The organism is Micromonospora sp. NPDC051141 (assembly GCF_044455765.1).
GTDB lineage: Bacteria > Actinomycetota > Actinomycetes > Mycobacteriales > Micromonosporaceae > Micromonospora.
Window position 1 is genome coordinate 1 of record NZ_JBITFD010000026.1, and the last position, 52,522, is coordinate 52,522.

Annotated in this window: 58 protein-coding genes; 40 read left to right on the plus strand and 18 right to left on the minus strand. The window is 71.6% G+C overall.

Annotation, left to right across the window (positions count from 1 at the left end):
• The 3 genes from ACIA6B_RS31170 to ACIA6B_RS31180 form a co-directional block, all read right to left on the minus strand.
• The coding region (locus ACIA6B_RS31170; protein WP_396778865.1) for a helix-turn-helix domain-containing protein at nt 1-403 on the minus strand (403 nt) is incomplete at its 3' end.
• A 135-nt stretch (nt 404-538) separates the two neighbouring features.
• Entirely contained in the window at nt 539-1,153 is a 615-nt protein-coding gene (locus ACIA6B_RS31175; RefSeq protein ID WP_396778867.1) for a hypothetical protein, read from the minus strand.
• Between the two features lie 249 nt (nt 1,154-1,402).
• Nucleotides 1,403-1,660 carry a hypothetical protein gene (locus ACIA6B_RS31180; protein WP_396778869.1) on the minus strand — a complete coding sequence of 86 codons (258 nt, stop codon included), beginning with the start codon at nt 1,658-1,660 and terminating at the stop codon, nt 1,403-1,405.
• On the opposite strand from ACIA6B_RS31180, the gene ACIA6B_RS31185 reads away from it, so the two are divergent.
• Nucleotides 1,647-2,267: a hypothetical protein gene (locus tag ACIA6B_RS31185; RefSeq protein ID WP_396778871.1), complete on the plus strand. Its 621-nt coding sequence runs from the start codon at nt 1,647-1,649 to the stop codon at nt 2,265-2,267. The two genes, ACIA6B_RS31180 and ACIA6B_RS31185, sit on opposite strands and share 14 nt — an antisense overlap.
• Here ACIA6B_RS31185 and ACIA6B_RS31190 read toward each other — a convergent pair.
• Both ACIA6B_RS31190 and ACIA6B_RS31195 read right to left on the minus strand, forming a co-directional pair.
• A complete protein-coding gene (locus ACIA6B_RS31190) occupies nt 2,264-2,833 on the minus strand; it encodes a hypothetical protein (RefSeq protein WP_396778872.1) in 570 nt (189 codons plus the stop codon). The two genes, ACIA6B_RS31185 and ACIA6B_RS31190, sit on opposite strands and share 4 nt — an antisense overlap.
• A gap of 223 nt (nt 2,834-3,056) precedes the next feature.
• The gene (locus ACIA6B_RS31195) at nt 3,057-3,428 is read right to left on the minus strand and encodes a hypothetical protein (protein WP_396778874.1); all 372 of its coding nucleotides are present in this window, start codon (nt 3,426-3,428) and stop codon (nt 3,057-3,059) included.
• Nucleotides 3,429-3,608: 180 nt separating this feature from the next.
• Between ACIA6B_RS31195 and ACIA6B_RS31200 the strand changes: the two genes are divergently transcribed.
• Nucleotides 3,609-3,860 (plus strand): hypothetical protein, encoded by a 252-nt coding sequence (locus ACIA6B_RS31200; protein WP_396778876.1) that lies wholly within the window; start codon nt 3,609-3,611, stop codon nt 3,858-3,860.
• Nucleotides 3,857-4,276 carry a hypothetical protein gene (locus tag ACIA6B_RS31205; protein WP_396778878.1) on the plus strand — a complete coding sequence of 140 codons (420 nt, stop codon included), beginning with the start codon at nt 3,857-3,859 and terminating at the stop codon, nt 4,274-4,276. Before ACIA6B_RS31200 ends, ACIA6B_RS31205 begins: the two co-directional genes overlap by 4 nt.
• Nucleotides 4,277-4,387: 111 nt before the next feature.
• Here the strand turns inward: ACIA6B_RS31205 and ACIA6B_RS31210 are convergent, their stop codons facing one another.
• Together ACIA6B_RS31210 and ACIA6B_RS31215 are read right to left on the minus strand one after the other, a co-directional pair.
• On the minus strand, nt 4,388-4,942 hold the full coding sequence (locus tag ACIA6B_RS31210; protein ID WP_396778879.1) for a GNAT family N-acetyltransferase: 555 nt from the start codon (nt 4,940-4,942) through the stop codon (nt 4,388-4,390).
• 7 nt (nt 4,943-4,949) lie between these two features.
• On the minus strand, nt 4,950-5,726 hold the full coding sequence (locus ACIA6B_RS31215; RefSeq protein WP_396778881.1) for a GntR family transcriptional regulator: 777 nt from the start codon (nt 5,724-5,726) through the stop codon (nt 4,950-4,952).
• Nucleotides 5,727-5,950: 224 nt separating this feature from the next.
• Here ACIA6B_RS31215 and ACIA6B_RS31220 point away from each other — a divergent pair, with 224 nt between their 5' ends.
• From ACIA6B_RS31220 to ACIA6B_RS31300, 17 genes are all read left to right on the plus strand, one after another.
• A complete protein-coding gene (locus ACIA6B_RS31220) occupies nt 5,951-6,565 on the plus strand; it encodes a sigma-70 family RNA polymerase sigma factor (RefSeq protein WP_396778882.1) in 615 nt (204 codons plus the stop codon).
• The gene (locus tag ACIA6B_RS31225) at nt 6,562-7,083 is read left to right on the plus strand and encodes a histone-like nucleoid-structuring protein Lsr2 (protein ID WP_396778884.1); all 522 of its coding nucleotides are present in this window, start codon (nt 6,562-6,564) and stop codon (nt 7,081-7,083) included. The genes ACIA6B_RS31220 and ACIA6B_RS31225 overlap by 4 nt, the downstream gene beginning before the upstream one ends.
• Entirely contained in the window at nt 7,080-7,760 is a 681-nt protein-coding gene (locus ACIA6B_RS31230; RefSeq protein ID WP_396778886.1) for a GGDEF domain-containing protein, read from the plus strand. Before ACIA6B_RS31225 ends, ACIA6B_RS31230 begins: the two co-directional genes overlap by 4 nt.
• Entirely contained in the window at nt 7,757-8,263 is a 507-nt protein-coding gene (locus tag ACIA6B_RS31235; RefSeq protein WP_396778888.1) for a hypothetical protein, read from the plus strand. The genes ACIA6B_RS31230 and ACIA6B_RS31235 overlap by 4 nt, the downstream gene beginning before the upstream one ends.
• Nucleotides 8,263-8,535 (plus strand): hypothetical protein, encoded by a 273-nt coding sequence (locus tag ACIA6B_RS31240; RefSeq protein WP_396778890.1) that lies wholly within the window; start codon nt 8,263-8,265, stop codon nt 8,533-8,535. Before ACIA6B_RS31235 ends, ACIA6B_RS31240 begins: the two co-directional genes overlap by 1 nt.
• Complete coding sequence (locus ACIA6B_RS31245; protein ID WP_396778892.1) at nt 8,532-10,013, plus strand: hypothetical protein; 1,482 nt, start codon at nt 8,532-8,534, stop codon at nt 10,011-10,013. The genes ACIA6B_RS31240 and ACIA6B_RS31245 overlap by 4 nt, the downstream gene beginning before the upstream one ends.
• An 84-nt stretch (nt 10,014-10,097) precedes the next feature.
• Nucleotides 10,098-10,442 carry a hypothetical protein gene (locus ACIA6B_RS31250; protein ID WP_396778894.1) on the plus strand — a complete coding sequence of 115 codons (345 nt, stop codon included), beginning with the start codon at nt 10,098-10,100 and terminating at the stop codon, nt 10,440-10,442.
• A gap of 257 nt (nt 10,443-10,699) precedes the next feature.
• Complete coding sequence (locus tag ACIA6B_RS31255) at nt 10,700-10,957, plus strand: hypothetical protein (protein WP_047891154.1); 258 nt, start codon at nt 10,700-10,702, stop codon at nt 10,955-10,957.
• A 63-nt stretch (nt 10,958-11,020) separates the two neighbouring features.
• On the plus strand, nt 11,021-11,518 hold the full coding sequence (locus ACIA6B_RS31260; protein ID WP_396778896.1) for a hypothetical protein: 498 nt from the start codon (nt 11,021-11,023) through the stop codon (nt 11,516-11,518).
• Nucleotides 11,512-12,357 carry a hypothetical protein gene (locus tag ACIA6B_RS31265; RefSeq protein ID WP_396778898.1) on the plus strand — a complete coding sequence of 282 codons (846 nt, stop codon included), beginning with the start codon at nt 11,512-11,514 and terminating at the stop codon, nt 12,355-12,357. The genes ACIA6B_RS31260 and ACIA6B_RS31265 overlap by 7 nt, the downstream gene beginning before the upstream one ends.
• Nucleotides 12,358-12,450: 93 nt before the next feature.
• Nucleotides 12,451-14,808, plus strand: a complete 2,358-nt coding sequence (locus ACIA6B_RS31270; RefSeq protein WP_396778900.1) for a hypothetical protein — start codon at nt 12,451-12,453, stop codon at nt 14,806-14,808.
• A 36-nt stretch (nt 14,809-14,844) separates the two neighbouring features.
• Nucleotides 14,845-15,477, plus strand: a complete 633-nt coding sequence (locus ACIA6B_RS31275; protein WP_396778902.1) for a hypothetical protein — start codon at nt 14,845-14,847, stop codon at nt 15,475-15,477.
• The gene (locus ACIA6B_RS31280; RefSeq protein WP_396778904.1) at nt 15,474-17,906 is read left to right on the plus strand and encodes a DNA translocase FtsK; all 2,433 of its coding nucleotides are present in this window, start codon (nt 15,474-15,476) and stop codon (nt 17,904-17,906) included. Before ACIA6B_RS31275 ends, ACIA6B_RS31280 begins: the two co-directional genes overlap by 4 nt.
• An 86-nt stretch (nt 17,907-17,992) precedes the next feature.
• A complete protein-coding gene (locus ACIA6B_RS31285; protein WP_396778905.1) occupies nt 17,993-18,727 on the plus strand; it encodes a Pycsar system effector family protein in 735 nt (244 codons plus the stop codon).
• A 5-nt stretch (nt 18,728-18,732) separates the two neighbouring features.
• The gene (locus tag ACIA6B_RS31290; protein ID WP_396778907.1) at nt 18,733-19,149 is read left to right on the plus strand and encodes a hypothetical protein; all 417 of its coding nucleotides are present in this window, start codon (nt 18,733-18,735) and stop codon (nt 19,147-19,149) included.
• The gene (locus ACIA6B_RS31295) at nt 19,146-19,400 is read left to right on the plus strand and encodes a hypothetical protein (protein ID WP_396778908.1); all 255 of its coding nucleotides are present in this window, start codon (nt 19,146-19,148) and stop codon (nt 19,398-19,400) included. Before ACIA6B_RS31290 ends, ACIA6B_RS31295 begins: the two co-directional genes overlap by 4 nt.
• Before the next feature lie 472 nt (nt 19,401-19,872).
• Nucleotides 19,873-21,897 carry a hypothetical protein gene (locus ACIA6B_RS31300; RefSeq protein WP_396778909.1) on the plus strand — a complete coding sequence of 675 codons (2,025 nt, stop codon included), beginning with the start codon at nt 19,873-19,875 and terminating at the stop codon, nt 21,895-21,897.
• A 59-nt stretch (nt 21,898-21,956) separates the two neighbouring features.
• Here ACIA6B_RS31300 and ACIA6B_RS31305 read toward each other — a convergent pair whose 3' ends face one another.
• The 3 genes from ACIA6B_RS31305 to ACIA6B_RS31315 all read right to left on the minus strand — a co-directional run bounded on the left by ACIA6B_RS31305 (nt 21,957) and on the right by ACIA6B_RS31315 (nt 24,372).
• A complete protein-coding gene (locus ACIA6B_RS31305) occupies nt 21,957-22,349 on the minus strand; it encodes a hypothetical protein (RefSeq protein ID WP_396778911.1) in 393 nt (130 codons plus the stop codon).
• A gap of 179 nt (nt 22,350-22,528) precedes the next feature.
• Entirely contained in the window at nt 22,529-22,996 is a 468-nt protein-coding gene (locus ACIA6B_RS31310; RefSeq protein ID WP_396778912.1) for a hypothetical protein, read from the minus strand.
• 338 nt (nt 22,997-23,334) lie between these two features.
• Nucleotides 23,335-24,372, minus strand: coding sequence for a ParA family protein (locus ACIA6B_RS31315; protein ID WP_396778914.1), 1,038 nt, complete (start codon nt 24,370-24,372; stop codon nt 23,335-23,337).
• Between the two features lie 112 nt (nt 24,373-24,484).
• Between ACIA6B_RS31315 and ACIA6B_RS31320 the strand changes: the two genes are divergently transcribed.
• From ACIA6B_RS31320 to ACIA6B_RS31335, 4 genes are all read left to right on the plus strand, one after another.
• Nucleotides 24,485-25,048, plus strand: coding sequence for a hypothetical protein (locus ACIA6B_RS31320; protein WP_396778916.1), 564 nt, complete (start codon nt 24,485-24,487; stop codon nt 25,046-25,048).
• A 97-nt stretch (nt 25,049-25,145) separates the two neighbouring features.
• A complete protein-coding gene (locus tag ACIA6B_RS31325) occupies nt 25,146-27,050 on the plus strand; it encodes a ParB/RepB/Spo0J family partition protein (protein ID WP_396778917.1) in 1,905 nt (634 codons plus the stop codon).
• Nucleotides 27,051-27,156: 106 nt separating this feature from the next.
• Entirely contained in the window at nt 27,157-28,572 is a 1,416-nt protein-coding gene (locus ACIA6B_RS31330; protein WP_396778919.1) for a hypothetical protein, read from the plus strand.
• Nucleotides 28,573-28,694: 122 nt separating this feature from the next.
• Nucleotides 28,695-29,726, plus strand: a complete 1,032-nt coding sequence (locus ACIA6B_RS31335) for an NUDIX domain-containing protein (protein ID WP_396778920.1) — start codon at nt 28,695-28,697, stop codon at nt 29,724-29,726.
• Nucleotides 29,727-29,968: 242 nt separating this feature from the next.
• Here ACIA6B_RS31335 and ACIA6B_RS31340 read toward each other — a convergent pair whose 3' ends face one another.
• Nucleotides 29,969-30,169, minus strand: coding sequence for a hypothetical protein (locus ACIA6B_RS31340; RefSeq protein WP_396778921.1), 201 nt, complete (start codon nt 30,167-30,169; stop codon nt 29,969-29,971).
• Nucleotides 30,170-30,365: 196 nt separating this feature from the next.
• Nucleotides 30,366-30,584, minus strand: a complete 219-nt coding sequence (locus ACIA6B_RS31345) for a hypothetical protein (RefSeq protein WP_396778922.1) — start codon at nt 30,582-30,584, stop codon at nt 30,366-30,368.
• A 61-nt stretch (nt 30,585-30,645) separates the two neighbouring features.
• Here ACIA6B_RS31345 and ACIA6B_RS31350 point away from each other — a divergent pair, with 61 nt between their 5' ends.
• The 12 genes from ACIA6B_RS31350 to ACIA6B_RS31405 all read left to right on the plus strand — a co-directional run bounded on the left by ACIA6B_RS31350 (nt 30,646) and on the right by ACIA6B_RS31405 (nt 40,436).
• Nucleotides 30,646-31,344 (plus strand): helix-turn-helix domain-containing protein, encoded by a 699-nt coding sequence (locus tag ACIA6B_RS31350; protein WP_396778923.1) that lies wholly within the window; start codon nt 30,646-30,648, stop codon nt 31,342-31,344.
• Between the two features lie 153 nt (nt 31,345-31,497).
• Nucleotides 31,498-31,761: a hypothetical protein gene (locus ACIA6B_RS31355; RefSeq protein ID WP_396778924.1), complete on the plus strand. Its 264-nt coding sequence runs from the start codon at nt 31,498-31,500 to the stop codon at nt 31,759-31,761.
• A gap of 23 nt (nt 31,762-31,784) precedes the next feature.
• Entirely contained in the window at nt 31,785-32,564 is a 780-nt protein-coding gene (locus ACIA6B_RS31360; protein WP_396778926.1) for a hypothetical protein, read from the plus strand.
• Entirely contained in the window at nt 32,561-33,253 is a 693-nt protein-coding gene (locus ACIA6B_RS31365) for a hypothetical protein (protein WP_396778928.1), read from the plus strand. Before ACIA6B_RS31360 ends, ACIA6B_RS31365 begins: the two co-directional genes overlap by 4 nt.
• A gap of 80 nt (nt 33,254-33,333) precedes the next feature.
• A complete protein-coding gene (locus ACIA6B_RS31370) occupies nt 33,334-33,987 on the plus strand; it encodes a hypothetical protein (protein WP_396778930.1) in 654 nt (217 codons plus the stop codon).
• Nucleotides 33,984-34,370 (plus strand): hypothetical protein, encoded by a 387-nt coding sequence (locus tag ACIA6B_RS31375; RefSeq protein ID WP_396778932.1) that lies wholly within the window; start codon nt 33,984-33,986, stop codon nt 34,368-34,370. Before ACIA6B_RS31370 ends, ACIA6B_RS31375 begins: the two co-directional genes overlap by 4 nt.
• On the plus strand, nt 34,367-34,738 hold the full coding sequence (locus tag ACIA6B_RS31380) for a hypothetical protein (RefSeq protein ID WP_396778933.1): 372 nt from the start codon (nt 34,367-34,369) through the stop codon (nt 34,736-34,738). The genes ACIA6B_RS31375 and ACIA6B_RS31380 overlap by 4 nt, the downstream gene beginning before the upstream one ends.
• Nucleotides 34,735-36,384, plus strand: coding sequence for an exonuclease domain-containing protein (locus ACIA6B_RS31385; RefSeq protein ID WP_396778934.1), 1,650 nt, complete (start codon nt 34,735-34,737; stop codon nt 36,382-36,384). The genes ACIA6B_RS31380 and ACIA6B_RS31385 overlap by 4 nt, the downstream gene beginning before the upstream one ends.
• A complete protein-coding gene (locus ACIA6B_RS31390) occupies nt 36,381-37,895 on the plus strand; it encodes a hypothetical protein (RefSeq protein ID WP_396778936.1) in 1,515 nt (504 codons plus the stop codon). The genes ACIA6B_RS31385 and ACIA6B_RS31390 overlap by 4 nt, the downstream gene beginning before the upstream one ends.
• Nucleotides 37,892-38,962 carry a tyrosine-type recombinase/integrase gene (locus tag ACIA6B_RS31395; RefSeq protein ID WP_396778938.1) on the plus strand — a complete coding sequence of 357 codons (1,071 nt, stop codon included), beginning with the start codon at nt 37,892-37,894 and terminating at the stop codon, nt 38,960-38,962. Before ACIA6B_RS31390 ends, ACIA6B_RS31395 begins: the two co-directional genes overlap by 4 nt.
• Nucleotides 38,963-39,120: 158 nt before the next feature.
• Entirely contained in the window at nt 39,121-40,140 is a 1,020-nt protein-coding gene (locus ACIA6B_RS31400; protein WP_396778940.1) for a hypothetical protein, read from the plus strand.
• An 89-nt stretch (nt 40,141-40,229) separates the two neighbouring features.
• Nucleotides 40,230-40,436 (plus strand): hypothetical protein, encoded by a 207-nt coding sequence (locus tag ACIA6B_RS31405; RefSeq protein WP_396778942.1) that lies wholly within the window; start codon nt 40,230-40,232, stop codon nt 40,434-40,436.
• Nucleotides 40,437-41,292: 856 nt separating this feature from the next.
• On the opposite strand, the gene ACIA6B_RS31410 is transcribed toward ACIA6B_RS31405, so the two are convergent.
• The 3 genes from ACIA6B_RS31410 to ACIA6B_RS31420 all read right to left on the minus strand — a co-directional run bounded on the left by ACIA6B_RS31410 (nt 41,293) and on the right by ACIA6B_RS31420 (nt 43,498).
• Complete coding sequence (locus ACIA6B_RS31410; protein ID WP_396778944.1) at nt 41,293-41,586, minus strand: hypothetical protein; 294 nt, start codon at nt 41,584-41,586, stop codon at nt 41,293-41,295.
• A 347-nt stretch (nt 41,587-41,933) separates the two neighbouring features.
• A complete protein-coding gene (locus ACIA6B_RS31415; protein WP_396778945.1) occupies nt 41,934-42,734 on the minus strand; it encodes a hypothetical protein in 801 nt (266 codons plus the stop codon).
• Nucleotides 42,735-43,030: 296 nt separating this feature from the next.
• A complete protein-coding gene (locus ACIA6B_RS31420; protein ID WP_396778947.1) occupies nt 43,031-43,498 on the minus strand; it encodes a hypothetical protein in 468 nt (155 codons plus the stop codon).
• Nucleotides 43,499-44,094: 596 nt separating this feature from the next.
• Here ACIA6B_RS31420 and ACIA6B_RS31425 point away from each other — a divergent pair.
• Nucleotides 44,095-44,358, plus strand: a complete 264-nt coding sequence (locus ACIA6B_RS31425; RefSeq protein ID WP_396778949.1) for a hypothetical protein — start codon at nt 44,095-44,097, stop codon at nt 44,356-44,358.
• 325 nt (nt 44,359-44,683) lie between these two features.
• Here ACIA6B_RS31425 and ACIA6B_RS31430 read toward each other — a convergent pair whose 3' ends face one another.
• Together ACIA6B_RS31430 and ACIA6B_RS31435 are read right to left on the minus strand one after the other, a co-directional pair.
• Nucleotides 44,684-45,358, minus strand: coding sequence for a hypothetical protein (locus tag ACIA6B_RS31430; RefSeq protein ID WP_396778951.1), 675 nt, complete (start codon nt 45,356-45,358; stop codon nt 44,684-44,686).
• Nucleotides 45,359-45,812: 454 nt separating this feature from the next.
• Nucleotides 45,813-47,081: a hypothetical protein gene (locus ACIA6B_RS31435; RefSeq protein WP_396778953.1), complete on the minus strand. Its 1,269-nt coding sequence runs from the start codon at nt 47,079-47,081 to the stop codon at nt 45,813-45,815.
• 724 nt (nt 47,082-47,805) lie between these two features.
• Between ACIA6B_RS31435 and ACIA6B_RS31440 the strand changes: the two genes are divergently transcribed.
• The 3 genes from ACIA6B_RS31440 (at nt 47,806) to ACIA6B_RS31450 (ending at nt 51,931) form a co-directional block, all read left to right on the plus strand.
• The gene (locus ACIA6B_RS31440) at nt 47,806-48,633 is read left to right on the plus strand and encodes a hypothetical protein (protein ID WP_396778955.1); all 828 of its coding nucleotides are present in this window, start codon (nt 47,806-47,808) and stop codon (nt 48,631-48,633) included.
• A 221-nt stretch (nt 48,634-48,854) separates the two neighbouring features.
• Nucleotides 48,855-50,561, plus strand: a complete 1,707-nt coding sequence (locus ACIA6B_RS31445) for a replication-relaxation family protein (RefSeq protein ID WP_396778957.1) — start codon at nt 48,855-48,857, stop codon at nt 50,559-50,561.
• A 1,010-nt stretch (nt 50,562-51,571) separates the two neighbouring features.
• Nucleotides 51,572-51,931, plus strand: a complete 360-nt coding sequence (locus ACIA6B_RS31450) for a hypothetical protein (protein WP_396778959.1) — start codon at nt 51,572-51,574, stop codon at nt 51,929-51,931.
• 68 nt (nt 51,932-51,999) lie between these two features.
• On the opposite strand, the gene ACIA6B_RS31455 is transcribed toward ACIA6B_RS31450, so the two are convergent.
• On the minus strand, nt 52,000-52,522 hold a 523-nt coding region (locus ACIA6B_RS31455), incomplete at its 5' end, for a hypothetical protein (protein ID WP_396778960.1).

Below are 52,522 nucleotides of genomic sequence, written 5' to 3' on the forward strand. Positions count from 1 at the left end.
GGGCGACGGCGAGTGTCGCTATCAACAGGATCTGACCAGGCCAGCCTCTCACTCTGGCCCGTCGCGCAGCCGGATACACGCCGCTGGCGGATGGTTCTGGCGTTGATGACGGACTACTCGCGGGAGTGGTCTGAACTTCGCGGAGTTGATCCACGACGCGTAGCCACAACGGCAACTGCTCGCCTACGCCTAGGGCGGCAAGCAGCTTGGCCATGGCAGCGGCGGAGGGCAGAGTGGCCCCTGTCAGGTATGCCGACACAGTGCTCCGGGGAATCCCGCTGACCTTCGCGATCTCGCGAATGGTCATTGGGTGAGAATCTTCCTTCCCCGCTCTCGAACGTAACCTACGCATCTGCCGTGCGTAGTCATCTCGACTACGCACCGCATCAGGCCAAAAGTCCATAGATTGATTGTCATCGACACGGGCCTGGTTTCGACCGGCTGGCGCTCCCCCTGAAACCGCGGCTGGGCTCGGTGCACAGCGCAGGCGCCGTGGTGATGCCCGACCTCCGTTCTGTGCCTCGGCGCGGAGCGCTCGCTACTCGCTGGACCAGGTGGTGTAGCGGATCGACACGCTGGTGAGGTGCCGGCGGCTGTCGGCTTTGGCGCCGAGCACGGTGATGCCGACGACATGGCCCTCGTGGGTGATGCCGCATAGCGTCGTGCCCGGCTTGAGGTCGGCGGCGGTCAGGACGGCTCCGAAGCCCTTGGCCTGCCGGCACTCATTCCACGAGGCTGACTTGCTCGGCGCGAGGTCGCCTTGGGCTCCGGTGAACACGCCTGGCTGGTCTTCGAAGTCGTTCGTGACCATGAAGTCGCCGAAGTCGCCGAGCCCAGCGTCCCCGACGGTCTTGTACTTGCTGTCAGCGTGCAGCGACATCCCGGCGGGAATGGTGATCTGCCCGGAAACGACAACTGATGGCTCCCCAACTGGCGCTGGAGGCACCACCGCTGGACCGCCCGAGGGCCCCGCCTGGGTGGGGGCGATGGAAGGCAGCTCGGGCGTGTTGAGGGACGCTAACGGGGGCCCTGACGGTGAGGGCGACGGCGAGGCGCTGGCCGTCGGCGACGCCGCGTTCTTCCCGGCGGATGTCCTTGGTCCTTTGAAGATCACGATCGCCAGTGCCGTGACGAGAAGCAGCACCAGCGCCACCAGAGCGATTACCACGCGTGGGTCGACGCCACCAGAACGGCCGCTATCTGCCGAGTGACCTCCAGCAGGCCGGATAGCTACAACCGAGCCATCTTTGACGACATCGAGCTGTTTGCTCCGCCGAGCAGTCTGGGCCAGGTCACGCCCTCCGCCATGAGGCGGTATGGCCGTCTCGTTCGACGGACTCTCTCGTCCGGCCTTGCCGCGATCGTCGCGCTGACGAGCTGGGTCATAGAAATCGTTGGGCACCTATCCATCATGGCTGCCCGCACCAAACGGGCCAGTTGATCGCGTGGTTGTGATGGCGGCGGGGAATGCTTTGATTTCGTTATAAACGGTGCCGCTGGCCAGGCAGTGGTGCAGGGCGCTGAGCATGCGGTTGAACAGGTTGCGTTGAGCGGCGGCATGCCGGTCGCCAGCGGCGCGGCGGCGGTCGTAGTGGGCGCGGGCCGCCGCAAGGTCAGTGACGAAACGCCGGCCTACCGTTGGTGCGATGACGGGGGTCACCGAACACGAGATCGAGTCGCCGTGCGGGTGGTGCGGCAACGCCATCGTGCAGCCGCCCACGGGCCGCAAGAAGCGCTACTGCGACCGGTCCTGCCGGCAACGCGCCTACGAGCTGCGAAGCGCCCAGCAACGCCACCAGGCCGACGTCGACGCCGGCCGCATCCGCACCGTGCCAGCCCAGCGAGTCGTCGAGCGGATCGTCCAGGCCCGCCACCCGGTCACCACCTCCGGATGGGAACAGGCCCTCGCCGTACTGGCCACACAACTGCGATCCGGGCGCATCGGCGGCTGGGACCACGACCGGATCCGCGGTGCACTGAACGAGGTTCTGGCCGCCCTCGCCGACCGCCCCACCGCGCCGCCAGCCGGCCCGGCCGGCGCCGTCGTCGAGCAGCTGCTCGCCCGTACCGGCCCGACCGGCCTACCCCGCACCACCGTTGCCCGCCTCGCCGACACCATGGCCGCCACCCCGGCCGTCGTGCGGCAGGCGTTGAACTGGGTGACCCGCTCCCACCGCGCACACCTCACCCGAGCCGGCGAGCACGTCGACGTCGCCGCCCTTGCCGACCACGACCGTTTCCACCTGTTACCAGGTCCACCGGTTTAGCGGCGCACCTGGACGATTACCGCGCTCGGCCTTGTGGCCAGCAGCGGGAGCACCCGGCAGCGCGCAGCGATCCAGTCCCGGGCGACCGGGCACAGCCAGCCGGCCGCCTCGATGGCAGTCGCGCGCAGGTCGGCCACCGGCCGGTTGAACATCGGCTCGTGGTGGGCCATGCGATTGCGGGCATCGTGGAGCCGACCGACCGCGCTGTGGACCGCACGGCGGCGCTGACCAGGGAACGCCCGGTGAAGGCATCCGCGCCACAGCGTGGCGTCGTATCGGGTGGCCACCAGGTACCGCCAGAAGCCGAGGTTCAGCTCGGCAATTACCCGCCCCGGTGCCTCGGCGCGGCCGTCCCGGGTCGCGCGGCTCCGGGCTTTGGCGACGTCCCGGTGCCCCTCGTCGGTCAGCACCGCGCCCGGATCGAGATACCAGCGTGGCTCGGCGTAGCGCCGCCGTGACCATGCCGTCAGCTCCTCATGCAGGGCGTTGCGCAGCAGGATCTCCAGATGCCCCAGCGTCGTGCCGAGCGCGGCGGAGATCTCGGCGTTCCACTCGTACAGCGCCATGGCGGCGGCCAAGTCCCCGCCGCACGCCGCCCTGTACGGCGCCAGGCGCTCTGGTGACCACCGCCGCTCCAACGTCGCTAGCTCAGCCACGCCCAACCGAAACTCCTCTTTCGCTAACCAAGCTGGGCAAACGCGCTATCCTTGCCCGGAAGACCCCGGCCAGCCTCTGCCCTCGCGGGTATGCAGCCGGGGTTTTGACTTGTCCAGGTACGGGCCCGCCGGCCTACACGGACGCGGCGACCAGCCCCATGTCCGGGGCGGCTGGGTCCAGCACCCGCAGCATCACCGGCACATCCAGCACCTGCAGGAAGGCGTAGTGCGGGCTGCCGCTCGACCGGTCGAGCGAGGTCATCGCCCGCAGCGCGACAGACGCAGGGTGCTGGGGATCCGCCGCGGCCTGCCACAGCATGGCCGCGACGTCGTGCGGATCAGGGCCGGTGCGCCACTCCACCTTCCACGTCTGGTCCGCGCTCCACCACCGCAGCGCCGTCATCTCGTTCAGGACGCCGACGGCGGCCAGGGCGGCCATCACCCGGCCCAGCACCTCGTAGAACCGCTCCGGCTGATGCCACTCGCTGGCAAGCTGACACGTCATGCCCGGCTTAACGACCACACCCCGCCACCAGCACCGCTGCCGACAGCGCTGCGGTAACGCCGCCGCCAACCTCACGACGCCGCAGCCTAACCGCAAGCTACCGCCGGGTCCTACCCGCCGGTAGTGACCGGGACCGGCGGGTAATACCGCCGGTGCTACCGGTGGCGGTACACTGCCACCATGACCGCGAAACGCTCCATCAGCGTGCCCGACGACGTCGCCGAGTGGCTCGACGGCCAGCCCAACGTCAGCGCCGCCATCACCGCGGCCGTACGCGCCCAGATGGCCGGCACCCAACTCGACGAGGTGCTGCGCCGCGCCGGCATCAAGGTCACCGACGCCGGCAAGGCACGCTGGCGCGACCGCCTCGCCGCACCGATCCCCGACGCGGCCCTGGCCGAGGGACAGCGGATGCTCGACGAGGCCGCGTGAGCGTCGACCAGGTCGCCGTGGTCCTGGACGCCACCGCGCTCACCGCGTACGTCGACGGGCAGGTCGCCGTCGGCGAACTGATCGCCGAGGTCGCCGACGAAGACCGCACCGTCGGCGTACCGGCCGCCTGCCTCGCCGCCGCCTACGCCGCCACCAGCAGCGACGTCGGCGCCGCCCTGCTCACCCTCCTGACCACCACACCCGCCATCACCCTGCTGCCCCTCGGAGCCGAACCCGGCGTCGACGACGCCCGCCAGGCCGGCGTCCTCGCCCGCGCCGCCGGCGGCGACATCGCCCTCGGCCACGCCGCCCGCACCGCCATCGCCCACCAGGCCCACCTCGCCACCACCGAACCCAAACCGGCCACCGCCGTCCTACCCACCGGCTGGAGCATTCTCGACCTCAGCCAGACATAGGAGCAGAGGCGAGGGCTCGCTCTCTGGAGCCTGGCACGAGAGCCGACCAGGGCACGGCGGCCGGCCGACTGCGCGTCACGCTTAGGTACGTCTGGCCATCGTTGGGGCTGCTCACTGATGCCTTGAGGCAGTCGTTCGCAGCTCTAGCGGCTGCTTGCCCATTGGTGCCGCTGGGCGCTGAAACAGCGCTCCAGAGCGCCTCTGCGGGTTCGTGGATGTACGCAGGTGTGTCCACCCGCGCGAGAGGTAGTAGGCGTGTAGCTGATCGTTGGTCTTCCAGGCATCCAAGCGGACGTACCGACTCCCACGTTGGAAGGCGTAGTCGCCTGCCCACGCAAGCAGGAGGGCGCCGAGCTCCTGGCCGGCGCGATCGAGGCGCACTGCCAACTTCGAGACATAGGCCGCCGGCTCGGCCAGCTCCTCAGGAGTCCAGAAATCTGGGTCGCCGGTCATCTCAAGAGTGACCGTGCCGATCGCCTCGTCGTCATCCCAGAGGATCCAGATGTCGCCGGCGGACAGCGATGGGCCGAGCTTGGTACGCCACCTTTCCCACGTCACCCACTGATCCGAGCCGCGCTCGCGTAACCACTGGATGCGCTGCATGAGCAGCCCCATGGCGATCTCGAACTCGTCTTCGTTCTCAGCAGGCCTGATGGTCAAGGTCAAGGTCAGCTCAGCTCCAGGTCCGCTCGAACTTGCGCTCGAACACAATGACATGTTGATCACTCGGCAGCACGTTGACGGTGCACCTCACGGGCGTGCCATCGACCACGTAACCCGTCACGTAGTGCACCGCTACCGGCGTTCCCGGCCCTAGGCCCAAGCGGTGGATCTGCTCCGGAGTGGGCATGCGGGTGTAGATCTCGTCGATGGCGCGATCCTGTGGATAGCCAAGATCAGCGAGGACCTGATTCGTGCCCCGTGCGACGTCGGCAGGCGACATGATCTCGGAGTCCTTGACGATGTCAAGCGGGAAGTGAGAGTCGTTGATGTTGATCGGCTCGCCGTTGATGTAGCGGACCCTTCGACGGGCCACCACGACGGTCCCGGGGTCGACCCGGAGGCGCTGCGCGATGTCCGGTGTCGCCTGAACCAGGGAGACGTCGATCGTCTGGCTGGGGACTCTGCCTTCCTCGGTGATCTGCTGGTAGAAGCGGTCCATCTCGGGGCTGGCTGGCTGATCGCGGGACTCTCCCTGCGGCCGGTACAGCATGTTCTCCCGCTTGCGCACGAAGTGCCCAAGGGGGCGCTTCGCCACCACGAGCCCTTCGGACACCAGCACGGCGATGCCGTTGCGGACCGTCTGCCGGGCCACGCCCCACTGCTCGGCGAGGTCTAGCTCGGTCGGCAACTGCTCACCCCCGGCGAGCTCACCCGACACGATCTTGTCGCGAATCGCCGTGGCGATCCGCTGGTATGCCGGCACCGACCTGCCCCTGAAGGTCTCCACGTTCCGAGTCTCGCTCACGCGGCCGAACATTGTCTAGTCAATGTTGCTCGAACCCCTTGACGTCTATCGGTGCTCAGTAGCACCATCAACACCAAGCGCATTGTCTGGTCAATGAGTACCTAATAGACCTTGTGGTGCGCCTGCATATGCAAGAGGGCTCGATGGGATTGCCCCCCACCGAGCCCCGGAACGGCATCCACCCCAAGGAGGCTCAGATGCCATCAATGAGGGTAAGCCCTGCCCCGGCCGATCCGGCGCAGGCTCCCTTCCGATCGACGGCTGGCGAGGTGTCGGCGCTTGTGGCGCGGGCTCAGGCCGGTGACGCGGAGGCGTTCGGTCTGGTCTACGACCGGTACGTCGACCAGGTGTTCCGGTTCGTGGCCCGCCGGGTGCGCGACCGCCAGGTGGCCGAGGACTTGACGTCGGAGGCGTTCCTGCGGGCGCTGCGCAACCTCGACGCGTTCCGTCGGCCGGGCGGCGACTTCGGTGCCTGGATCACCACGATCGCCCGGAACCTGATCATCAACCACCACGAGTCGTACCGGCACCGCTTCGAGGTTCCGGTCGCCGAGTACCGCGACCAGGCCGAGGCCGGCCCGGTGGCCGACCCGGCGAGGACGGCGATGGACCGCTTGACCCACGAGGCGCTCCTGGCCGGCGTCGAGCAGCTCAGCGCCCCGCAGCGGCAGTGCATCGTGCTGCGGTTCCTGCGGGAGCTGTCGATCGACGAGACCGCCCAGGCGATGGGCAGGACCCCTGCGGCGATCAAGGCCATCCAGCACAAGGCCCTGCGGGCCCTGCGCGGCCTGCTCCCGGTCGGGGTGGTGATGCCGGCATGAGCGCGCCGACGATCACGCCGACCACCGGCACCGACCGGGCCGCGCTGCTGCGCGCCGCCCAGGGCAAGCCGGCCGCCCCAACGCGGCGACTGCCGATGGGCATCCGGGTCACCGCTGGTCCCGGCGCCGCCCCGGCGCGCACCGAGGCTCCGAACGGACCGGCCGCCCGGCCGCCGCGCACTCTGGAGCAGCTGCTGACCCTGGCCCAGGGCAGCGAGACCGTCCGGACCCGCCAGCTCGCCGAGAAGATCACCGGTCTCGTGGACGAGCTGACCGGCCGGCTGGAGGCCGAGCTGGCCGCCGCGACGCTGCGGCTCGCGGAGAAGGAGGCCGAGCTGGCCGCCGAGATGGCGGCGCTGCGGCAGAAGATGGGCACCGGTCCGAAGGGCACCGCCCAGCGCGCCGCGATCCGCCAGTGGGCGCAGGCCAATGGCTACGAGGTGGCCGAGCGCGGCCGGATTCCGCGGAATGTCCTGCAGGCGTGGGCGGCGGCCACCGGGTCGGAGGTGACCCGGTGAAGGCGCGGACGATGCTGCTCCCGACCGTCGCCGCAGCGTCGCTGGCGGGGCACGTGTGGGCCGCCTGGGCGGCGCGGTCGCGCCGGTCGCAGTTGGCGCAGGTCCGTCGGGACGCGATGACGGATCCGCTGACGGGGCTGCTGAACCGGCTCGGGCTGTTCGCCGTCCTCGGTGAGCTGGGCGGGGAGTCCTACGACCTGGCGCTCGTGGACCTGGACGGGTTCAAGCAGGTCAACGACACCTACGGCCACCATGCCGGCGACGCGGTGCTGGTCGAGGTCGCGGCCCGCCTCAGCGAGGCGATCGACGAGGTCGACGGCGCGGCGGTGGCCCGGCTCGGCGGTGACGAGATCGTGCTGGTCTGCCCGTCGCCGGCGCCGATCGCGCACCTGCTCGGCACCGAGGTGGTGCGGTGCCTGGCCGCGCCGATCACGCTGCCCGACGGGCAGGACCTGATGGTGCGGGCCAGCGTCGGCGTGGTGTCGGCGATGGTCGGTGACCAGCCGGCCCGAGTGCTGCGCGCGGCTGACCTGGCGCTCTACCGGGCCAAGGCCGCCGGCGGCGACCAGGTCGCCGAGTACGACCGGATCGCCGAGCTGCCGCCGGTGGAGACGCGGCCGGTGGTGCGGCTGCGGGAGATGACCGAGGCGGCCCGCGCGCTGGGAGGTGCGGCATGACGGCCCCGACGAAGAACGCTGTGGACCTGGCCGCCGCGCTGGCGAAGTACCGCACGGGTCTGAAGGGCCTGACGGACGCCGGGCTGGAGCGCCGGGCCGCCGAGGTGGCGGCGCTGCCGGGCTGGTACGCCGACGAGCTGCGGCGGATGGTCGACATCGAGCGTGAGTCCCGTCGCACGGCGGACCAGCCGGCGACGCCGGGCCGGTCGCGGGCGCTGCGGGTCGCCGCCGGCGCGGCGGTCACCGGGGCCCCGGCGGCGGCGCTGACCGGGCGGGCCCTCGCGCAGTACGCCGACCAGGTGCCGCAGGTGCTGCTCTACTCCCCCGCCGTCGCGGTCGGCCTGGTCGCCGCCGTCGTTGGCGGGAGCTGGGCGGCCCGGTGGGTCGACGACCACCGGCACCCCCTGGCCGTCGACGTCGACGAGGCCGACCTCAACCCGCTCGGTGTGGAGCTGCTCGCCCGGGTGCGGGCGGCGCGGCAGGCGCGCGGGGAGGTGTGCTGATGGCCGGGCTGCTGATGGTGAAGGTGCACCTGGACTGGACCGGTCCGGGTCACTACGACCGTGACCGGGCGCTGCCCTGCCGGGTCTGCACCACGAACACGAAGATGCGCGACGGCAAGGGCGCGGCGTGCCACCAGTCGTGCGCGGAGGACGAGATCGCCCGTGAGTTGCTCGGCACCGGGCAGGCGCTGATCGCCGACGAGCGGGTTCCGGCGCCGGCGACGGCGCGGGTGGTCCACGATGTCCTGGCCACGGCGGGAGGCCCGCAGTGACCACGACGACCGAGGCCACCACCGTTGAGGTGCAGGGTGAGCCGGTCCCGCCGAGCGAGGGCGGCGCTGAGCGCGTCGAGGACCGGATCAAGCTGATCATCCTCGGCGGGATCATGATCGCGGCCTTGGCGGCGTCCTTCACGCACATGAAGGACTGGACCATGGAGCTGATGCCGGAGGGCACCAGCGACTGGTTCGGCTGGGTCAACGCGGTGATCTCTGAGCTGGTGCCGCTGGTGGCGACGCTGTCGCTGCGTAAGCGGCTGCGGCAGGGCAAGCCGCTGTGGTCCTACGCCCTGGTGATGCTGCTGCTCGGCGCGGTGCTGTCCCTGGCCGCGCAGTTGTCGGCCGTCGGTGAGGACGCGGGTTGGTCGGCGAAGTTCCTCGCCTGCCTGCCGTCGCTGGCGTTCCTGTTCCTGTCCAAGTTGGTGCTCGGGGACCTCGACGGTGGACGTAAGCACGCGGAAATCGAGGCCGAGCGGCAGCGCCAGGCCGCCGCCGCGGCCACCCGCCGGGCGGAAGAGGTCCGGGCGGCGCGGGCGGAAACGGCCGCCGCCCAAGCGGCGCAGGCCGAAGCCGAGGAGACGGCGCGGGTGGAAACGGCGCGGGCCGAGGCGGAAATCGCCGCCCGGGTCGCGGCGGAAACCCGCGCGGTCGAGGCGGAAACGGCCGCGCAGGCGCAGGCGGAAAAGCGGGCGGAAATCGAGGCCGCCACCGAGGCGGAAATCGCCGCCCACGCCCAGGCCGCCGCTGAGGCCCGCGCGGCCGTCGAGGTCGCCGAGCAGCGGGCCGCCGCCGCGATCGAGGCGGCGCGGCTGGCCGAGGGCCGGCTGGCCGAGGCCCGCGACGCCGCGGACCGGGCCGCCGCCGCTCGGGTCCTCGCGGAGCAGACCGCCACCGAGCGGGTGCGGATCCTCACCGAGGCCGCTGAGCAGGCCGAACGCGACTACCAGGACACCCTGGCCGAGGCCCGCCTCGACGCTCGCGTCGCCCACGACCGGGTCGCCGAGCTGGACGAGACGGCGCGGGCGCTGCGCGCGCAGCTCGACGAGGCGCAGCGGTTCGCCGAGCGTCAGGCCACGGCAAGGGCCCGCGCCGAGCAGGAGGCGCAGGCGGTCATTGACGCCCGCGACGGCCTCGTGAACGAGTTGGAGCGCACCCGCCGCGCTTTGGCCAGGGCGCAGGAGAAGGCGGAAACCAGCACGAGCCGCCAGCCGGAAATCGTGCGGCCCGCCGCCCGGAAATCTCTGGCCTCGGTTCCGGCGACGCTGCCGGACAACCTGCCCGAGGTGGACAAGGTCCGACCGGAAACCGTCGCGCTCATCCTGGCCGCCCGAGCGGAAAAGCCGAACGCCACCCAGGCGGAACTCAACGAGATCACCGGCATTTCTGTCCGCACGATCAGCCGGGTTCTCAACGCGGTCCCGGCGGAAGTCGTCGGCCAGGTCCTCGCCCTCACCAGCGGTCGCGTCGCGTGACCGGGGGCCGGCCCGGTCATGTCCGGCCGGGCCGGCCCAAGATCAACAACCCCCACCCCCCTGCAAGATCAACAAGGAGATGTGATGTCGGGCTACCGCAGGACCCGCGCCGCCGAACGCGTCGTCGGAGTTTCCGCAGGCCAGAGCCGCGATGAGCGGCGTCGGATCCGGGACGCGGCCCGGTCGGTGGTGGGCGAGCTGCCGGCGGCGCCGAAGCGTTCGGAGTCCCGGCCGCAGCGCAAGCGGGCCGCGTTCGGCATGCGGATCGCCGCCGCGAAAACCCCTGGTCAGAAGGTGTCCGCCGCCGCGTCGTACCTGGCCAGCGCCCTGGCCGAGCTGCCCGCCGCGCGGGCCGACCAGGTCGCCGGACACACCGTCGAGCAGCTCAAGAACCTGGCCGAGCAACTGCTGAAGGAGGCATCGGCATGAGCACCACGACCAACGAGCAGGCCACCACGGCCCGCCGCCGCCCGTCGCCCGTACCTGTGACGGAGCGTGAAACCGCACTCCCCACTTCGCACTCCGCAGGGGTGCCGGCCGGGACGGCCAGCAGCGCAGCGCGCGCAGGTGCGCGCGCGAGGGTAGCCCCGGAAACCGTCCTTACGCAAGGTCACGGGTCGGCGGATTCGCCGGGGGTCTGGGAGAGCCTGCGGGGGCGGCTGGCGGCGTATTGGCGGCCCCCGTCGGTGGTCGCGGACCCGCCGGCGACGCTGCTGGAGCTGATCGCCTACGCCCGCACCGGCGAGTGGACCAGCGCGGGCATCGGCCCGGTGCGCGCGCTGGGCATCGGCTACTCGTGGCTGGCCGTCGCGGCGACGACGGTCCTGTACTACGCGGCCTGGATCGTGCAGCGCCCCGGCCGCCTGGCCACCGTCACCGTCCTCTACGGGCTGCTCGCCCACACCCCGCCCGGCGCCTGGCTGCCCTGGCCCGGCTGGCTGTAGTACCTCCCGCGCGCATTCCACGGAATCCCCCTGCCACCTACCTGCCTCGAAGGGAGGCACCTGATGTCCACTCTCACTCTGTTGGCCGCGGCGGCGCCCACGGACGACAACTCGACCGGGCTGAAGTCGGCCGCGATCACCCTCGCTGTGTTCTGCCTGGCCGCCGGCCTGGTCCAGTGGAAGCGGAAGAAGACCCCGAAGCTCACCGGCTGGCTGATGCTCATCGCCGGCGGCGGCATCGCCGGCGCGGCCGGTTGGGCCGGCGATTTCATGCGCAAGGGCGGCGAGCTGATCGGCACCGCCGCGTCGGCCGGCACCGCGAAGGCGTTCGGCATGGCGATCCCCGGCGCGCTGGCGTTCGGCGTGTTCCTGTGGCTGTGTCACGACCTGTGGCCGACCAAGGCGGCCAAGGCGTCGAAGCTCCTGCCGTGGCTGGCCCTGGCCTTCCCCACCCTGCTGGCCATCGCCGGCGGGGTGTGGGCCGGTGCCGGTGACGGCGCGATGAACGCCGTCGGCGAGGGCGCCGCAGACGTGGCCAGCGCATTCGTGACGGCGTGGTGATCGACGTGTTCCTGCCACTCGTGCTCGTCATCGCCCTGGTGTGGGTGCTCAAGAACGCCGTCGAGGACGTCATGCACGCCTCGAAGGGCCAGAACAGCCCGCGCCGCGAGTTCTGGGACAAGCGGTGGTCCGCCCGGGAGAAGCGCACCGGCAAGCCCCGCCCGAAGGCCACCGGCTTCTGGAGCAAGGGGCCGCTGCGCCGCTACCTGTTCGACTCCTGGGCCGACGCGTGGGCCAACGCCAACACCAAGCGCGCCGACCGGGTCGACGACGAACGCGCCGCGTACGAGGCGGCCCGCGTCGAGCAGGTCGCCGCCCGCGACGCCGCCCTGGCCGCCGCCGCGCAGCAGCGCGCCGAGCAGTCCCGACCCGCCGCCAACCCCGCCCCGGTCGGCCCGCAGCCGGCTCCGGCGGCCACCAACCCGGCGTCGATCCCGACGCCGACCCCGGACGAGCTGGAGCAGATGTTCGCCCGCCCGTCCGTGCCCAACCCCGCCAGCCCGACCGGGCCGGCGGCCCCGCCCAGCAAGGAGGCAGCACCGATGAGCACCCCCAATCCCGAGGTCAGCGGGCACGCGTCCGCGAAGACCTACGCCGACGCGATGGCCAAGGCCGCCGCCGCGGCGGTCAGCAGCCTGGAGCAGACCATCGCCCGGATGAACGCCGGGAAGGTCGGCGCCCCGGCGCTGGGCCACCTGGCCAGGGCACAGGAGTCGGCGACCGCGATGGCCACCGAGCTGCGGGCCGCGCACGCCGTGCTGTCCAAGCACGACGTCGTCGGCGAGGCGTACCAGGCCAACCGGGACGCCGGTGACAAGGACTGGATGACCAAGGAGTAATCCGCTGGCCGCCCGGCCGGGCTTCCCCTCCGGCCGGGCGGCCACCCCGCTCCCGCACCAACCCTCCCCCGTCGAGAGTCGAGGTGATCCACGATGGTCCACACCAAGCCCGGCCTGACCGCCGTCGAGGCCATGGCCGCGCCGCCGGCACCCGCGTCGACGGGACCCACCGCCGCGCAGATCCGCGCCGACCGCGAGGCGCGCCGCCGCGACCGGATGCGCTACCGGCTGCGCCACCAGAGCGCCCCGCACAAGGTGTTGGTGGCCGTGTGGTCCGCCGCGTGGCTGGCCCGTGCCGCTGTGTGGCTCACCGGCGACGCCGAGGCCGTGTCCGCCACGACCGCCGGCACCGCCGGCCTGGCCGCCGTCATCGTTGCCATGGTCCTGCGTCGGGGCCGCACCCGCCGGGTCCGCACCTGGCTGTACACGTGCCTGGCCGCCGCCGTGACCTGGCTGACCGTCGCCGCCGGCAACGGCGTGGACTGGACCATGACCGCCGCCCTGGCCGGTATCGGTTTCGGCCTGGCCACCCCGTGGTGGCGGCACCACCGCATCCCGAACCTCACCCCGGTCACCGCGCCGACGCCAGCGTTCGACCTGGACAGCGTGCCCGCGCTGTGGGCCGCGAACGTCGCCAGCAAGGGCGGCGCGCTGCCGGAGTCGTACCTGACCGACCCGCAGATCAGCGCCAACAAGGAGCGCTACAACGTGCAGTTGCGCGCTGGCCGCCAGTCGATCGCCACGGCAATGGCCGCGCTGACACTGATCGCCTCGGGCCTGCACGTCGCCCAGGAGGACATCGTCCTGGAGCGCCACACCTCCGGCGACGCCTCCCGGGTCGCGCTGACCGTGGTCCGCAAGTCCCCGATCAAGGTGTCGCAGCCCTACCGGGGCCCGCAGCTCGACTACGACCCCGCCACGAGTGTCGGCACCGTGTTCCTCGGCCCCTACGCCGACGGCGAGGGCCTGGCCCCGTGGAAGCTGTTCAGCCACAACTCCATCTGGGGTGGCCTGGTCATCGGCGGCATCGGCTCCGGAAAGTCCCGGCTGTTGGAGGCGCTGCTGTGCTCCATGCGCGCCTCCGGACTGGTCACCACCTTCTACGGCGACCCGCAGGGCGGCACCAGCAGCGACGCGCTGGCCAGCAACGCCACCTGGGCCGCGCGCGGCAACGAGCAGATCATGGCCATGCTGCGCGGCCTGGACCGCCTCGTGTACTGGCGCGGCATCGAGAACTCCGCCCGGGGCCGCAACGGGTTCACCCCCCGCCGTGACCGGCCGGGCATCGTCGCGGTGCTCGACGAGTGCCACATGATCCTCAGCGACGCGGTCTACGGCGAAGAGGCCACCGCCATCTGCGAGCGCATCGGCCGCGTCGGCCGCAAGCTCGGCATCGCCCTCATCCTCGCCAGCCAGGAAGGCGACCTGCCGACCTTCGGAGGCAGCAACGGCCTGCGCAACGCGGTGCGGCGCGGCAACACCGTGGTGCTACGCACCACCAACACCCAGACCGCCAGCGTCCTCAACCTCGACTTCGACCCGACGCTGCTGCCCGACCTGCCCGGCTACGGCTACACCGTCGCCGCGGTCGGCACCACCGACCGCACCGCCCCGTTCCGGTCCTACTACCTCGCCGAACTCGACGACGACGAACTCGACGCCGTGCACGCCGGCGCGCAGGCCCGCGAGGGCACCTCCCACTGGTGGCTCGCCCACACCCCCGACGCGCCCCTGGACGGCGACCTGGTCGCCCTGCGCGCCCTGGGCACCCCCTACGCCGAGCGCAACGTCGCCGTCGAGGCCGCCCGCGCCGAACTCAGTGGCCAGCTCGACGACCTCATCTCCGGTCGCATCGACGCCGTCGAGTTCGCCAACCCCAAGACCACCCCGGCCGACGCCGGGCAGGCCGCCGGCTACGGCAAGGTCGTCGCGTTCCCCGGCGCCCTGAACCTGGAGGCCCTCGCCGAGAACCCGGCCGCGCCGACCACCCCGGCCGCCGCCGCGCCGGACCCGTCCGGCCTGACCCCCGCCGCGCGCGACATCTACCAGGCCATCAAGGCCGGCACCGCCAAGAAGGGCGACCTGATCACCGTCACCGGCCTGTCCGACAGCGGCGTCATCAAGGCCCTGTCCGAACTGATCGCCCGCGGCGACGTGGTCAAGGCCCGCCACGGCCACTACGCCCTCGCCGGCGACCAGCCCGCCACCGACGCCGCCGACGTCGCCGTCGACGAGCTGCTGCGCCAAGCCGTCGCCTTGGTCGTGACCACCGGCATCCCCACCCCCGCGATGCTCACCCGCCGGCTGTCCGTCACCACCGACCAGGCCCGCTGGCTGCTCGACCGCATGACCGAAACCGGCGTCCTCGGCCCCGCCGGCCCCGACGGCACCCCCACCGTGCTCGTCACCGCCGACCAGCTCGACCAGACCCTCGCCGACATCGACGCCTGAACCACCCGCCGCCCCATCGACCGAAGGAGAACCCTCGTGGAACCGCAGTTCGACGCCGGCATTGACTCCCCCGCCGATGCCTCCACCGCCCCCAACGTCCCGGCGGCCCGCCGCGTGCCGGCGTGGGTCACCCGCGCCGACACCTGGGTCGTCGCCGGCGTCCTGACCGTCCTGTCCGCGCTCGCCGGCGGCGCGCTGTGGCTGTTGTGGAAGCTGATCACCGGGCTGATCGCCGTGCTCGACGCCGGCGGTGAGATCGCCGGCGACGCCGGGCGGGCCGCCGCCGGTTGGCTGGCCACCGGCCCGATCACCCGCACCATCACCACGCCGGTGCACGCCTACATCGACACCCACGCCGCCGGCCTGCCCGCCACCGCCGAGCAGTTGCGGTGGGGCTGGCTCCTCACCGGCGTGGTGCTGCTGGTCGCCGCGAGCGTCGGCGCCCGAGGCGCCCGCATCGGCTGGTGCCTGCACGGCGTGAGCACCGCGGCGATGGCGTGGGCCGCCAGCCCACCCGACAACCGGGAGCTTGCGGTGGCCGTCACCGCCGCCGTGTGGTCCCTGCTCGCCGTGCCCGCCTTCGCCCGCGCCACGGCCCCCCGGCACACCACGATCGTGATCACCCGCCCCGCCGGCGCGGATTCCGCGGAATCGCAGGTGACCCGATGACCACCACGCGCGCCGGCGCCCGGCGCACCACCAGCACCCGCCGCCCGGTCCGCCGGCCCGCCCGGCGGAAGAAGACCAACGTCATGAAGACCACCGGCAAGGTCACCACGATCAGTTGGATGGGCGCCGCCGGCGGGGCCGGCTGGCTGGTCCGTCGCGCGGCCGAGCCGACCGTCGACGCGCCGTTCGGCTACCGCGACGGAACCGGCCTGGCCCTGACCCTCACCGGCGCCGGACTCGGGATCGGAGCGTGGTGGCGACCCGGCGGTTGGGCTGGCGCCCTGCCCGGCGGCCTGGCCGACCTGTGCGCCCTGTTCGTCGGGCAGCTCACCTGGCCGATGCCGGCCCTCCTAGCCGCCGGCGCGGTGCTGGCGTTCCGGAACCCCCGGGGCACCCGAGTACGCCGCAGCATCGGCGGTGGACTACTCACCGCGACCGGGGTGGCCGGCCTGGTCGACCTGGCCGTCGCCGCCCGCGTTCCGCACGCCGGCCTCGGCGAGGCCGGCGGCCTGATCGGCCGCCTCGCCGGCCGGGTCCTGGCCGCCGGGATCACCGGCTGGGCGGCGGTGCCGCTGCTGCTGGCCGCCACCGCTGCCGGGCTGCTGCTGGCCACCGGCGCCACCCGCGACAGCCTGCGGACCCGCCTGACCGGCCTGTTCCCCACCGGCACCCGCCGTCCCGCCGCCGTCACGGCGACGGCCCCGGCCCCGGCCCAGGGCTGGTCGGACGACGTCGCCAAGCTCGACCTCGCCGCCGGTGAAGAGGTGATCGTCGGCGAGGCGATCGACCCGCCCCCCGCCGCGCCCGCCCCGGCGGCCCACGCCGTCCGTCCCGTCTCCCCGGCTGCGCCGGCCGCGTCGGCCACCTGCCCGGCCGAGGCCCCGACGGCCGGCTCCCGCTACCACCTGCCCCCGCTGAACCTGCTCGCCGCCGGGGCCCGGCCCAAGGCCCAGGACGCGGCCACCGCCGCCCACGCGCAGGCGTTGCAGGGCGTGCTGACCGACTTCAAGCTCGACGCCCGCGTCAGTGACCACCGGCGCGGACCCGCTGTGACCCGGCACGAGATCACCATCGGGCCCGGGGTGAAGGTCGAGAAGGTCCTCGGCTTGGCGAAGAACTTCGGCTACGCCGTGCGGACCGAGAACATCCGGATGCTGGCCACCATCCCGGGCAAGAGCGCCATCGGCGTGGAGGTGCCCAACGAGCACCGGGAGATCGTCACCCTCGGCGACGTCATCCGGGGCGCTGCCCGCGACCAGCACCGGCTGCTGGTCGGGCTGGGCAAGGACATCGATGGTGCCGCGGTGACCACGAACCTCGCGGCCATGCCGCACCTCCTCCTGGGTGGGGCCACCGGCGCCGGGAAGTCGGGCTGCCTCAACACCCTGCTCGTGTCGATCCTGACCCGGGCCACCCCGGACGAGGTGCGGCTGCTGCTCATCGACCCCAAGCGGGTCGAGTTGACCGCCTACGACGGCATCCCGCACCTGGTCACGCCGATCATCACCAACGCCCGCAAGGCCGCCGACGCCCTGGAGTGGGTCGTGCGGGAGATGGACATGCGCTACGACGACATGGCCGCCCACGGCTGCCGGCACGTCGACGAGTTCAACCGCAAGGTCCGCGCCAGGCAGATCACCGCCCCGGCCGGCAGCGAGCGCACCCTGGAGCCGTACCCATACCTGGTGGTCGTGGTCGACGAGCTGGCCGACCTGATGATGGTCGCCCCCAAGGACGTCGAAGAGTCCGTCGTGCGGATCACCCAGCTCGCCCGCGCCGCCGGCATCCACCTCGTGCTGGCCACCCAACGCCCCTCGGTCGACGTGGTGACCGGACTGATTAAGGCCAACGTGCCGTCCCGTCTCGCCTTCGCCACCAGCTCGCTGACCGACTCCCGGGTCATCCTCGACCAGCCCGGCGCCGAGAAGCTGCTCGGCCAGGGCGACGGGCTGTTCCTGCCCATGGGCGCCTCCGCCCCGGTCCGGATCCAGGGCGCGTGGGTGTCCGAGGCCGAGGTCACCGCCGTCGTCGAGCACTGGCGCCGCCAGGCAGGCCCCGCCTACGACCCGACCGTCACCGCCGCCCCGACCGCCGACACCACGGCGACCGCCGGGGCCGTCGACGCCACCGGCCTGGACGACGCCGACCGGGACCTGCTCGTGCAGGCCGCCGAGCTGATCGTCACCAGCCAGTTCGGCTCGACCTCGATGATCCAGCGCAAGCTGCGCGTCGGGTTCGCCAAGGCCGGCCGGCTCATGGACGCCCTGCACCAGATGCGCATCGTCGGCCCGGCCGAGGGCTCCAAGGCCCGCGAGGTGCTGCTGCGCCCCGACGAGCTGCCCGACCTGCTCGCCACCCTCACCGGCCGGCACGCCGACACCGACGGCGCGGCCACCAACGTGGTGCCGTTCCCGCGCACCAGCCGCTAACGCAGCGCGGGCGGCCCTCCTGCCTTCCAAAGCCGGGGCCGCCCGCCAACTCCCCCATCCACAACCAGACGACAGGAGTCCTCCCCATGGTGCCCGATCCGGGTGATCCGACCTACCTCGGCGCGGCGTACGCCAGCGACCACGACCCGCGCGGCCAGCGCCGCCACTTCCAGATCCCCACCGCAGGCGCCCACGCCGTGCTTGTGGAGATCTCCCCCAGCCTGGCCGACAGCACTTCCCGGTGCACCGGCTGCGGCACCACCGACCGCGACTTCTCCGAGCTGGAGATCCTTGCCCGCGCCGGCGCGCACGCCTCCGCCTGCGGGCGGGGCATCGCGACCGCCGCCCTGGACGTCGAAATCGCCACCGTCCGCGCCGAGCTGGCCCGCATCGACCCCAAGGCGTCCGGCTACCTGCAGATGGCCGGAGTGCTGCTCGGCGCCGGCCTGGCCGTGCTCGGCAGCGCCGGAGCCGGAGGCCACCTCTCCCCCACCGCGCTGGCCGCCGGAGCGGTCACCGCTGTGGTGGTCCTCGCCGCCGTGCTCCTGCTCCTGCTGGCCTCCCGCCCCCGCCTCGGCGGGGACTTCGGGTTCGTCGCATATGCCGACGCCGATACCCCCACGGACGTCCTGGCCCGCGTCGCCGGCGGCGACGCCGAGCACGTCGCGCAGATGACCCCGCTCAGCCGTGCCCGCGAGCTGTGGTGGCTCTCCCGGGCCACCCGCGCCAAGTACGCCGCGATCGCCCGCGCGGTACCGCTGCTGCTCGCCGGGTACGCCGGCGCCGCCGTCACCGCCGCCGCAGCGATCTGGGGCAGGTGAACGCGATGACGACCACCACGATCGTCGTGCAGGACCGCGTCGACGCCTACGACCTGTTCGCCGCCGCCCGCACCGTGCTCGGCCTGCCGCTGGACGGCCGGTGGCACCTGGTCGACTACGGCCGGATCCACATGCTGCAAACTCTGCCCGACCAGGGCATGCCGGCCCTCGCCTCTGTGCACTTCCCCGTCAACGGCCAGGCGCACCCCGGCGAGCCGGACGCCGGCGTTCCCGGTGGCTATGCCCTGCTCGCCTTCACCACCGACGGTGGCGGTGATGCGGGCATCCGGCGCTGGCACCGTGACCTCGCCAGCCGCACCGGCGCTTGGCTCACCAGCCGCCGCCTGCGTTGGACCGTCTCGCACGCTGACGGGCCCTTCACCACCGGCTACGCCCCGCACACCCCGGCGGTGAACCGATGACCGCCCGCCTGTTCGCCACGCACGTCACCGGCACCACCGACGAGTACCGCCTCGACGTCGTCACCGACCCCGAGCCGGACAACCCGCAGGCCGTCATCTACTTCACCGCCGACGACGTCGACGCGGCCGAGCGGCAGGCGCAGCGACTGCTCGCCGCCGTCAACGGCCCCGAAGACCGCTACGGCGAGCTGTACGCCCACGACGGCGACGGCGCGGCCGTGTACTGCGACACCATCCACCTGCCCGCGTGATCACCCCGCACACCGCGCACGGGCGGCCCGATTCGTCGGGCCGCCCGTCGCGGTGCCCACGATCGGAAACCCTTGCATGCAAGGGCTGCCCGGCTAGTAACGATATGTACGTATTTCGGGCAAAAGTCCACTCAGGACAGTCAGATCGTGGGCGTGTTGCGGCCCCCGTGACGGTCTGCTTCACCGTAAGATCCACGGGTTACATTCAGACTTTGATCTTGAGGGAGCGCCCGCGCTCAACCCCTAACTGCAGACAGCAAGAGAGCCCCAAACCCCCGTTTCGTTTGGCCGCGAGTTCGGGGTCTGAGGCTCCAACAAGCTCGGAGGACACCATAGCATCCACCTCCGGGCTGGGTGCATCTTTGTCTCTCGACACTTTTCCTGCGTGTCGCGCTGAGTCCTTTGCGCGCCCAGTCCTGCCCTTCAACGTGGCCGCAATTGCCGCAGGTGGTCTTTGCCTGGCGGTGTCGCGATGATCGCCACGCCTAACTCGACCACCTTCTCGCCTGATCGGGTCGTCGCGCTCGGGTATTGCCCGGATTGCTACGCCACCGGCGGCATCTCCCTCCTTGTGGCTGGCCAGCTCCGTTGTCACACCCACCTGGTTGAGCAGCGGCTGCTGGTGGAGTTCACCGGCACGGGGCAGGCCCGTCTCGCCGCGGCCCCCGGCGCCCGCCGCCGGCCGGTTTACCCGACCGGCCTGCAGATGCCCTGTGTGTCCTGCGCAGTGGCCGGCCGGGACAAGCAGGGGCTCCCCCGCGACGGCGAGGGCTCCGAGGCCCTTTGCTGGTCGTGCTGGCGCAGCCGCACCGATCGGCAGGCCGTACGGCAGCAGCAGCGCCTGGTGGCCGAGCTGCGCGAGCGCCTGGACGTCGACGAGCCCGCCGGGTGCGCGGCGTGCGGTGAGCCGGAGCCGGTGCCGACGTGCTGGTTGTGCGGGTACTCGTGGCTGGCCTTGCCCCGTGCCGACCACGAGCACACTGAGGCACTGGAGGCTGCGGCCATCGCCGCGCGCTTCGCGCAGCTCGCCGAGGTCACCGAGGCCCGCGAGCGCGTTGAGGAGCTGACCGCCTGGATCGACCGGCTCACCGAGACCCTGGCCGCGTTCCACGCCGGCGACAGCTGGGGCCGGCCCGTGTGGCTACTCGCGGACCTTCTGGCCCGCGACGCTGCCGCCCGCACCAGCCGTCGCGGGCGCCGCTCCGCGCTGGGCTGGGTCTGCGCGGTCATGGCCGTCGACGCCGACCGCCGCTCCGGCCGCCGCGCGATGCCCGGCCGGGCCGAGACCGTCGAGCTGGTCGGCTGCGACTCCACCCGCCCGGTCACCGACGCCTGGCGCCGCGCCGAGGCCCTGGGCTGGTGCATCCGCACTGAGCAGGGACGCCGGCTCAGCTACGCCGAGCGGTGCGCCACCGGCCGCGCCCAAGCCCGCGCCACGTTCGACATCACCCCGCTGTACCGCGGACCGCTGCACCACAGCGACCCGGCCGCCCGGGACGCCTACCTGGCCGACGCCCTGGACATCCTGGCCGGTCTGTTGGAGCACGCCCGCGGTCTGCTCGCCGCCGCCCAGGAGCGCGTCGACGCACTCGAAGCCCGTGCTGGCGGCTGGGTCGACTACCGCGAACAGGTCCGTCGCCGGCGGATGCGCGAAGCCGTCGCCGTCGTCCGCGACCAGGCCCGCGACCAAGCCACCAATTTCCGCACCCCCCACACGGTGTCTTCAGCTATGAGTGTTTACTCCTGCTTGTCTCGGGGTCTGCTGATTTCACCGTCGATCGCGTTCACTCCGTCGTGGAACCGGCAGAGCCGGAGGAAGAACGGCGCTTCGCGCTCATCAACGAGGAGCGGAGTCGATCGCGGGCCTGCCGGGTCACACCCTGTACAGCGTCCTAGGCCGGCTCAGAGGCCCGGTGGCGCGTCACGACGGGCCCGGCCACGTCCTGAGTGGTCGGGATGGGCTTACGACCTCGCACGGGCTGTTCAGGGCCGATGGGTGTGGCTGCGCGGCACTCCCCTGCCCCGGGTGGCCGCCACGCTGGGCGCGACGCTTGGTCCGGACTGGACGGCTGAGACCCTGGACGGCTGGGTCCGGCAGGCCCGGACCCGTCCGCTGCTGGTCGAGCCCGACAGCCCGGTGGCGTACCTTCGGGCGGTACTCGAGGACGCGCTGACGACCTCGGTCACGCCGCCGCACCAGGCCCGCCGGCACGCCGAGCACCGCCGGGCCCTGGTCGCCGACCAAGCCGCCAGGCAACGCGAGCGCCAGTACGTGGCTCGTGCCGACCGGGACGACCGCGACCAGGCTGCCATCCGTCCCGGCCGCCGTAGCGCCGCCGCCGAGGCCGCACTCGTCGCGATCCGCGCCCGCACCTCCGGGCGCCTGCGCCGCGCCGACCGCGCCGAGCTGCTCGACACCACGCCGCCAGTCGATGAGTGCGAGTGGCCCGAGGTCGCGCAGCCGGGTGCCGGCCTCCCGCCCAGCGGACGGCCCTAGAACCCCGCTTCCCCGAACGTGCGTGGTCACCGGGCCTACTGGTCCGGCAGCTCCTCCGCTCACTTGCGGAGATGCGTTGCCGAAACGAGTGACCAGCGATCGCGCAGCTCTTCCGAGGCCAAGGGTCCACCGTCGAGGGCACTCTCCGCGCACATCAACATGACGCCGAGCACCTCGCTCGGGGCGCTGCCGTAGTCAGCGCGAAACTCCTGATAGGCGAGCACGGCAGGTGTCGAGGGGTAGTGCTTCAGCCAGGTCAGCACACTCGTCGCCAGAAACTCCCGATTCTTGTTGTCCTTCTCGTAGACCACGCTGGCCATCAGGAGCAGCACCGCCTCAAGGTCATCCGACAGGCCGTGCAGCACCTGGCGCTGGTAGGCGCTGAGATCCGCCAGGCTCGCTTGGCGTGTGGCTACCTCACCTGCAGCCTCGCGCTCCTTGGCTCGCTGCACCCCCGTGGAAGCACCACCGTGCTGCCCAGGAGCACTCAGCCTGGCCTCCGGAATCGGCTTCCGGATTGGCGGTCTGCGCTTCTTTGCCACCTCTGCCGCTTTCCCTTCCTTGGCCGACTGCCTAGCTCGGGAGGGGCAGGCTCGACCTGACCCCTCCCGAGGGTTCTGCTGAGGGCTGCTCAGGCTCGGGGTCGACGACCACGCGGTCGGTCGGCGGGGAGGTGGGCGTCCAAGGCGGCCACCACCACCTCGGACCGGGTGATGCGACCGCCCAGGGAGCGAGGGCCAGCGCCGAGCTGCTGCTGCACCCACCCGACCAGGGTGTCGATGACCTGGAGTTCACCGGCTAGGGGCCGGATCGGCAACTGCACCCGGCGGACCTTGGCCGCCGCCGTACGCCGCTGCGTGGAGGTGCGCCACGGGAACGGCTCGCTGGCGTCGGTGGCGGCTGGACGGCGCGCGTCGGCGACCAGGCGGGGCAGCTCGGCCAGATGTGCGCGCAGCGCGTCGAGGACGAGTTCGGTGTTGCTGTTGGAGGTGCGCCGTGCCCGCTCGAACCGGGCCATCAGCGGCGCCGGGACGCTGAGGACCGTCGGGCTGACCGCCAGTGCGGCGGGATCGTCCATGTCTACCGACAGGTCCGGCATCCCGGTAGCCGCGGCGCGGCCCGTCGATGTCTCCTCCGCCGCCGGCGCGGACGCTGCCCGCGCGGGAGCGGCGGGCGCGGCCTCTGTACGGGCGGCGCCGGCCGCCGGCGGTTCCTCGGCGGCGGCCGGCGCCGCCTCGGCTTGGGTGGCAGGGGTCGGGCTCGCTGATTCCGTGTCATCAGGCACGCGAGGGCTGGTCGCCGGCGTGGTCAGCGCTGACACCGCCGAGGTGCGGTCAGCGCTGACCAACCCTGCCAGGGAAGACCCTCGGTTGCCGAAGCCGCGCAGCTTCGGCGCCGGCGGGGTGTAGGCGTCGTTATTCTCCTGCTCGCTCACGTTCACCGCCCCAACTGGCTGAACCGGGTGAAGACCTCACCGGCGAGGTCTTCGTACTCCTGGGCGACCTTTCCGGCCTCGCTGCTGGGCACAGGCCGGCCCTTGGCGGTGCCGGCGCGAACCTCCCACCACTTCGGGCCCTCGACCTGCTCCAGCTCGTGTACGAGCTGGCCACGGTCGCGGCAGGCCTTGGCGACCGACGGCATGTAGCGGATGACGGAGTTGAACACCAGGGCGTCGGTGCCGGCGGCGCGCAGGTCCTCCTCCAGCTCGCGCCGTACCTCCCGACGCTGCCCGACCTCGTCGCCCTTGCGGTTGACGCGGTACTGGAACCCGAACATGGCCACGCCGAGCAGCTCCAACTGCTCGTTGATCGTCAGCGCCCTACCGAACCGCTCCGCGACGCCGGACAGACCCTGCCGGCTGGCCTGGTCGAAGCTCACCGGCACCAGCGCGGCCCGGCTTGCGACCAGGACCAGGTCCTGCAGGTTGATCTCACGCGGGGGGCAGTCAATGAGGATCCAGTCGTACTCATCGGCGACCGTCGCCAGGACCTCCGCCAGAGCGAGGCGGGCCTGGTGGGCGTGGCCCCGCGCCGTCTTGCCGAAGATCATGCCGTTGACCTCGTCCAGGGCTGATCCACCGGGGATGACGTCCAGCCACGGGCGAACGTCGCGCAGCCGGTGCGGCACTGTCCCCGCCTGCAAGGCCGTCATCAGCCCCTTGCCGTCGTCGCCCACCTGCACGCCCTCCGGCAGCCGCCCGTCGGCGGGGACGTCTTCTGGCTTGAGGTAACCGAGGTCCAGGCCGAGGTTGCCCTGCGGGTCGCAGTCGACCAGGAGCACCCGCCGCGGGGAGTTCGCCTGCTCCGCTGCCAGCGCCAGCAGACCACCCAGGTTCGCGGTCACCGATGTCTTGCCCTGGCCGCCCTTCCCGTTCAGCACCGCCAGCACGCGGCCGAGGGACGGCCGTAGTCGACGCGACAGCTCCATCGCCGCCACGAGGTCGGGATCGGCGCCCACCATCTGCCCGAACGTCATCGGTCTGCCTTCTCTCATCGCGCAGGTTGCGTCTTCGGCCGTGTGCCTATCACCCACGAGGCCCATCGCGCCAGGTGCCGCGCGTCGGCGCGCGCCGAAGATCACACCCACGATGACCAGCAACATCGCCGGAAAACGCGCGAGCGGTCGTGCAACCAAGCTCGCCCGGCGGTACGCGTGCGATAGAGCCCGCGATACGACGCGCTATAGAGCACGCAACAACGTTCATCACTTGACAAGCGATATTGTCAGCGCCAGAGTGGACGGCATGACAAGTCACCTTGTCCACGACAGTGGATCAGCTACCTCGAAAGAAGGAGTGAGCGCTACGGCACGCACAAACGCGCACGACATCGACCGCCAGGTGGTGCAGGACCTTGTTGCGGATCTGGCGTCGCGTATCACGAGCCAGACGGCGCGCGACAGCGTCAGTACATCTCAGGAGTGGATCCACCTGCGGCAGCTCGCTGCCCTGGTGGCCATCCGCGCAGCGGCGGATGAGTTGGCGAACACTGCCGCATCCGATGCCGCGCGATGCGGCGCCAACTACCCAGCGATCGGTGAAGCAGCCGGGATGACGCGGCAGGCGGCGCGTCTCCGGTGGCCAGGTCTGGTCGACCGGACGGGAATGGTCAGGAAGCCCGATACGGACGCCACAGGGGAGGCAACTCGATGACCGGTAGGGAGGATTCGTGACGGTGCCGAAGGAAGGACAGTCCCACAGCGACGAGGCCGCTGATTCTCAGGAATCAAGCCCGGTAGTTGTCGCGCCGATGCGACCGGAGTCGGCCGCACTGTCCGACGTCATCACTCACCCAGCGAACCCGCGCAAGGTGCTGGGCGACCTGGGTGACCTGGAGGCGTCGATACGGGAGGTCGGCGTCATCCAACCGCCGGTGGTGCTCCCGGCGGACCGAGTCGCCGCAGCGTGGCCGAAGCACGCCGAGGAGATCGCCGGCGCCAAGTGGGTGGTGCTGGTCGGCGCCCGTCGACGTACCGCAGCCAGCCGGGTCTACGGGGACGACCCGGAGGCCACGTTGAACGTGCTGGTCCGCGAGGACGCCATCGCCGACGACCCGCTGGCGCAGTTGGACGTGATGACGGCGGAGAACGTGGCCCGGGCGCCGCTGAGCCCCGTCGAGGAGGCCCGTGCCTTCGCCGAGCAGGAAGCCGCCGGGCGGAAGCAACGCGACATTGCTGCCAAGGTCGGCTGCTCGCAGTCGCACGTGTCCAAGCGGTTGAAGCTGCTCAAGCTGCCCGAGGCGATGCTGGCCGCGTTGGAGACCGACCAGAGGCCCGACGACGACCAGAGCGACGCACAGGAGCCGGCCCTGCAGATAAAGGACGCGCTCGCGTTCGTCGACGCCGCCGGCGACCAGGAGCTGATGCTCGCCGCGTACCAGCTTCGCGACGACCGCCGGGCCCACTGGAGCGCCGCGAACCTGGTCAACGAGGTCCAGCGGATCCGCGAGCGCCAAGCGACGATCGACGCGGCCGGCAAGAAGCTGGCCGCCGAAGGCACCCCGGTCATCGCTGATCCTCTCAAGCAGCTCGGCAACGACTACTGGCAGCGCCGCCTGACCGGCGCGAAGGCCATCGACGCCGCCCGCAAGGCCGGCGAGCTGGCCGCCAGCGTCGACTCCTACGGGGCGGTCACCTACTACTCGATCGGCCGGAAGCCCAAGGCCGCCGACAACCGCAACCCCGCCGAGCAGAAGCGGATCATCGACGAGAGGGAGCGCCGCAAGTCGATGACCGCACGGGCCGAGGCCGCCGCGCTGCTGGCCGCCCGCGCACCGAAGCTGCCAAAGTCGGCGGAGGACATCATCGACGCCTGGCTGTGGGCACCCGGCAACGAGTGCGCCCAGCTCGCACACCGGTGGCTCGTCGCCGCCGGCATCGGCCCCGACTCGGCCCTGCCCAACTACCGGTGGTGGGAGGACATCCGCAAGGCGGACTGGAGCACCCGGGTACAGGCCGCGCACGCACTCGGGATCGCCCGCCGCGAGGTCCAGGCCCGCGCCACCTACCGGTCCTGGAACGAGAGCGACCAGGCGTGGCTGGACCGCCTCGTCCAAGAAGCCGGCTACACCCCGAGCGAGTGGGAGCAGGGCCGCCTGGCCGCCATCGACCCGCCGGACGGCGAGCCCGCCGCCCACGTTGACGAGGCCACCCCGGAGCGGGTGTCGCTGTCCTTCGACGCCGAGGACGCGTGCTGCTGGCTGCTGCACTACGACCTGCGGATCGACGAGCCGGCCGCGTACGCGGAACACCTGACCAACCCCGACGACGTCGACGCCGCCCAAGCGTGGGCCACTGAACTGCTCGCCGAGCGGCACCGCATCGAGGTCACCGGCTGGTGCGATGGGCAACTGCTTCCCGGTCGACCGGCATACCTCGCGGTGCACGCCGGGGACCCGACCGCCACGGCGGCCGGGACCGGGCCGGTGACGGAGTGGCGGCTGGTGCACGACCCGGTCGACGAACTGTGGCTGCTGCTGGCCGACGACAAGCCCCACGCCGACCACGACGACCTGACCGCCGCCGCCGTCGACCAGGCGTGCGCGTGGGCCACCGGGATCCTCGCCGACGCCGGCGTGGTCGGCCACGGGTGGACCGCCCGCGCCGACGGCAACGCGGCACTCGAGTACGTGGCCGACCTGACCGGGGAGTGCTGACGTGGGCAACGACAGCGCCCCGCTCGTCGCCGACGCTGTCCGGCCAGCAACAGCGACCGTCGGGGAGGTGCAATCGCACGCTGCCGCCCTGGCCTACACCGCAGCGATGAGCGCAGCCGCCGCAGACACCGCCGCCAGCTTGGGGAGCACCATCGCCACCATGGGCCGCCGCCAGGTCGGCACCGACGCGATCGGCCACCTGAGCGCGGCCCAGGGCCAGGCCACGGTGATGGCGGACGCGCTTACCAGCGCCCACCAGATCCTCACGAATCACACGACCGTCGGTGAGGCTTACGCCGCCGCGCCGGATGCCGGCGACAAGAACTGGATGAACGACGACGCGGCCGGCCGGCACCGCGCCCCCGAACCCCGGAAGGACACCATGCCCCCTACCCACCCAACCGGCGACGACCCGGAGCAGCCGTCGACTGGTATCGCCGACCTGCTCGGTTGCGCCGACGGCGATACCTGCCACGACACCGACCGGGTGGCCAGCGCGGCCGGCCCCGCCACCGTGCTGGCGGTGTTGGACTACGGCGACGGTGGCACCCGGTGGGACGGCGGCCAGTATGTCGCGGTCGGCACGTCGCCCGGCACCTGGAATCCGGTGACCGGCGCGGAGCAGCTCGCCGGCGCTGGGCCGGTGGGCTTCTACAACCCGCCGCACCTGGACCCGGCCGAGGCGCAGGCCGCCGCCGGGCACCTCGACGAGCTGGCCGCGCTCGCCGAAGCTGGGCGTCGGCCGTCGGCGCCGACCAGGTGGGGGCGGGCCGCGCAGCGCCTGGAGCACCTGATCGCCGGCGACGCCGACCTCGCCGGTGAGCGGGTCCGGATCGTCGACGACGAGCTGCCGGTGACCGTGACCGACCTGCTGGCCCTGCTGCGGGAGCGGGAGCCGGCCGCCGGACCGCCGACGCGCCGACACGTGGCCACCACGGCGATCCGCGACGCCGGCGGCGACCCAGGCGCGTTGTGGATGGAGCTGGTCGACCACGACGGCGCCGTGGGGGTCGCGGTCACCGGCGTCGAAGGCGACGAGGACCCGGCGGCCGAGTTCTGGCAGCCGTACACCGCGGTGCACACGCCGGCGCAGGCCCGGCACCTCGCCGGCCGGCTCCGCGCGTTCGCCTCCACCGCCTCACGGGTCGGCGGGCCGGCGCTGCACCTGGGCGACGGCATCGTGCTGGACTGGTCGGTGCCCACCGGGGACGGGGGCCGCAGCCTGGAGGTCGCCGACGGGCACGGCAGCTCCGTCCTGCTCGACCTCAACCCGGTTCAGATGCGGGAGCTGTGCGAGGCGTTGACCGAGACGCTCAACGCCGACGACGTCGACGACACGCCCAACGCGTACTGGCCGGCCGCCAACGACCCCCGCTACATCGACTGGTCGGACTACGAGCACGAGCGCGGGATGCTCCTGCAGGTCGGCGACGGCATCGACGCGGTCACCATCACGCTGAGCCCCCGCCAGTTGCGCACCTGGCGCGACCGCCTCGCCGCCGACATCGACCCGCCCCGGTGAGCCCACCGCAGGCGTTCCTGTACGCGCGGTCGGGGCCGTGCTGGAACACGACCCCGACCACTACCTCCGGCACCCGAAACCGCTGAGCAGCAACCCCGAGACACCCGAAAGGCAGACCCATCATGACCGACCTGCGTGCCTACACCCACCCCGAGGTCTACCTCGGCGTTCGGCAGGGCTGGGCCGACCCGCAGTACGACCCGACCCGCATCGACTGGCCCGCCCGGCAGGCCGCCGCCGCGATCCCGTTCCGCGTCGTCAACGGCCGGCCGGTCAACCCGGTCGAGCGCACCGACATCCGCTACGGCCGCAACCGCCTCGGGCACTGGGGCGAGGCGCAGTGCGCCGACGCCGCGGTGACCACCACCGACACCACCGGCGGCCGGTGGATCGTCATGATCGAGCGCCGCGACGGCGGCGGGTGGGCGCTGCCCGGCGGCCACATCGAGCCCGGGGAGACTCCCCTCGCCGCGGCCGGCCGGGAGCTGACCGAGGAGACCGGCCTGGTCGTCGACCTCACCGACCCGTGGGTACGCACGCTGCCGACGCGCTACGTGCCCGACCCACGCTGCTCGGACGAGGCGTGGATGGTCACCCACCTGACCACCGTCAGCCTCGGCGTCTACGAGCCCGACAGCCTGCCTCCACTCGTCGCCGGGGACGACGCCGCCCGCGCGGCCTGGGTCCGCGCCACCAGCTATGCCGACCTCGCCCGCCACCTCGCCACCGCCTACGACGGGATCGTGTTCTCCGCGCACCAGCCGATGCTCACCGACCTGCTCGGCACCCCGGCCTGGCCGACGATCACCACGACCGCCGAGATCAACGGCATCGCCCTGGCCGACATCGGCGAGGACGGCGACATCATCGCCCTGGGCCACCACCACCCGGCCCGACTCCTGCCCGCCCTGCGCCGCTACGCCCTCGAAATCTGGGGCGAGGCCCTGAACCCGGCCGACCCGGCCCACCCGCACGAGCAGATTCACCACGAGTGGGTCGTCAATACCGGCGACAAGATCCCCGGCCTGCAACAGGAGTGGTGCCTGGAAGCGGCGCCGGCCGATGCTCTGGGCGCGTTCCCGGTCACCCGCTGGTGCGAGCAGTGCGCAGCGGGGTCATCAGCCGGCACACGTAGAGCTGCGTCGAGGCGCTAACCCCGCGCCCGGTGCGCGCACCGATGACTCGCCGACGCGAGAGCTAACGGTAGGGGACATCGGAGCGGTCATGCCACCACCCGTAGACCTAAAATACCGACACACTAGGCGACCTGCAGCCCAGGAGAGCACGGTCTGTCGTACGGTCATCCCCATGCATCATTTGGGCGTGACAACGCTTCAACCAAAATGAGGCATGAAGAAAGGGGCGGGAAGCTACGCCTCCCGCCCCCAGGTGGACGTCAGCGACGCTCGCGCCTGGAAAACATGACCGTCGCCGACTGTCCCAACACCGCGAGGACCTTTGCCACCACGGCGAGGTCCTCGCGCTGTCGGTAGGCCGCGACCAGCGCGGCCAGCTCCAGCGTGGACCTCACGACCGGCCAGACCCGCGCTGAGCGCGAGGCCGGCCCTGGTGGCTCCGGCTCCTGCTTCTTGACCACCGAACCTCCAATCCGGTGCCCACGTCCGGGGCGCCCGGGCGGCACCGGCAAGGCGATGAGCCCGGCCTGGAGGTCGTGCGGTTGCAGCAGTGCTAGGCAGTGACGGTACGGATTGACGTGAGATACGCCCGCACCGACACGCCAAGTCCGACATCACGCCGACAGTCGGCGGGCCCGCTTCCGGTCTACGCGCAGGTCACCGGACACCATCGCTGTCATCGATGATCTGGTTGAACAGCACGATCGCCCCGCCGACCGCCGCGCCACCAGCGAGCAGGGCGCCCGCCCAGCCACCGCCAGACGCGATGGTCAATCCGGCAGCCGCGCTGCCAACCAGCAGACTCAGCGCCAGAACGAGGCTCGCCCGCACGCTGAGCAGGTACGGACGCCCGACGGTCCGCGACTCCTTCGCCACCTTCGACTCCAATTCGGATTGGGCCTTGACTCCACGGCACCGTACACTATGGTTTGAAGTCGTGGACGACTCCGTTTCGGAGTCGCGGGAGAAGGGGTCGAGTGTGACGCTGAGCGGGGACCCGTCGGTCGGGGAGTGCTTCCCCATCAATCTGCGCAAGATCCGTGAGGAGAGGGGCCTGTCCCAAGCCGAGCTGGCGCAACGGATGAAGGATCTCGGCCACTCCTACACCCAGGCGACGATCTGGAAGCTGGAGCAGGGTCACCGCGAGCCCAAGCTCTCCGAGGTCGTCGCCCTCGGCGCCGCTCTGGACCTGTGGATCTGGAGCGAGCTAGCCGACAAGCCGGCCACGTTCGACGCGGCGACGGCGCTGGACCGGTGGAGGCGCCGAGCGTACGAGTTGGCCGAGCAGACCCGGGCCGCCGCCGCCGCGCAGATGGACGCACTGGTTCAGCTCGCGTTCGCCGTCAAGGCGGCCGAGGACGCCGGGCTGTCGGTCGAGTGGGCGAGGAAGCGCGCTGGCGGATTCCTGGAGTTGACCCCCGAGGTGACGGTGCTGCGCGAGGTGCTGGCCGCCCGGGCCGCCGACCGGTTGGAAGGTGAAGAGCGCGATCGCCGGTGGGCCGAGGAGGACCGCCTCGTGGAGCAGATCGTGAGCGCGCTCGAAAACTCGGGGCTGCCCCTGGCGATTAAGCCCGAGGACTTCAAGGTCGTGGGACCGAACTCGCCCCGCGACGACGAGGCCGAGACGGCCGACTGACGCCAGGACGCCCGGTCCTGATTCCCCGGAATTCTGCCCACCCCGTCATGCCTTCATAACTGATCTTATCGAGGCATGGAATTGTCGGACCCGGACCGTAGCGTCACCCGGGTTCCGAAGCCCGCAAGACCATCCAGAAGAAGGAAGAGACCCATGACCAACGGAGTCAGCACCAACCCCTTCGAGATCGGCCCGGCCGACACCCCGGAGCAGCGCGTCGCGTACCTGGAGGAGAAGTTCCACAAGCACCGCACCGACGCCGGCGTGCCGGTGCTCAGTGAGGAGGAACTACTCGTCGTCGCCGAGCTGCTCGACCGGCTGAACGAGCTGACCAACCCCGACGGCATCACTCGCGACCCGTGGGGCCGGCTCGCCCGGCTCACGGCGGTTCGGATCTACGACCGGCTCGGCATCTGATCACCCCACGGGAGGAGACCTTCATGGACCGCACCCATCCCGCCGCAGGCGCGGACGATGCCCTGGCAGGGCGGGCGATCGAGGCGTTGACCTCGCTCGCGCGGCAGACCAGGGTCCGTGGTCGCGGCACCCCGGCCGAGGCGACGGAGCCGGTCGACTTCGCCGACCTCGCCGCCCAGGTGCTGACCTCGGTCGCGGCGAACCTCGGCGGCGTCGACGCGCTGCTCGCGGGCCGGCCCGGCTCGTGGGAGGCCGACCTGGTGCGCCAGCTCATCGAGCGCTACGCCGGCGAGGAGCAGATGCTGGCCTGGCGCACCGAGCCGTACCGGCTGCACCTCAGCGCCGACGACGTGTTCGCCGACTTCGGCATCTCTCAGTTGTACGACGCCGACCTCGACGCGGCCATCGAGGCCGCCAGCGCGGACGGCCTCAGCGACGAGCAGGCCGACGCCGTCGGAGCGCGCGAAACGGCGATCGAGGCGCTCTACCAGCAGGACCGCGACGCGTACGCCGCGGCGTACCTCGACGTCGCGCGGGACTGGCTCGCCAAGCGCGGGCTCACCACCGGCGTTGAGCTGGTCCGCACCGACTACGACCACCGCGGCTACAGCCAGAATCGCCAGCCGGAGTGGAACGTCGTGAACGACGCGCTGGACGAGCACGCCCGCCGGAACACCCCGCTGCCGCAGACCGGCGCCCTGCCGGACTGGTCCAATGGCACGCCCGCCGACGCGATCCGGACCGCCGGCCGCACCTACGCCGAGCGCGTCGACCAGGCCGCTGCCGGCGAGGCGACCTCGTGACCGACGCCCAGGCCGCCACCGGGTTGCGGGTGCGGTGCCTGGTGCCGGACCTCGACGACGAGCTGCTGGCCGTGATCCGGCAGGTGGAGGAGATCCTGACGGCCATCGACCCGGGCCAGCCGGGCGAGCCCGACGCCCTGCCCGAACCCCTCGCCGGCGACGAGGCCCTGCGGGCGATGCTGCGGATCTGGGATCTCGTGCGCTCGGGCCAGGGCGAGGACGCCGCGCAGGCCGGCTACGGTCGGCTCCTGGCCCCGAACGGCCGCCTAGAGCTGCTGCCGCTGCGGGTGGTCGACCTGCCCGCCGAGGACCTGGCCGTGCTCGCCGCCGGCGGCGCGCTGCTGCTGCAGCTCTACGACCGTGGCGACGATCTGGTCGTCGACGTCATACACGACCTCGCCCCGGACGGCCGGCACCTGTCGGGCAGCAAGCGCGATGAGCACGAGCGGTACGTCGCTGGCGCGCTGGCCCGGGTGCACGGCCTGCTCACCGCCGTCACCGACCCGCACACCGACCCGGCCGTCGAGGCCGACGCGGTGCTGCTGATCGGCCGCCTTAGCGGCGATCCCCGCGCGGACGTGACCCTCGCCAGCGGCGAGTACGAGGCGTATCGGCGCGTCGCCGTGGCCGCTAACACCGTCTGGACCGGCAGCCCCATCGACCTGATCAAGTACGGGTTCTTCGTCTGAGGCGGCGTGGGCCGGGACCACCCGTAATGGCCCCGGCCCACGCGCTCGATCATCTCCGAGCGCACAGGAGGACGCACCGCATGACTATCGACAGGCAGACCCTCGCCGACCAGCAGCAGGCCGCAGCCAGGGCGGTGACCGACGTGCTGGCCCGTATGCCTCGCGAGTTCGCCACGGCGGGAGAGCTGGCCGCGCTGATGGCGGCGCTGCCGGCTGACACCCCGGTCAGTGTCGCCTGGACCGTGCACGTCGACCCGAACCTGCCGGCCGGCCCGACGGCCACCGCGCACACCGCCGCCGGCGTCACCTTGCTCGGCCCCGATCCGGTCGACGTCGTCGACAGCGACGGCCAGGTCCGCTCGTACGGTCGGCTGACGCCCGGCGTCCAGCTTGCCGCGGTCGTCGTCGCCGAGGGCCAGCCAGCGCCGGCCTGGACCGTGGCCTACCAGCCGTACGAGCGAGCCCAGAACGCTCTGGGCGCCGGCGACGTCGAGACCACTCTGACCGCGCTGGTGGAGCTGCTGCGGTGGATGGCCGACCTGCTGCCGGACACACCAGCGGGAGAGGACGGTACGCCGGAGACGGTGGCGCAGTGGGTCACCGATGCCGGCATCCGGGCCCGGCTCGGCATCGAGGCGATGCGGCTGAACTACAGCGCCGAGCGGCTCACCAACCTGCGCAACGACCTTGCCGACCGGGAGGCCGCCCGACTCCCCGAGGACGACCCGAAGTGAACGCCCCCGTCGACGCCAGCACCCAGCCGGCCCACGACATCCAGGCCCGCCTCGCCGGCATCCTGGCCGCGATCGCCGCGATCGACCCGTCCCGGCACGGCCACACCGGCCCGGACACCCCGGAGATCACCGCCGCGTACGCACGGCGCAACGCCCTGATCTGGACCGCCCTCGCGCTCGCCCAGGAGGCCGGCGTCCCGGCCGGTGTCGGCCACGACCCGACCGACCCGCGCCCGGTCGTGGTCTACCTGGAGCTGCCCACCGGGCAGGTGTCCTGGCACCTGCCCGCCCACCCGGCCGCCTGGGACGGGCACAGCACCACCGCGAAGTACGAGCGGGTCGCCGCGTTCGCCGACCAGACCGAGAGGCCGGGCGCGGCGTGAGGACCGTCGACACCGGCGACTGGGTAGACGACCTGGTCCGCGAGCTGAAGCGCTCCTTGCCGGGAATGGTGCTGCTCGCCCTGGACGTCACCGACGACGGGGCCCTGGCCATCGGGATCCTGCGGGTGCCGCTGGACTCCCGGGATGGCTGGCACGGGCTGCGGATGCTGCTCGCCATCCTGGCCGCCGCCGATGCCCGCGGCCTGGACGTGGTGTGCACCCCGACCGACTCGTACGGCTCCGACAAGCGCGCCCTGGTCCGCGCGCTCGGCCGGGCCGGATTCGCGCCCGTGCTCGGCGACCCGTCCGGGCACACGATGCGCCGCCCCTCGCCCTGCCCCCACCTACGGAAGGACACGAACTGGTGAGCGAGAACGACGTGGCGGCCGGGCCCGCCGCCGTGCCGACGGCCCGCAAGAAAAAGGAGCCGAAGGCCAAGCCGCCGCCGGCCGACCTCGGCCCGATCCAGGTACTGCGACACACCCGCCTGGCCGAGTGGCAGTGGGACGCCGGCACCACATCCGGGCTGATCCCGCCGGCTGACTGCGGCGCCCGGTGGTCGATCGCGGTGGCCGACCAGGTCGCCGCGCGCCGCGAGGAGATCGTGGCCGCCGTGGGCACCGAGGCCCCGATCGGTGGGCACCGGGCCGCCGAGCGGCTGGCCGAACGCACCGGCCTCGACGTGGAGAAGGAGGACGTGGAGGCCCTGGCCGACGCCGGCGCGCTGGCGGTGGCCGGCTGGTACAAGCAATGGCCGCTGTGGGACTGCCGCGCCCTCGACGCCGTCGACGTCGACCAGCTCGCCGCCGCGGTGGCCGAGCGGCAGGCGTGGATCGCCGCCAGCGTCAGCACCTGGGACGCGCCCGCCTACCTCGGATGGCGCCGCGCCGAGTTCGAGAAGGTGGCCAAGGACCGCGACCTGCAGCTCGGCCGGCAGGACCGGTACGCCAAGACGGACCTCGACGCGCTCGCCGGGGATGAGGACTTGGTCGAGCAGGTGCGCGTCGACCGGCTGCTGATGAGCCACCAGGCCGCGACGTTCCTGGAGATTCGGCCGACCGACTTCAAGTACCTGGTGGCCAGCGACCTGCTGGCGCCACGCAAGCACACCATGGTGGAGGTCAGCCGGTATCGGGACGTGAGCGTGCCGCTGTACCGGGTCGGTGACCTGGAAGCGCTGCGGGAGCACCCGGGCATCGACTGGGAGGCCGTGCACGCCGTCAAGCCGGGGGAGCCGTCCCCGCTGCGGGAGTTGGCCCGCCGGCCGGTCGACCGGGCCGCCATCGTGCGCCGGTGGGTGGCCGAGCTGGGCGACCGGCACGGTATCGAGGTGTGGGCGTGGTTTCACCCCGGCGCCGGCCGCTGGGAGGTCGACTGGGAACGCGTCGACGGCGCCCCCAGCGAGAAGGAGATCCGCCAGCAGATCGCCATGCACCCGTACCTGCGCGAGCACCGGCGGGACATCGCGGTGGCCACCGAGGCCGGCGCGGCGATCCGCTGGGCCCGCGCCATGCGCGAGCCCGACGCCGCGGTCATCCTCGACACCGAGACCACCGACCTGCACGGCTACCTCGTGGAGGTCGCCGTGGTCGACGCCTGCACCGGTGAGACGCTGCTGGACACCCTCGTCAAGCCAGGCTGCGAGGTGGAGCCGGAGGCCCGGTGGGTGCACGGCATCACCGACGCCGAGCTGGCCGACGCCCCACCCCTGGCCGAGGTGCTGCCCCGGCTGCTGGAGGTCACCGCCGGCAGGACGGTGCTGGCCTACAACGCGCAGTTCGACCACGCCGTCATCGGCCGGCACACCGGCCGCGACGGTCTCGACCCGGCCCACCTCGGCGACCTCGACACCTGGGCGTGCCTGATGGGTCGCCGCTCCGACTGGCAACTCGTGCGCCGCTGGCTGCCCCTCGGCGGCGGCCACCGCGCGCTGGGCGACTGTCAGACCGCCTACGAGCTGCTGTGCGCCATGACCGCGCCATCACGGACCCCGAAGGCGATGGCCGGCCGGTGACCATCAAGGTCCGCATCGTCGCCAGCGACGCCGACCAGGCCGACGCCGCCGCCCTCGCGGTCGGCCAGGTCCTCACCGTCACCCGGGAGAGCCCACCCCGGCCGCGCCGATCCGGTGACAGCGTCACCGTCTACCTGGACGTCGAACTGCCACCCGTCGACCTCAACGTCGACGCCGCGGACTGGGCCGACCCGGCCAACCGGTGCGGCCGGGCCGGCTGCGGCCAGTACGTGCCACTGCACGACGCGCTGCCGGTGCCCGACCGTCGACGACGCTGGCGTCCGCTACGCCCCGCTGGCACCCGACGGGCCTGCGCCCCGAGCCACGTGATCGAGGGCTGCGCCGGTGATCCACCTCCGCAGTCGAGCCGGACACCGCCGGCGGGCCACCACCCGCCCACGTCAACCGAAGGGAACCCGCCACTCATGAACCCCGCGAGCGACACCGGGCGTGCCCGCTACGACGCCACCGATGTGCCGGCCCTGCGCCGCGGGCTGGCCGACTGGTACGTCAGCGCCCAGGGCGTCAACTTCTACCGGCAGGCCATCCAGCTCGGCCGTCAGCCGATCCGGCCGCCGGGCCCACCGGACAAGGTCGCGCACCTGCTCGCCGCCGCGGAGACGACCCGGCTGCGCGACGGGGACCTGTGGTACGTCGACGAGGACCTGTGCGCGTTGCTCAACGCCGCGCACCCGTCCATGCCGGCGTTCGCGCCCCGCCCGCAGGATCTGCCGTCGAAGGTCGGCTTCGCGGTGTTCGCCGACCCGATCGCCGTCTACCCCGCGCAGGAGGCCCGCGACGATCAGGTCGTTGAGCTGCTCGCCCGCAGCGGGGGAGAGAAGATGCGCCAGGCCAGCCAGCAGCTCTACGCCGGTCAGGCCCCGATCGTCGCGGTGTCGTGGTCACCGGTGGCCAACCCGCACTGGCCGGCCGGCGGGCTGTGGATGTCCTTCTACGCCGCGTCCGGCCTGCACGAGCAGGATGTTTTCACCGACCCGAAGGTGCTGGCCCGGGCCCGGGGCTTACTGCCGCCGCTGACCGTCGACAACGAGGCGGCCCTGGCCTGGCGGCCCGACGGCTACCCCGTCGACGAGTTCCAGCTCCCCGGGCCGGACGCACCGATGACGACGCTGAGCTGGGCGCGGCTGGTGTTCGCCGCGTTCCAGCTCGCCGCGCAGACCAATCTCGCCGAGTCCGAGCAGTTGACCACCGCGCGACCGGAGCGCCGCCGAACCGAACGCGCCGGCCTACCACCCCGCGACGTGCGGGTAGCCCGGCTACGCCGCAACCTGAGCGCCGACCGAGACTCCCACGCCGACCACGGCGGCCGGGAGTGGCGCCACCGGTGGGTCGTGCGCGGCCACTGGCGCCAACACTGGTACCCCAGCCTCAACGACCACCGACCCCTGTGGATCGCGCCCTACCTCAAGGGCCCGACCGACGCGCCCCTCATCGGCGGCGACAAGGTCACCATCATCAACACCCCGCCCACCCAGCGGGACGGGCAGTGAGCACCGCCCTGTCCGGCGAGCTGCTGCCCGCCGTCCCGACCCCCCACCGTGGGCCCCCGGCGATGGGGGGTGTCGCCGGCGACGGCCTGGAGGAGCTGCTGAGGGAGTGGCTGATCTCCTACGCCTCCCCGCACACCCGCGACGCCTACCAGCGGGACCTGCGACACTGGCTGACCTTCCTCGCCGTCTCCGGCGTCGACCCGCTCACCGAGGCCCGCCGGGTGCACACCCACGCCTGGCTACGCGCCCAAGAGGCCACCGGCGGCTCATCGGCGGCGACCCGGGCCCGCCGCCTCGCCGCCGTGTCGGCGTTCTACTCCTGGCTGATCGCCGAGGACCGCACCGACCGGGCCAACCCCGCCGCCATCAACCCCAAACAGAAGCCGAAGACCGACCCGACCCGACCCAGCACTCCCGGGCTGTCCCGCGCCCAGGCCGAGGCGCTGCTCGCCGCCGCCGACGCCGACACCGGCCCCCAGGCCGCCCGCACCGCCGCGATCGTCGCCCTGCTGCTCTACGGCGGGCTGCGCGTGGGAGAACTCGTCGGCGCCGACGTCGAGCAGCTCGGACACAACCGCAACCACCGCGTCCTGCGCTTCACCGCCAAGGGCGGCGGCCCGCACCTGGTCGCGCTGCCCGCCCCGGTCACCCGCCGCCTGGACGCCTACCTCGCCGCCCGGCCCGACCTGACCGAGGCCCGGGTACCCGTGCCGGCCGGGCAGGCCGGAGCCCGACCACGCCGGCCCCTGGTGGCCACGGCCAGCGGCGCCCGCCTCGACCGGGGCGCGGTGTGGCGCCTGCTGCGCCGCCTCGCCATCACCGCGAAGATCCCAATCAAGATGAGCCCCCACGTGCTGCGCCACACCTGCGCCACCCTCGCCCGCGACGCCGGCGCCCGCCTCGAAGACGTCCAGGAGCAACTCGGCCACGCCGACGCCCGCACCACCCGCCGCTACGACCACGGCGGACAGCGCCTCGACCGAGCACCCGCCTACACCCTCGCCGCCTACCTCACCGCCGCCGGCGACGAGCATTCCCCAGAATCAGCGGACGAGGGGACGGCCTGACCGGCGCGGGCGCGCGGCGCGTCGCGTCCCCGGTGGCGTTGACGGAGCGTGTAAGGGAACAAATGTTCGACACGCCGAGGGTGAGCATGGTTAACGCTTCATTTTCGATCTTCGTGGCATTACGCTCAGTGAGAGTTGAAGATCGACGAGGGGGGTAGATGCCCACGATCAGGGTGCACGAGCTGGCCCGCCGGCTCTGCATTACCAGCAACACCACGGTGACGAGCGCGGACATCGTCGCCTGGGCTGAGGCCGCAGGAGTGCGGGTCAGCCCACGAGGAAGCCTGGACGAATCGCAGGCCCACGTGGTGCTGCGGACAACCCGGTGGGGTGGGACTCGCCAGGACATCCAGCAGCTCGTCGCGCCAGAGTGGCCCCCGGCACGCCGGAGCTGGTCGACCGGCTACCAGCCGTCGCGGCTGGGAGCACGATCGGCCATCCCACGCCAGCCCGCCGTCCGGCCGGTTCCGGCACTACCGCCCGCGAAGCCGGTAATCAGTGAGTCGGCGCGGCGCGCGGCTGCGCAGGCCCGTCCGGCTCCGCCGCCGCAGCGTCCGCTGCTGGTGCCGCTGCCGGCCGTTCGTCCGGGCGCGGCCCGTGATCGCCGTCGACGTGGCGGTGGGCCCCCCTCCGTGTCGGTCCGCGAACTGCCGGGATTGGTGCGGGCGCTCCTGCCCGAGCATCTGCAGGGTCGAGAGCGCATCTCCCTGTCCGAGGCGCAGCAGTGGCGGGAGGAGGCCGGCCGGTGGGCGCGGGAGGGGTTCGACGACCGGTCGGTGCGGCGCTGGCTCGGCACGGAACTGGGGCCGCGTGACGCGGGCTATCTCGCCTCGCGGCGCGTCAATCCGGACGTGCTCGACAAGCTCATCCCGGTGCCGGTGACCGTGATGGCCGCTGGCTACGCCATGGCCTCCCTCATGCTGGTGAGTCGTCGACTGCCGGTGGAGGCCGTGTACGACCTGTTGGTCCGGGCCGGGCACCACAAGCCGGTGGTCGAACCTGAACTGGTGCTCGCCAGGCCAGTCACAGCACCGGTCACTCGACCGGCGGCACCGCCGGTGGTGTTCTCCAACCCGGGTGACGTCAACGACCCGGTCTTCGCCGTCGTGCCCTCGCAGCGGCGCCGCACCGCAAAGGCCATCCAGGATGGCGACCGGCGTAACCGTAGTCGCCGCTGACCGGGACCGAAGAGATCAGCGGCGGGTGGGGGTCCGGGGCGGGCGGCGAGATCAACGTCAGCGGGTGGGCCCGTTTAGGCTGCCTGGTCATGCGTGGCGCTGATGCGGAACGGGTGGGTGTTCAGCACCGCAGCCGGCGCACCAGGCTCGCCCCGGTGGATCCGGCGTCCTCGCCCAACCCGCACGCCGCTGAGCCGGTCCACGCGCTGAGACGACCCCACCTGTTCGCCGACACCCAGCTCACGGTCGACGACAGCCAGGTGGTCCCGATGCTTTTAACCGCGCCGACTTGCTGACCCCCGTGTCGGTGATGATCTCTCCGATTACCGCCACCAACGCATAAAGTGACCCCTATGTATGTGATGCGTGACGGTGTGATGGGGTCGCCGTGCGCCGCCGGGAGGCCGCGTCGTGGATAGCCCCGCTGCGGCGGCGGACCGGGCGCGGTGGAAGACCGGCTGGATCATCCGGCCTGGCGATCCGCCGCTGGCTCACCGGCCCAGCCCGGACTTCGACGGCGTGTTCATGTGCCGCCGCAAGGTACCGGCGACGCATGAGCTGCTGAGCACCCGACCGGTCGGCGTCGCCGAGTGCGGCCGCTGCGTCATGGCGATCGGCAGAGCCCGCAAGCGTGCTCTGAATGCCTGGGAGCGGGCCCGCACTGATCGACGCCGGCAGCCCCTGTACGACCCCGACGCCGCGGACCGCGCCGATCGGGCCCGGAGCCGCGGAGTGTCGATCCGAACCATCAGTGGTGGTCTACCGACGCTCGGCCGCCGATGAGCATCGAACGGTGAACCACGCCGACGCCGGTCAGTCCACCGCACGTGCTGCGCCACCCTTGCCCGCGACGCCGGCGCCAGCCTCGAAGACGTCCAGGAGCAACTTGGCCACGCCGACGCGCGCACCACCTGCCGCTACGACCACGGCGGCCAGCGCCTCGACCGGGCGCCGGCCTACACCCTTGCCGCGTACCTCACCGCTGCCGGCGACGGGCATTCCACGGAATCAGCAGACAGGAGAGGGCCGCGGGTGAGACACGCCTCCGATGGGCCACCAGGCCCTCGACTCGTTCCTGACACGGGGATCGTGAGCCGGCCGCCGCCGCAGGACACGCCAACCCGTAAGACGTGCCAACCTTCGGCCGCTGGGTCAGCGTCGTGGGGGTTCGGCGTCGCGCAGGCGAAGCGCGGTGTCGACCAACTCTTGCCGGGCGGCGGCGATCTGCGCGGCGGCCCGGTATGCGGCCTCGGCGGCCGGCTCGTCGACGGAGATCGCGGCGCGGGCCAGGTCCTTGGAGATCGCCTCCAACTGGTCCATGGCCTTGATCAGCGGGACGATTACGTGCACCGGCTCGATGCTCACGTCGGTGGCCAGGCACCGGGCCAACTTCGCGGTGGCCGTGTGGACCTGGCGGGACAGGTACGTCGGGTGGCGGTCGATCATCGCGTGACGCTACGCCTGGGTCGATGGCAGATGCTCAGCCTTCCGTTCCGCACCAAGTGGGCTGACCCGCTCAACTGCGGCGGCGGAGCGTGCCAACCCCATAAGACGTGCCAACCTCGGCGACCATAGCCAGGCACGTGGCTCCTACCGGCCTCTGGCCGGCCTTCTGCCGGAACCGGCCGGAAATCGGCCGGTCCGGCAGAACACAAGTCTTCGGAATTCAGATCCCGGTCGGGTCGGGGCGGGAGTCGGGAACCTCGCCTCGGCACGCCAGCTTGCTCGCCCCGTGACCTCCATGCATGATCGGTCGAGCGACACCATGGAAGTGGAACGACAGTCGCACGCGCTCAGCCGCGCCACTGGCGGTATGCGAAGTAGGCGCCGACCACCGCGACGAGCACACCGACGATCGTCCAGATCGTCTGCGTCCTGGTCCAATGAGACTCGACCTGCGGGGGCACTACCTCCGCCGTGCCACTGTCGCCAGCCTGGGCCGTCGTCACGGTGACATGGTTCCGTCTCCCCCCGTGCAGCACCACATTGATGGCCTGCGCTGTCTGCTCCGACGTCGGCATGGACGTGTCACGGGGCATGGACGCCCGAATCTCGCTCGTTAGGCGGACAAGCGTCGTCCTGATGTGGTCGAGGATTCCCTCCACCCGACCGATGTGCACGTCCCAGTAGAGCCGGCTCACGAGAGAACCCTGGTCATGCCGCTCGTAGTTCATGAGCTTGACCAGATCGGCGGCACCGGGCGGCGACAGCATGACGGAGGTTTTCCCAGCTCTCGCCGTGTTCCGGACGAGCGCCTCAAGGTCTCCAACACCCTGGGCGAAGGGAACCTCTTCACTGATCTTGCCGTGCGCAACCTCGGGAAGGTCCGTAGCACTGATCTGTTCACCCGAAATCTGAAAGCGGATGTTCGCTCCGTCCACCGTCAGTGGGGCGTAGATGATCCGGTATGGCGGAATCGCGCTGTCGTCGTCCCTGTAGCCGCTCAGCTCCTGGCTTGCCCAGTCTCGAAGCTCGGCGTTGCGGGTTTGAGTACCGAGCGCGATGCACTTGCGCAGGACGGAGGCCAGAGGAACCCGGTCGTCGAGCGCATCGCGTTCGATGTCTGCAAGCAGGCTGCCATCACGTCGGGACACGGAGCCATTGTTCACGAGTCCGCAGTTAAGGATGTGAACGGCCCGCGTGCCCTGATCGGGCATCGACGGATCTGGACGTAACCTACGGCGGTGCGCGGCTCACCCCTCCCGCCGGCCCACGTGGTCTGACTCCGCCGCAGCCACGGTGGGTAGCGCCTCGGCCGGGCGGCCGGTCCACACCGTCGCCGCTTACCTCACCGCTGCCGACGACGAGCGTTCCGCGGAATTGGCAGACGATAGGGCCCTTCGCCCACGTGCGGTGGGCGAAGGGCCCTATCGCGTGTCACGTGGATCGTCTAGGAGACGCGACCCGAGATGGTGACGGACGTTCCCGTCGTGAGCTGGGTGAGGGCGAACGTGGTCTGCGGGTTGAGTACCGGCCCGCAGGCCTGCGTCCAGCAGAACTTGACCTTGTAGCCGCCGCTGTTGCCGCCGTTGCGGTACGGCCAGCTACCGGTGATCGTGCCGTTGGAGCCGAAGAAGCCCTGGCTGGCGTAGGGGGTCTTCCCCGAGTAGTAACAGGCGTCGCTGAACTCGCAGATCGGCTGGTTGGAGATGAGCACGCCGAACTCGCGCTCCGACAGCGGCTTGACCGACAAGACGGTGCCGGTGTTCACGTCCAGGACCACGGACTTCGGCTGGCTGGAGTTGAGCAGTGACATGTCGATGGCACCGGCCTCCGCCGAGGCGGGGGCCGACACCACCGCGGCCATCATGAAACCTGCGGCGAGCGTGGTACTCAGTTGGCGGAATCGCTTGATCACAACATCTCCCTCGTGATCGTCAGGAGCGTCACCTCTGCAACGATGCGCGCCCGTCGATAGATGAGAGCTGAGAGTATTGGTGTGATTGCGGTGAGTCAACGGCGATTCGACGTCCTGTCGGAATGTGGCCCGAAGAAAACCTCAGCTCGCCGGCGTGCACTGGGCGGAGATCACCTGACCGGTGGTCACATCAATGACGGCGTGCAGGGCTTGGTGGGACGAGCTGGACGAGGGGGGCTGTGACTCGCAGGTCAAGGCGTTTTGCGCCGGCTCACCGGTGAGGCACGCGATGCTCATGGCGGCTACCAGAGCGGCCCGACTCCAGCCACTGCTTGGCCGTCTGCCGGGGGCGGTGTGCAGACGGTCGAGATCGATCACATGCATGGACAACAGTATCGTCGGCAGCCAGGCCGAGCGGGTGAGGCAGCGCGGACCGCCGTCGCGGTCGGCTCCCCGGTGTCGTTGAACAGGCCATGACCGATCAAGTGCGCCAGACGGATCCCGGGCGCTTCTATGAGGCGTTGGGGCGGACGATGGCAGCCCTGCGTGAGAGTCAGGCACTGGACGGTGCTGAGTGTCTCGACTGGTGGCCGGGCTTGGGCGGGGCGACGTGGGAGATCGAGTGGCAAGGGGGCCCGTTCGCGCACGAGGCCGCCGACGTGGTGCTGCGCGGCATCTACGGCGAGGGCTTAGCCGCTCACGCGCTGCACGGCCTGGTCCGAGAGGGTCGCGACCCGGGTGAGCACTACGCGCACCTGGTGGTGCTCGACGTCCCGGTCACGCTGCGCGCGCTGACGCCTGTCGGCGTTCGTGAGGTTCTGCACCGTATGGCCGCGACAGCCGCTCGTCTGCGCCGGTAGCTGCAGACGACTGAACAGGCCGGCGCCTCGCACGCGCGACACCGGCCTGTTCAGCGCGGCCCGCCACACACAGCCGGACCCCTCCGGCCGGGCGAGCCCCGTACCCCTTCGCTCGGGGTAACGAGAATTAGTCACGTTGAGACACGGCGTCTAGTTCAGGAATCTTCGAGCGCATGCCTGCCTGAGCGTGGCCCGGGGCCGAGGCCTTCAAGGTGGCACGTGATGTCAGGGGTTCTCGTTACGATTCCTGGCTGGCCAGAGCACCTACAGTGATGGTCATGGCTCCCTCGGCCTCGTAACGACTCCGCTGATCGCGGCCGGCCTCTCAGGTAGTGGTCACGCCGCTGGGGAGCCATCGGTGGCCGCCCCAGAGTCGGCGGCCGTCGTAGACGATCCGGCCATCGGCGACCAAGCGGTGCACCGCGACCTGGACGTCGTCCTTCGAGAAGCCGGTGGCGGCGGCCATGGCCGCGATGGTGGCGGCGCCTCCGCGAACGGCGGACAGCACCCGATCAGTCACCACGAGCATCTGCGCCGCGCGCTGCTCCTGCGCCGCCGTCTCCCGCTGGGCCTGCCGCTCGGCCTCGGCGGCTCTCGCGGCAAGGGTCTTCTTCCACGCTACCGACCCGGCTGGTGTGGTGATGTATCGCAGCACCATCGGTCGGTCACCGTAGAGGAACGGTGAACTGGGGCGCGGGTAGTGATGCCCTTGCGTGATGTGATGCTCGGGGTGATCAGGTGCGTCCGTGTTCTTGCAGATCACCAGGCGGCCCGCGTCGACGTGCTCGTTGATGACATCGCCGAACTTCTCCCACGCGATGCCCTGGGTGGGCCACCAGGCCGCGATGCGGGACCTGGTCGACTGAAACGACAGGCCATGGTTCACCTGTACGTCCCAGTCCACGTACAGCTCTTCAACGATGACAGGCCGGTCCGCGCCGTCGGCGAAGCGTAGGGCGCGCCGCGAGAGGGCGACTTGAGGAGAGTCAGGATTTGTCACGTTCCGCATGATGACGGATGGCGGCTGCTCAGCAACAGTGGGTAGCGGACCTGAGTGTGTGGCGTATACAGCGGACGCGGCAGATCAAGGCTATCCGGTGCCGTGACGCGGCCCCTCGGCGAGTTTCGATGGCATCCCGGCGCGGTGTTGGCCGCGCGTCGACGTCTGGCACGAGTTCTGCGACAGGCGGGTGGTCGATACCCGGCCGTAGATGACCGGGATCGTCCCGGTCGAGTGTCGGCAGAATGTCGGAGACGACCGCCTGCTCTTACCGACATCCCTGGCGCCCGAGGAAAGTGGCCACGCCGCCTCGTCCAGCCAACTACTGGGGCCGGTCGGTCCACGGGGCTCGGATGGCCGCCCGAGCCCCGTGGTGCACCTCGCACCGACCGCTACCGGCCGCAGTTCAAGTCTCTGGCCCCGCGGCGAAGGCCTGACGTGGCTAGAGCGTGATCTACAGCTCGCTGAGGATGCGTTCGCGTTGTTCGGCGTACTCGCTGTCGCTGATCAGGCCGTCGCGGTAGATCGCGGCGAGCTGGCGCAGCCGTTCGGCGATGGGGTTGGGTGATGTCGGGTCGTTGTGCGGGTACGTGGAGCGGTTGTCGGGATCCGACCCGACAGCCTGGTGAGAGCCGGGCTGGTCCGAGCGGGTAGTCGTCGGGTCGACGGCGCCGGCGATGCTCCAGAAGCATTCGTCGAGGGCGGTCGCGTTGCTGGCGGCGGTGCTGAGGTGTCGCAGGGTCTCCGGTACGCAGTCCAGGACGGCGGCCAGGCGGGTGGCGTGCGCGGCGGTGGGCACCAGGCGGCCGGCGAGGATGTCCATGGTCACGGTGACGGCGATGTCCGCGCGGCTGGCCAGTTCGGTGGAGGACACGCCGACCACTTCGGCGTAGGCGCACAGGTAACGGGCCAGGGCCCGTCTCGCCGGTGGCGCCTGAGCGTCGATGGAGGCCACCAGGAGCCCGAAGTGGATCCGGCGCCGGGCCAGCGGCGGTTCCGGCAGGTCGATGATCGGCTTGCCACGCAGCGTGGGCGCGGCGATGAACTCCAGGTAGGCGCACTGGCGGGCGTAGTCCTCGCGCAGCGTGGCGACATCCGCGGCGATGGTTTTGACCCGTAGCAGCTCGTCGCGGGTCTGGTGGAACTGCGCTTCGAGCTGGTTGGCGCGTCGTATCTCGTTGTTTCGGCCATTCTCCGAGGTCCGCAGGTTCTCCAGGTAGCGGGCGGTCTCGTCGCGGAGCCGGTCCTGCAGGCGGGCGAGTTTGCGCTGCAGGACCGGCACGGCCGGCTCGCTCTCGGGCACGTTGTCCTGGCCCAGTTTGCCCGGCGGGCGGCTGACCGGGCCGTTGTAGCCGTAAGGCCGGTGACCGCGGGCGCACTCGTACCACCCCGCGGCGAGCGCCCGGATGCTGGCGGTGTCGCAACTGTCGGGCAGGCACCCGATGATCAGCTCGGTCATCTCCCATGTCGGGCCGAGGCGGTAGCGACTGAGCTGCTCGGACAGCTTCTGCCGGTTCAGGCCCGGGAAGTCCAGGCGACGTTTGCGGGCGTTGCGGATGATGGCCGACTGCCCGCCGATGCCCAGGTAGTCATCGATGAGGCCACGCACGTACAGGGTGTATTCGGCGGCTTCGGGGTTGGCGCACCGACGGCGGATCGTGGCCTCGTCGACGGCATACGGGCGGGCGTTGCGCGACGGCGGGCGGCGGGCGGCGGTACTCATGCGGGTCGTCCTCGATGCACGAGAGGTGGCCCGGCAACGGCGATGTTGTCGGGAGTCTGCCGGGTCCTCTTTCCCGACGTTGGAGACGCCGAGGAGAGTTACCGGTGCCGATCAGTCCTGACTGCCTGGTCGGTCAGGGTGCTCCGCGCACGTCGGTTGGCCGCCTGATCAGCGCGGAGCACCCGCCATCTATACATGATGCGAGAAGGCGGTGACAGAGTGCAGCACCTGGGCAGGTTGCGGCGCGTAAAGACGGTCATGAGCGCACCTGGTGTGCGCCCTCATGTCCTCGGCTCCCGGGAGAAGAGTCGCCCAGCTCAACCCGGCCGGCACCAACCCCAGCACCGTCGTCCAAGGCGCTGGACGAGACGCCCACGTCCGTGGACGCCCCGCTGATCCGCCCACAGGCTGAGACGCCGGCGAAGGACCGGCCCATGACCGGGGCATGGTCACACGAGGGTTCTAACGAGAAATCCAACGAGGATCGCAACGACGGGCAGCGCTCGCCTGAACGCTGCCCGCTGTTCATGCCATCTGCACTGGTGGCACGGTGTCTGCCCGGCCGGCGGAGCGGGGCCGACTGATAAGAGATATCCCTCCTGCGGCCACACCCCGCGGAGGCCGCGCGCAAGCCCCGGTCTCAACCGCCCTCAGCACGGCCGAAACCGTCAGCGCCAGCGCGGCGAACCACGGAACGGGCCGTGGCGGCGGCTACGTTCCCACCGTGGACGACGTGAACAGCCTGCGGTCGACGGCGACCGCCTTCGCCGAGCAGCACGCCCTGGTCGTGGTGCCCGTTGTGCCGGTGCATCACCTCGGGCCCGAGGTGCGGCTCGACGGGGAGGACATCGACCTGCCGGGTTTCCTGACCCTGGCGCAGCGGATGAGTGCGCCTGCCCTCTACGTGGCGGTCGACCCGTTCGACCCCGACGACGACCTGGTGGACGACCCGCCCCGGCACCTGCTCGCCCGCCGTGGCCAGTTGCAGGGCATCGAGGTGGCGTTCGTCGCCGGGGGTGTCGTGCACTTCTGGGAGCACACCGTGTCCTGGTACGCCGAGTGGGAGGCCCTGATCACCGCCACCTACCGCGGCCTCGTGAACGAGGACGACGAAGGTCGGCCGCGGTGGCTCAGCGAGCGCGAGAGCGAGGAACTGGCCGAGCCGGCCGTGCAAACCTTGCTCGCGATGCGGCAGTTCCGTGCCGAGAAACCAGGCGGCGGCCGGTACCGGTTCGCGCAGCAGCACCTCCCCGACGACCTCGACGAGCGGGTCACGAGCACGGCGGTGCGACTGGCCTGCGACCGCGCCGACGAGGCGGCCCGCCAGCGGTACGCCGACATCGACGAGCACTACGAGCAGCTCGCCGCGGACCTGCTCGTCGATCCGGCCTACCAGCGGGCCGGCTCCGCCGCCGCCCGTAAGCAGGCCGCCGAGCGGTTCCTCACCGCCTGGGCCGATGGATGGGCCCCACTCGCTGTCGCCCGGGATGAGCTGCACGCCCGCGCCCAGCGGCTGGCCAAGGCGGGGGCCCGCCCACCGGCGCCCTACTGACAGCGCAGCGACAGACCCGCCGTCGGCTGTCCGAGGGCTCACCGGTGCCGTCCGGCCCTGCCGGCGTTGCCGTTTGCTTCGGACCCGAACGGCAACCCCGCTCTCGCTCACAGCCCAGGTCAGGCCGCCTGTGACAGAAGTCGGTCGACAGGCGACTGACACTGTCTGTGTCACCGGAAGGTGGCCATAGGCAGCCAGAATCGCGGGAGGGCGTCATCGCCGTGTCGGATCGGGCGTTCGTGCAGCGGCTGCGGACCTCCGGCGGCCCGTCGCACGAGCTGCTGGTCCTGCTCGACACCCACCGGGTGCTGACCACCGACCAGTTGGCCCGCGCCACCGGCGCCCCGGTCCGCACCGTCCGCCACCGCCTGGACCGGTTACGCGGCGCCGGGCTGGTCGACGCGGTCCGACCCGGCCGGGAAGCCGGCTCCGCGCCGCGGCACTGGTGGCTGCGCGTCGCCGGGGCCCGCCTGATCGCCGGGACCGCGGCAGCGCCCGGCCGGCAGAAACCCTCCGGGCTGCACGTCGCCCACACCGCGGCGATCGGCGAGGCGTGGCTCGCGGTCCGTGACCACGGCCCGCCGGCCGGCCTGGCGCTGCGGCGGTGGTGGTCGGACCGGGCCGGCTGGCAGGAGTGGGAGACCACCCGCCCAGGTTGGGGCGCCCGGCTGCGCCGCCTGACGCCGGACGCGGTGCTGCTCGTCGACGTCGACCACGCCGGCGTCGTCGGCACCGCGGCCGCGTTCGTGGAGGTCGACCTCGCGACCATGTCGCAGGTGGTGCTGCGGGAGAAGGTGACCCGCTACCTCGCCTACGCCGCCGACCGGGCGTGGGAGGGCCGGTGGCCGCACTGCCCGCCGCTGCTGCTGCTGACCACCACCGAGGCCCGCGCCGCCACCTTCCTCGCCGCCGCCGGCCGGCAGCTCGCCGCCGCCCACCGCGACAGCGGTCTGGTCCACGGCGGGCAGGCCGGCCGGGACCTCGCCGACGCCCGCGCCCTGGTGATCGCCGCGTGCGGTCTGGTCCGTGACCCGACCGCCGCCGTCACCGACGCCCCGGTGTGGCTGCTGCCCGGCGAGGCCGCCACCCGGACCAGCCTGCCCGAGCTGCTCGTCGGCCGGATCACCGCGCAGGCCCGCGCCCAGCACCACCTGGACCAGGCCGCTGCGCAGGCGGCCCGCCAGGACCGCGTCGACGCGTTCCACGCCATCTGCGACGACGCCGACGACGTCGCCCGGCTCCTGGAGGCCCCCGCCGCCGGGCAACTGCTCGCCCACTGGCCACCGGCCACCCGCCACCAGCGCCTCGACGACGCGCCCGACGTCGTCGACGCGCTCCTGGCCTGGTGGGCAGACCGCGACGACCCGACCCTCGCCGCCCGCGCCCGCACCGTCCTGATCGACCGGCACGCCGCCGCGTGGACCGCGCAGGCCGAGCAACTGCTCGCCGCCGCAGGTCACGACCATCCGAGGCTGCGCGCCGCCGCAGCCGCCCTGCAGGCCGGCCGGCTGCTCACCGCCCACGAACTCGATCGCTTGCGCCCGCCGCCCCCGCACACCCAGGAGCGCCGCCAGGAGGCAGCACTCGAGGACTACCAGGCCGTCCGCGACGACCAGGTCGCCGCGGTGTGGAACAGGCTGGGCTGGCGGGCCCGCCGCCGGACCACCCCCGCCCAGCTCGGCGCCGCACACGACCGCGAGCACCTGATTGTCTGCGGCACCTGCGCGATCGCCTACCCGCGCCCCGATCCCGACGGCCCCGACTGGTACGCCGGCGAACACTGTCCCCACTGCCACGCCGGCACCCCGATCCCGTACACCGACCGCGACCAGGTCCCCACCTTCGACGAGCGGCTCACCGCCATCCGCGTCCGCCTCGCTGCCGGGGGCAAGGCACCCATGCCCCCACCCGATCAGCCCGCCAGTTGAGCCGACCTTCCCGGCAGTTCCGGACCGCTACCAGCCGCCACCAGCCCGGCCCCGCTAACGCCCTCGCCAACCCCCCGCGTGATTCCCCGGAATCCCCCCAGGGTCGAACGGACAGGCATGTTCACCACTGGCCGCTGTTTCCGCAGCCCAGCCGCACGATGTGCCCTTACAGGGGACACACCCCCTTGCATTCTCCGCGCCCCGCAACGTCAGTGACGCGCCCGCGACCACCACCTACACGCGGCAGACCCCGAGAAGGTGGCCCCCACCTCGACGGACAACGCCGCCCCGCCGCCAGGACTGACCGCTCGTGACCCGGGCAGACCTGGCCTCCACTCGTCACCTCGATCATCTGACGAACGCACACCGACTTACACGGGCATGTTGGTCAGTATCTGTCGACCTGCGGCAACACCCCGTTGCTGGCGAGCTGAACTGCGCCGACACCACCGACCCGCCACGCGAGTTACGCAACCGGCCGGGGAAGCACCCACGGAACCACCGCAGGAAGCACGCGAGGAAGCATCCAGCCCGACCGTGCGCGGTGCAGCAAGTTATAGATCCTGTGCCAGGACCTCGGCCGCCAACTCGGCGTTAGCGGCTACGTCACCAACGCCGATCCCTGCCGGGAGCAAGACATCCGATCGTATGTAGCTGTCAAGGCCTGACCTGACCGTGGCTACCAGATGTAGGTGGGCCGGTGGCCTAGCCGCAGCAACCAGCAACTTCAGCAACGGGCCGGTCAGGGCCGGGTTGGAGGCCGGCATTGCCGCTTGTACTGCGGCCTCACGGAGAGGTCGGCAATGAGCAGCGCTGGTCAGGGCCGCGGACCGTAGGGCGGTGTAGCCGCTCGTGTCACAACCGGCTGGCCGGCTGGCAGACGTGGAACTCGCGCTGGGACTGTCCCGGACTGTCCGGGACACCCAGGAACGCTTGTGCCGGTCGGATGGCGGTTGCTGCCATCTAGGGAGTCGAAGCCGAGAGCAACATGCTGAGCACCCGGAGGAACCATGCAAGAAGCACGTAAACGCGCGATTGCGGCGGCGGCTATCACGGCAGCGATGGCCGTCCCGATGCTCGTCTCCGCGACCCCCGCCTCGGCGCACGCGACCTGCGGCTTCAACGTCTATGACAGAGATTCGAGCGTGCCGGTGCGGTCCACGCGCACCAACGTCAACGTGCGTACCGGCTCCAGCACTGGCTGCCCGGTCAAGACGGTGATCTACGCCGGTGATCTTCTGGACTTCCACTGCTGGACGCTGGGGAACGACGGGTACACCTGGACATTCCTGGAGGTGAAGGGCCAACAGGGGTGGGTTCGGGATGACCTGCTGCCCGGCAACGGCAGCAACGTCTCCTGCGCCTCCTGAAAGCTCAGATGAAAAGGCCGAGCCTGACCCGGATGGGGTCAGGCTCGGCCTTTTCACGGGCGAACCCATCAGCATCTGATCTTTACGTCACCGCCCGAGACGGATGCACGCGTGACGTGGCCGTGGACATCGAAAAGGACCTCAGCGTGTCCGTACTCGCTGACCTCTCGGCAGTGCCTCGACTGGGACACCGAATGACTCTTGCTGGCCCATGTGGGGAAGTCGGGATCGCCACTCTCGGTCGTGGTGAGGGCGTCGCCGCCGCCGGCAGGCAGGATGTTGCAGGCGCGAATGCGGTGACTCTGGCGTGGCCCGTTGATCCAGCACTCGGCGTGCAGCGCGCCGCCCCGGTCGATCAGGAGCTCCAGCCGGACAGTCAACTCGCCGTAGGTCATGCCATCTGCTGAAACCACAGCCGGCTCGAACAGACGAGCGCCCTGCTCCCGCCGTGCCGAAGACAGCCCTTCATTCGGCGCACTGGCGGAAACACCGAGCAGGGCGACGGCGAGTGTCGCTATCAACAGGATCTGACCAGGCCAGCCTCTCACTCTGGCCCGTCGCGCAGCCGGATACACGCCGCTGGCGGATGGT

Bases quoted from the DNA above. Each gene is read 5' to 3' on its own strand.
- ACIA6B_RS31195 (WP_396778874.1), bottom strand. From the start codon at position 3,428: ATGACGTGTCAGCTTGCCAGCGAGTGGCATCAGCCGGAGCGGTTCTAC.
- ACIA6B_RS31355 (WP_396778924.1), top strand. From the start codon at position 31,498: ATGACCAACGGAGTCAGCACCAACCCCTTCGAGATCGGCCCGGCCGAC.
- ACIA6B_RS31240 (WP_396778890.1), top strand. From the start codon at position 8,263: ATGGCCGGGCTGCTGATGGTGAAGGTGCACCTGGACTGGACCGGTCCG.
- ACIA6B_RS31260 (WP_396778896.1), top strand. From the start codon at position 11,021: ATGTCCACTCTCACTCTGTTGGCCGCGGCGGCGCCCACGGACGACAAC.
- ACIA6B_RS31325 (WP_396778917.1), top strand. From the start codon at position 25,146: ATGCGACCGGAGTCGGCCGCACTGTCCGACGTCATCACTCACCCAGCG.
- ACIA6B_RS31400 (WP_396778940.1), top strand. From the start codon at position 39,121: ATGCCCACGATCAGGGTGCACGAGCTGGCCCGCCGGCTCTGCATTACC.
- ACIA6B_RS31250 (WP_396778894.1), top strand. From the start codon at position 10,098: ATGTCGGGCTACCGCAGGACCCGCGCCGCCGAACGCGTCGTCGGAGTT.
- ACIA6B_RS31410 (WP_396778944.1), bottom strand. From the start codon at position 41,586: ATGATCGACCGCCACCCGACGTACCTGTCCCGCCAGGTCCACACGGCC.
- ACIA6B_RS31320 (WP_396778916.1), top strand. From the start codon at position 24,485: ATGACCAGCAACATCGCCGGAAAACGCGCGAGCGGTCGTGCAACCAAG.
- ACIA6B_RS31330 (WP_396778919.1), top strand. From the start codon at position 27,157: ATGAGCGCAGCCGCCGCAGACACCGCCGCCAGCTTGGGGAGCACCATC.
- ACIA6B_RS31295 (WP_396778908.1), top strand. From the start codon at position 19,146: ATGACCGCCCGCCTGTTCGCCACGCACGTCACCGGCACCACCGACGAG.
- ACIA6B_RS31290 (WP_396778907.1), top strand. From the start codon at position 18,733: ATGACGACCACCACGATCGTCGTGCAGGACCGCGTCGACGCCTACGAC.
- ACIA6B_RS31315 (WP_396778914.1), bottom strand. From the start codon at position 24,372: ATGACGTTCGGGCAGATGGTGGGCGCCGATCCCGACCTCGTGGCGGCG.
- ACIA6B_RS31200 (WP_396778876.1), top strand. From the start codon at position 3,609: ATGACCGCGAAACGCTCCATCAGCGTGCCCGACGACGTCGCCGAGTGG.
- ACIA6B_RS31270 (WP_396778900.1), top strand. From the start codon at position 12,451: ATGGTCCACACCAAGCCCGGCCTGACCGCCGTCGAGGCCATGGCCGCG.
- ACIA6B_RS31220 (WP_396778882.1), top strand. From the start codon at position 5,951: ATGAGGGTAAGCCCTGCCCCGGCCGATCCGGCGCAGGCTCCCTTCCGA.
- ACIA6B_RS31310 (WP_396778912.1), bottom strand. From the start codon at position 22,996: ATGCCGGACCTGTCGGTAGACATGGACGATCCCGCCGCACTGGCGGTC.
- ACIA6B_RS31450 (WP_396778959.1), top strand. From the start codon at position 51,572: ATGCAAGAAGCACGTAAACGCGCGATTGCGGCGGCGGCTATCACGGCA.
- ACIA6B_RS31300 (WP_396778909.1), top strand. From the start codon at position 19,873: ATGATCGCCACGCCTAACTCGACCACCTTCTCGCCTGATCGGGTCGTC.
- ACIA6B_RS31235 (WP_396778888.1), top strand. From the start codon at position 7,757: ATGACGGCCCCGACGAAGAACGCTGTGGACCTGGCCGCCGCGCTGGCG.
- ACIA6B_RS31335 (WP_396778920.1), top strand. From the start codon at position 28,695: ATGACCGACCTGCGTGCCTACACCCACCCCGAGGTCTACCTCGGCGTT.
- ACIA6B_RS31435 (WP_396778953.1), bottom strand. From the start codon at position 47,081: ATGAGTACCGCCGCCCGCCGCCCGCCGTCGCGCAACGCCCGCCCGTAT.
- ACIA6B_RS31280 (WP_396778904.1), top strand. From the start codon at position 15,474: ATGACCACCACGCGCGCCGGCGCCCGGCGCACCACCAGCACCCGCCGC.
- ACIA6B_RS31225 (WP_396778884.1), top strand. From the start codon at position 6,562: ATGAGCGCGCCGACGATCACGCCGACCACCGGCACCGACCGGGCCGCG.
- ACIA6B_RS31185 (WP_396778871.1), top strand. From the start codon at position 1,647: ATGACGGGGGTCACCGAACACGAGATCGAGTCGCCGTGCGGGTGGTGC.
- ACIA6B_RS31370 (WP_396778930.1), top strand. From the start codon at position 33,334: ATGACTATCGACAGGCAGACCCTCGCCGACCAGCAGCAGGCCGCAGCC.
- ACIA6B_RS31360 (WP_396778926.1), top strand. From the start codon at position 31,785: ATGGACCGCACCCATCCCGCCGCAGGCGCGGACGATGCCCTGGCAGGG.
- ACIA6B_RS31190 (WP_396778872.1), bottom strand. From the start codon at position 2,833: ATGGCGCTGTACGAGTGGAACGCCGAGATCTCCGCCGCGCTCGGCACG.
- ACIA6B_RS31405 (WP_396778942.1), top strand. From the start codon at position 40,230: ATGCGTGGCGCTGATGCGGAACGGGTGGGTGTTCAGCACCGCAGCCGG.
- ACIA6B_RS31285 (WP_396778905.1), top strand. From the start codon at position 17,993: ATGGTGCCCGATCCGGGTGATCCGACCTACCTCGGCGCGGCGTACGCC.